This window comes from Stenotrophomonas sp. 3diitr2024, assembly GCF_042136455.1.
Classification (GTDB): domain Bacteria; phylum Pseudomonadota; class Gammaproteobacteria; order Xanthomonadales; family Xanthomonadaceae; genus Stenotrophomonas; species Stenotrophomonas sepilia.
The window spans coordinates 1-42,940 of record NZ_JBHHMJ010000681.1 but is presented as its reverse complement, the minus strand read 5'-3'; the positions used below and the strand labels follow the sequence as shown (position 1 = coordinate 42,940).

General features: G+C 63.7%; 35 protein-coding genes. 12 read left to right on the top strand and 23 right to left on the bottom strand.

What is annotated here, in order from left to right; all coding sequences use genetic code 11:
- Window positions 1–81 precede the first annotated feature (81 nt).
- The 4 genes from ABGA94_RS17420 (at window position 82) to ABGA94_RS17405 (ending at window position 7,123) form a co-directional block, all read left to right on the top strand.
- On the top strand, window positions 82–1,191 hold the full coding sequence (locus ABGA94_RS17420) for a hypothetical protein (protein WP_375367849.1): 1,110 nt from the start codon (window positions 82–84) through the stop codon (window positions 1,189–1,191).
- A 16-nt stretch (window positions 1,192–1,207) separates the two neighbouring features.
- Window positions 1,208–3,505, top strand: a complete 2,298-nt coding sequence (locus ABGA94_RS17415) for a hypothetical protein (RefSeq protein WP_197599119.1) — start codon at window positions 1,208–1,210, stop codon at window positions 3,503–3,505.
- A 7-nt stretch (window positions 3,506–3,512) separates the two neighbouring features.
- A complete protein-coding gene (locus ABGA94_RS17410; RefSeq protein ID WP_108761162.1) occupies window positions 3,513–4,541 on the top strand; it encodes a glycosyltransferase family 2 protein in 1,029 nt (342 codons plus the stop codon).
- A 203-nt stretch (window positions 4,542–4,744) separates the two neighbouring features.
- A complete protein-coding gene (locus tag ABGA94_RS17405; protein ID WP_111177779.1) occupies window positions 4,745–7,123 on the top strand; it encodes a hypothetical protein in 2,379 nt (792 codons plus the stop codon).
- 36 nt (window positions 7,124–7,159) lie between these two features.
- Here the strand turns inward: ABGA94_RS17405 and ABGA94_RS17400 are convergent, their stop codons facing one another.
- From ABGA94_RS17400 to ABGA94_RS17340, 13 genes are all read right to left on the bottom strand, one after another.
- On the bottom strand, window positions 7,160–7,564 hold the full coding sequence (locus ABGA94_RS17400; RefSeq protein ID WP_108761164.1) for a GtrA family protein: 405 nt from the start codon (window positions 7,562–7,564) through the stop codon (window positions 7,160–7,162).
- A gap of 58 nt (window positions 7,565–7,622) precedes the next feature.
- The gene (locus ABGA94_RS17395; RefSeq protein WP_111177781.1) at window positions 7,623–8,822 is read right to left on the bottom strand and encodes a hypothetical protein; all 1,200 of its coding nucleotides are present in this window, start codon (window positions 8,820–8,822) and stop codon (window positions 7,623–7,625) included.
- Window positions 8,823–9,028: 206 nt separating this feature from the next.
- Window positions 9,029–10,351 (bottom strand): NAD(P)/FAD-dependent oxidoreductase, encoded by a 1,323-nt coding sequence (locus ABGA94_RS17390; protein ID WP_375367846.1) that lies wholly within the window; start codon window positions 10,349–10,351, stop codon window positions 9,029–9,031.
- Window positions 10,352–10,380: 29 nt separating this feature from the next.
- Window positions 10,381–11,325 carry an NAD(P)-dependent oxidoreductase gene (locus tag ABGA94_RS17385; RefSeq protein WP_134955327.1) on the bottom strand — a complete coding sequence of 315 codons (945 nt, stop codon included), beginning with the start codon at window positions 11,323–11,325 and terminating at the stop codon, window positions 10,381–10,383.
- 41 nt (window positions 11,326–11,366) lie between these two features.
- On the bottom strand, window positions 11,367–12,038 hold the full coding sequence (locus ABGA94_RS17380; RefSeq protein WP_065196213.1) for a class I SAM-dependent methyltransferase: 672 nt from the start codon (window positions 12,036–12,038) through the stop codon (window positions 11,367–11,369).
- 25 nt (window positions 12,039–12,063) lie between these two features.
- Entirely contained in the window at window positions 12,064–12,795 is a 732-nt protein-coding gene (locus ABGA94_RS17375; RefSeq protein ID WP_005415178.1) for an SDR family oxidoreductase, read from the bottom strand.
- Window positions 12,796–12,797: 2 nt separating this feature from the next.
- Window positions 12,798–14,111 (bottom strand): FAD-binding oxidoreductase, encoded by a 1,314-nt coding sequence (locus tag ABGA94_RS17370; protein ID WP_111177789.1) that lies wholly within the window; start codon window positions 14,109–14,111, stop codon window positions 12,798–12,800.
- Window positions 14,108–15,499, bottom strand: coding sequence for a UbiA family prenyltransferase (locus ABGA94_RS17365; protein ID WP_375367848.1), 1,392 nt, complete (start codon window positions 15,497–15,499; stop codon window positions 14,108–14,110). Before ABGA94_RS17365 ends, ABGA94_RS17370 begins: the two co-directional genes overlap by 4 nt.
- A gap of 69 nt (window positions 15,500–15,568) precedes the next feature.
- Window positions 15,569–16,519: a YbhN family protein gene (locus ABGA94_RS17360; protein ID WP_375367847.1), complete on the bottom strand. Its 951-nt coding sequence runs from the start codon at window positions 16,517–16,519 to the stop codon at window positions 15,569–15,571.
- A 274-nt stretch (window positions 16,520–16,793) separates the two neighbouring features.
- Window positions 16,794–18,572 (bottom strand): LTA synthase family protein, encoded by a 1,779-nt coding sequence (locus tag ABGA94_RS17355; protein WP_375367845.1) that lies wholly within the window; start codon window positions 18,570–18,572, stop codon window positions 16,794–16,796.
- 379 nt (window positions 18,573–18,951) lie between these two features.
- Window positions 18,952–19,341, bottom strand: coding sequence for a GtrA family protein (locus ABGA94_RS17350; RefSeq protein WP_005415184.1), 390 nt, complete (start codon window positions 19,339–19,341; stop codon window positions 18,952–18,954).
- 59 nt (window positions 19,342–19,400) lie between these two features.
- Entirely contained in the window at window positions 19,401–20,339 is a 939-nt protein-coding gene (locus ABGA94_RS17345; RefSeq protein WP_197599125.1) for an electron transfer flavoprotein subunit alpha/FixB family protein, read from the bottom strand.
- Complete coding sequence (locus tag ABGA94_RS17340; protein WP_005415186.1) at window positions 20,339–21,085, bottom strand: electron transfer flavoprotein subunit beta/FixA family protein; 747 nt, start codon at window positions 21,083–21,085, stop codon at window positions 20,339–20,341. Before ABGA94_RS17340 ends, ABGA94_RS17345 begins: the two co-directional genes overlap by 1 nt.
- Window positions 21,086–21,348: 263 nt before the next feature.
- Between ABGA94_RS17340 and rfbB the strand changes: the two genes are divergently transcribed.
- Genes rfbB through rfbD form a run of 4 tightly spaced genes read left to right on the top strand, consistent with a single transcriptional unit; the run spans window position 21,349 to window position 24,750 of the window.
- Window positions 21,349–22,404 carry a dTDP-glucose 4,6-dehydratase gene (gene rfbB, locus ABGA94_RS17335; RefSeq protein WP_005415187.1) on the top strand — a complete coding sequence of 352 codons (1,056 nt, stop codon included), beginning with the start codon at window positions 21,349–21,351 and terminating at the stop codon, window positions 22,402–22,404.
- Between the two features lie 14 nt (window positions 22,405–22,418).
- A complete protein-coding gene (gene rfbA, locus ABGA94_RS17330) occupies window positions 22,419–23,306 on the top strand; it encodes a glucose-1-phosphate thymidylyltransferase RfbA (RefSeq protein WP_005415188.1) in 888 nt (295 codons plus the stop codon).
- Window positions 23,303–23,860 (top strand): dTDP-4-dehydrorhamnose 3,5-epimerase, encoded by a 558-nt coding sequence (gene rfbC / locus ABGA94_RS17325; protein ID WP_005415189.1) that lies wholly within the window; start codon window positions 23,303–23,305, stop codon window positions 23,858–23,860. The genes rfbA and rfbC overlap by 4 nt, the downstream gene beginning before the upstream one ends.
- Window positions 23,857–24,750: a dTDP-4-dehydrorhamnose reductase gene (rfbD, locus tag ABGA94_RS17320; RefSeq protein WP_197599126.1), complete on the top strand. Its 894-nt coding sequence runs from the start codon at window positions 23,857–23,859 to the stop codon at window positions 24,748–24,750. The genes rfbC and rfbD overlap by 4 nt, the downstream gene beginning before the upstream one ends.
- Window positions 24,751–24,853: 103 nt before the next feature.
- On the opposite strand, the gene ABGA94_RS17315 is transcribed toward rfbD, so the two are convergent.
- The 3 genes from ABGA94_RS17315 to ABGA94_RS17305 form a co-directional block, all read right to left on the bottom strand.
- Entirely contained in the window at window positions 24,854–26,257 is a 1,404-nt protein-coding gene (locus ABGA94_RS17315) for a mannose-1-phosphate guanylyltransferase/mannose-6-phosphate isomerase (protein ID WP_065179127.1), read from the bottom strand.
- A gap of 11 nt (window positions 26,258–26,268) precedes the next feature.
- On the bottom strand, window positions 26,269–27,615 hold the full coding sequence (locus ABGA94_RS17310; RefSeq protein ID WP_065196222.1) for a phosphomannomutase/phosphoglucomutase: 1,347 nt from the start codon (window positions 27,613–27,615) through the stop codon (window positions 26,269–26,271).
- Window positions 27,616–27,713: 98 nt separating this feature from the next.
- Window positions 27,714–31,025: an SNF2-related protein gene (locus ABGA94_RS17305; RefSeq protein ID WP_375367844.1), complete on the bottom strand. Its 3,312-nt coding sequence runs from the start codon at window positions 31,023–31,025 to the stop codon at window positions 27,714–27,716.
- Between the two features lie 160 nt (window positions 31,026–31,185).
- On the opposite strand from ABGA94_RS17305, the gene ABGA94_RS17300 reads away from it, so the two are divergent.
- Both ABGA94_RS17300 and ABGA94_RS17295 read left to right on the top strand, forming a co-directional pair.
- Window positions 31,186–31,917: a CoA transferase subunit A gene (locus ABGA94_RS17300; protein ID WP_134955496.1), complete on the top strand. Its 732-nt coding sequence runs from the start codon at window positions 31,186–31,188 to the stop codon at window positions 31,915–31,917.
- A gap of 1 nt (window position 31,918) precedes the next feature.
- Complete coding sequence (locus ABGA94_RS17295; RefSeq protein ID WP_005415195.1) at window positions 31,919–32,551, top strand: CoA transferase subunit B; 633 nt, start codon at window positions 31,919–31,921, stop codon at window positions 32,549–32,551.
- 38 nt (window positions 32,552–32,589) lie between these two features.
- Here ABGA94_RS17295 and ABGA94_RS17290 read toward each other — a convergent pair whose 3' ends face one another.
- Window positions 32,590–34,638 (bottom strand): glycoside hydrolase family 99-like domain-containing protein, encoded by a 2,049-nt coding sequence (locus ABGA94_RS17290; protein ID WP_197599129.1) that lies wholly within the window; start codon window positions 34,636–34,638, stop codon window positions 32,590–32,592.
- Window positions 34,639–34,756: 118 nt separating this feature from the next.
- Here ABGA94_RS17290 and ABGA94_RS17285 point away from each other — a divergent pair, with 118 nt between their 5' ends.
- Window positions 34,757–35,344, top strand: coding sequence for an alpha-ketoglutarate-dependent dioxygenase AlkB (locus ABGA94_RS17285; protein ID WP_188248437.1), 588 nt, complete (start codon window positions 34,757–34,759; stop codon window positions 35,342–35,344).
- A gap of 74 nt (window positions 35,345–35,418) precedes the next feature.
- On the opposite strand, the gene ABGA94_RS17280 is transcribed toward ABGA94_RS17285, so the two are convergent.
- The 4 genes from ABGA94_RS17280 to ABGA94_RS17265 are packed head-to-tail and all read right to left on the bottom strand — an operon-like array spanning window position 35,419 to window position 38,937.
- Window positions 35,419–36,060, bottom strand: a complete 642-nt coding sequence (locus tag ABGA94_RS17280) for an ABC-type transport auxiliary lipoprotein family protein (protein ID WP_005415198.1) — start codon at window positions 36,058–36,060, stop codon at window positions 35,419–35,421.
- Entirely contained in the window at window positions 36,057–36,983 is a 927-nt protein-coding gene (locus ABGA94_RS17275) for an MlaD family protein (protein WP_005415199.1), read from the bottom strand. Before ABGA94_RS17275 ends, ABGA94_RS17280 begins: the two co-directional genes overlap by 4 nt.
- A gap of 3 nt (window positions 36,984–36,986) precedes the next feature.
- Window positions 36,987–37,814: an ABC transporter ATP-binding protein gene (locus ABGA94_RS17270; RefSeq protein WP_061480218.1), complete on the bottom strand. Its 828-nt coding sequence runs from the start codon at window positions 37,812–37,814 to the stop codon at window positions 36,987–36,989.
- 1 nt (window position 37,815) lies between these two features.
- Window positions 37,816–38,937 (bottom strand): ABC transporter permease, encoded by a 1,122-nt coding sequence (locus tag ABGA94_RS17265; protein WP_065179137.1) that lies wholly within the window; start codon window positions 38,935–38,937, stop codon window positions 37,816–37,818.
- Between the two features lie 92 nt (window positions 38,938–39,029).
- Between ABGA94_RS17265 and ABGA94_RS17260 the strand changes: the two genes are divergently transcribed.
- Window positions 39,030–40,289, top strand: coding sequence for a threonine/serine exporter ThrE family protein (locus ABGA94_RS17260; RefSeq protein ID WP_005415202.1), 1,260 nt, complete (start codon window positions 39,030–39,032; stop codon window positions 40,287–40,289).
- Between the two features lie 109 nt (window positions 40,290–40,398).
- Here ABGA94_RS17260 and ABGA94_RS17255 read toward each other — a convergent pair whose 3' ends face one another.
- Together ABGA94_RS17255 and ABGA94_RS17250 are read right to left on the bottom strand one after the other, a co-directional pair.
- Window positions 40,399–40,782, bottom strand: coding sequence for an H-NS family nucleoid-associated regulatory protein (locus ABGA94_RS17255; RefSeq protein ID WP_005415203.1), 384 nt, complete (start codon window positions 40,780–40,782; stop codon window positions 40,399–40,401).
- A gap of 220 nt (window positions 40,783–41,002) precedes the next feature.
- Window positions 41,003–42,706: a proline--tRNA ligase gene (locus ABGA94_RS17250; protein WP_005415204.1), complete on the bottom strand. Its 1,704-nt coding sequence runs from the start codon at window positions 42,704–42,706 to the stop codon at window positions 41,003–41,005.
- Between the last annotated feature and the right edge of the window lie 234 nt (window positions 42,707–42,940).

Genomic DNA, 42,940 nt, shown 5'->3' with positions numbered 1-42,940 from the left:
GTGCCGACGCCCAGTACCAATGTTGCCGAGATCACCCCGTGTACACCCCGCCGTGATCCATGGGAGGGCAAGCGGCTGAATCTGGTGTTACCGTCGATCAACAAGCAGCACTATTTCGGTGGCATCCATACGGCCGTACTGATCTATCGTGAGCTGTGCCGGCATTTCCCCGCATCGCGGATCGTGCTGGTCGACAGTTCACCGGATGATGAAGCGCTTTCGCGTTTCTCCGACCATATCCTGGTCCCGGCAGACCAGACCTCCAGTGCGATGCGCCAGATCGTGCCATTCAGCGATCGCTACCAGAAGACCCTGCCGGTTGCCGGGGAGGATATCTGGGTAGCGACTGCCTGGTGGACCGCGTATGCAGCCCAACGCATGTCGCAATGGCAGGGGCAGAATGGTGGCGTCGACCACCCGATGGTCTATCTGATCCAGGATTTCGAGCCAGGCTTCTATCCATGGTCCAGTCAGTACGCCCTGGCATTGAGTACCTATCGCTGTGATCGCGATATTGCTGTCTTCAATACGGGCTTGCTTGCCGACTTCTTTGAACAGCACGATCTGCGCTATGCGCAGCGCTCCGTGTTCGAGCCGGTGCTGCATGAAGGCCTTCGGCCGGCTCTGCAACGTGTCCGCAATGCACCGGTTGCGCGTGATCGCCGCATCGTGGTCTATGCGCGCCCTGGTACGCCGCGAAACGCGTTTGAGTTGATCTGTGAAGGATTGCGCCTGTGGGGATGGAAAGACGCGCGTGCAGCGCAGTGGGAGGTCGCTGCGCCTGGCGAGCTGCAGTCCGACCTGGACCTGGGGCCGTTCAGTCTGAAGGCACTGGGCAAGTTGAATATCGATGCCTACGCTGAGCTGCTGTCCACTTCGGCCTTGGGGCTGTCCTTGATGGTGTCGCCACATCCCAGCTATCCACCGCTGGAGATGGCCGCGTTCGGGATGGGCGTGGTCACCAATCGCTATGACAACAAACGTCTGGACGAGACTACGGCCAACGTAGTGTCGCTAGATGCAATGACCCCTGAAGCGATCTGCGACGCATTGATTGAGCTGGTTGACCTCTGCGAAGCTCGAGATCTGCGCCCGGGTGTTATCGCCAGCATGGATGATGCGCTGTTGCAGGTTGGTAGCTTTGACCGCGTGGCAGACGAGGCGGCATCTGCGTTGGGTCTGTCCACGTAAATGCAATGGACCTGTAATGCTCAAGAATAGTGTTGCCTGGCCGAGAAGCGGCCAGATCCCACGGTCGGCCCCTGCGTTGGCCGCGCTTGTGCTGTTGCTGCTTGCAGTACCCTTTATCCACAGCTTCGATCAGGCGAGATTCTTGATGCTGCTGGGGATTTCCCTTGCGGGCATGGGCTGGTTGGGTGATATGTGCGCCCGTCTGTTCAGGCTCGAGGTACTGGCTGCGTCCCCAGCTCTTTTCACCCGCATCTTGCTGGGCCAGGTGACCTTGGTCGTGCTTTGGCTGTTGGTTTCGCCGCTGACCCTGGTGTGGGCACAAGTGCTGGGTCTGCCCTACGGACTCCCCCTGGGCATCCTGGGGTTGATGGTGGGCACACTGTGGTGGCGTCGCAAGCAGCTGAGCACCTTCAAGCATGCTCTCTCCCGCGCAGACGCTGTGTGGCTGCTGATCGCCCTCCTTGCCGCGATGGTCTTGTTGAAGGCCGGTGCGCACTATTCGATGCGTGCGGGGGCACTTGGCCTTGATACACACCAGCACATTGCCTTTGCACTGGATCAGTTTATCGCCGGCTATCCGAAGCTTTCGGCCGGGCATACGGTATGGCTGGAAAAGTATCCAAAGATGCTGCACGTGCTGTCCGCGCTGTGGGCGTGGCCGGGGTTCGGGCTGCATATCGGCCCATTCGTCAAAATCCAACCAGTTCTGCAGGCCACCTTGGCAATCTTCGCCATTGCTGAAGTCGTACTTCTGTGGATGCGCCAACGGCAGCTGTCAGTGACGATGTCTCGCGCTTGGGCAAGCCTGCTGGTGGTTGTCCTGGGATACTGCATCCTGCGCGGCACAAGCTTCCTGTATCCGGTAGATGATCTCAACAGCACCGGTCGATTGGCGGCTATCTCCACGCTGTTGTTTCCAGTGCTCTGCCCGATGCTGTGCTGGTTGGAACCAGCAAAGAGTGGTCGGCCTTGGCTGCTGGCTTGGCTCAGTCTACCGATCGCCGGAGCGATGGCAGCCAAGTTGAATCCTTCGCTCGCGATTGGATTTGTCAGCTTCTCAGTCCCGACTTGGTTGCTGTTGACGCTTCCTCTGTGGTTCCGGGTGGAAGGCTGGCGGGGCAAACTCGGCCTACCACTACTTGGCCTGCTGGGTGGGGCAGTACTGGGGATCTTGCTGCTGGTGACGGATCCCTATTACCTGCAATTGCTGGCCGAGGCCTCGGCAGTAGTGCGTCAGTTCGTCGAAAACACGTTGGGACTTCGTTTGCTGGTGGCTCCGGCAGAGCTGGGGCGGTCCTCGGCTGAGTTGGTCGATCGCCTATGGCAGGTGCTTCCCTGGGAGTTGTGGCATGGTCCGCAGCCTTCAATCGGGGGGCAGTACCTGCCCGACTCACAGCAGGTGGTCGCCCATTCGGTGCTGCCGTTGACTCGCCCACTGGCCATGTTCACCTTCTTGGTGGGCATCGCGATGCTGACCATCGCACCCGCTTCGATCCGTAGCCGGCAGGCGTTTGGCTTGTTGGTCATTGGCCAGTTCGCACTGGCAGTCGCGGTAGCCGTGGCCTTGCGTTCTTCCAACATCGTTACTCTGACGCTGGGGCATGACACGCTGGAAGCGAGCCTACTCAGTACCTATACCCAGCGCTACGTTGGGCTGCTGGCCATGTATGCTGTGTTCCTGCAGTGGACGTTAATGCTGGCGACACTGGCGCTCACGGTCGATGCATTGCTTCAATCGCATATGTCCCGCCTGCTGCAGGGTAGGGCAATGGACCTGATTGGCCGATGTGTGATGGCGGTGGTAGCACTCGCCGTAGTAATCAGTTTCATCAGCATCGATATCAAAGGAGTGACACCTGCAGATCAGGGATGGACCTTCCCGATTGACGAGGCAGATGTGCGCGCCTTCCAAGCTGCCGAGCGCGCGCTGCCCGATGACGCCGTAGTGCTTGCGCCAGCCTATGCCATTGTTCTAAATGGCCGTGAGGACTGGGTTCTGCCCTCCATGTACGTAACCCCCTACCTGCCGTTTGCGCGCCGCGACTATCTGTTCAACGTCAGGCTCGGCTCTGGCTATGGGTTCTTTGCCAAGGATCTGCGCTCGATGTTCTGCCGCTCGCAAGTGCGGCAGACCCGTGAGATCCTGCGAAATGCCGGCGTAACCCACCTCCTGGTGCATCGCTGGGAGGGGCAAGGGGATGAGAGGGTGCTGGATGGACAGTACTGTCTGACCGGCTACCGGCAGTTGGGCGCAACTGGTAAGCCAGTTGCCACTGGTCCAGATGGGCTCGCGTTCTACCGACTGGATCCTTGAGGTCAAGATGGGCAATAACGAAGAGGAGAGGGACGTGGTCGGGCAGTCAGATAGCGCGCCGGAGCGGGGAGTGCAGGCAATTGCTGTGGTCATACCCAGCTACAAGGTCACCCGGCATATTCTGGGGGTCATCGCCGGGATCGGTCCTGAAGTGGATACGATCTACTGCGTCGATGATGCCTGTCCGGAGCAATCTGGCCGCTTCATTGAGCAGAACAACACCGACCCCCGCGTCCGGGTGCTCTACAACCAAGTGAATCAGGGGGTAGGCGGTGCAACCATGGCCGGCTACCGCCAAGCAGCTGCAGACGGTATGGCCGTCATCGTCAAGATCGATGGCGACGGCCAGATGGACCCGACGCTGCTTCCGTCGTTCGTTGCGCCGATTCTCAATGGTGAAGCCGATTACACGAAGGGCAATCGCTTCTGGGACCTCTCCCAGATCAGTCAGATGCCCTTGCTTCGCCGCTTCGGAAATCTGGGGCTGTCGTTTCTGGCCAAGGCATCCAGTGGCTATTGGCGGCTGTTCGACCCGACCAATGGCTACACCGCCATCCATGCGGCGGTTGCCCAACGCTTGCCGATGGAAGCGATCAGTACGCGCTATTTCTTTGAGACCGACTTGCTTTTCAGGCTCAACGCGATGCAGGCGGTGGTTCAGGATGTCCCCATGGATGCGCGCTATGGCGACGAAGTGAGCAATCTGAAGATTAGCCAAGTACTTGGTGAGTTCGCGCTCAAGCATGCCAGGAATTTCTGCAAACGAATCGCCTATCGTTACTACCTGCGTGATCTGACCATCGCTTCGCTCGAACTGGTCGCTGCATTCGTTCTACTTGGGGGCGGTGCCCTGTATGGCGGCTGGAACTGGATTGTCGCTGCGGGGACTGGCGTGTCTGCGCCGGTGGGAACCGTTGTGCTTCCCGCCATCGCGATTGTCAGCGGTCTTCAGTTCATGCTCGCATTCCTCAGTTACGACATCGCCAATCAACCCGTTACGCCGGTCCATCGATCATTGATGGGGTTACGTCGTTGACGCGTCCGGGCTCGGCTTTCCCTGACCGCCGGCCGCTCCGCGAGGGCGCTCCACGATGGTCGCAGCAGCAATACCCCTGCTACCATCGCCACGCGAATCGCCGGGAAGTGGTGTGCATGTGATTGGTCACGAGGCATCCTGGCTCTTCCTAGTACCACACGCCTGCCGCTGATCGCCATCAATTAGTACTCTCTGGATGTGCCATGGATAACTCCCAAACCCCTGCTCACACATCGGCTTTGACGAAGTGGGGGTTGGTGGCTTCGCTCATCAGCGGGCTATTGCTGGTATTGCTGCTGACGCCGTTCGCTACGCCGATGCCAAACTCTAGTTTGGATGGCTCTGCCACCTTCGCGATGAATGTCGCGACGGTTGAGCACCTGCGTTTCGGTAAGGACATCATCTTTACATTTGGTCCGTGGGCATCTGTCTATACGAACGTGTATCACCCTGGCACTGATGGCTTGATGGTGGGGGGATCACTCTTGATCGCCGTCGCAATGGCTGTCGGCATCTTCAAGGTTGCTGCGCCTCGACGTCGAATCCTCCTGTTGTTGTTTCCCCTGGTCATTGGCCTGATCTGGCAGCCCTACGGAAGCGGCTGGCGAGACGCGACATTGATGCTGCTTCCTCTGTTGCTTCCGCTGGCCGTCGTGCGAGGGAATGAGTGCGGGAGCCAACGCGTCGGAATCCTCTGCCTGCTTGCTGTTGCGATCGCACTCCTACCGTTGGTGAAAGGTAGTTTCAGTCTGCTTGCGGCGGGTGCCAGCCTGATGGCCATCGTCTTGTGCTGGCGAACTTCGCCACGGGCTGCGATCACAATTGGAATCACACAGCTGATTGCGTTGCCAGCGGCATGGCTGATCTCGGGCCAGTCCCTGCCTGATCTACCAGGCTATTTCATCGCCCAAGCGCCGATCGTGTCCGGCTACACCAATGGCATGTCCTCTTCTGGCGGACTAGGCTGGACGAGTCTAGCGCTCTTTTTGGTAACGGCTGCGGCATTGGTAGCAATCTCAGCGCACGGCGATCTCCGTGGCAGATGGTATGCGCCGGTCTTGGCGGTCCTCTATCTGTTCGTCACCTTCAAAGCGGGTTTCGTCAGAAGTGACCAAGCGCATGCGATGATTGCATCCACTGGTCTGCTACTGCTTGGGCTGCTGATCTGCATCTCTCCTAGTGGCGAGCGTGGTCGAGGAATTGCTGCGCTTGCTGTCGGCTTGCTCGGTTCATCACTCATCGTGTTCTCATATGGCGCACCCGAGCCGAGAGAGGCAATCGCCAAGCTCGGCGATGCTGTGACGATGCCTGCGAAAGGCCTTTGGCTGCGCTTGACCGACACGCGTGCCATGGGGCGTGAGTATCAGCGCCGTATCGAAGAACTGCGTGCAGAGTCTCCCTTCTCCTCAGAGAGCGGAGAAGTAGATCTTTACTCCTATGAACTTGGCCATATCCTTGTTGCCAAGGAATTGAAGTGGAAACCTCGGCCTGTCCTGCAGAGCTACTCCGCTTACACGCCGTCATTGGTTCAGGCCAATGCGGAACATCTGCGCCGCAATCCACCTTCGCAGGTCTATTTCAACGCTGCCACTATCGATAATCGATATCCGGCGCTTGAAGACGGTGCCAGCTGGTTGGAGCTGCTCGGCAGCTTCCGGCCTCAACGCGTGGATTCGGGTTACGCGGTCCTTGGACACCTGGGGAATAGCGCAGTTCCACTCACTCCTGAGTCCACCACACCAATTGATGTCAGGCTCGGCCAGGATGTCGACGTGCCCGGTGTTGAAGGGCCTGTTTGGGCAACACTGGACTTCCGGCCCACGCTGTTGGGTAGGTTGTACTCCGTTCTGTACAAGGCCCCCGAACTGGTGCTCCGTCTGCGCTATGAAAATGGCGATGTCACGTCCTTCAGGATGATTGCCGGGATGGCATCGACTGGCTTCCTGCTGTCCCCTACGATCACTGACGGCACCGGCTTTGTTGCAGTGGGTTCGCACTATCGCGACGATTTTCTCGCGGGACGCAAGGTTGTGTCGATGAGTGTGCGCGGTGAGAGCGGCACTCGTTTCATGTGGAAGGACAGTTACCGCCTGACTCTGTCGCCACTGCGCATCCCGATGAGTGCAGACGCAGATCGTGTTCTGACCGGTACCTGGAAGGAGGGACTTCCGTCAGAGGCCTACCCCGTAGGTGGCAACTGCAATATCGAGCAAGTCAGTGGGATGGATGTAACGGCCGAACCAATGCAGTTGCCCGGTCGCTTGTTCAAGGTACGTGGCTGGGCCGCGGTGAACGCCGAGAAGGGAGTCGCCAACCGTGGTATTTCCCTGCTGGCCATGTTGCCTGATGGCCGGACAATGATTCTGCCTGCCAGGAACGTACCACGTATGGATGTGGCGGCCCACTTCAGAAAGTCAACGCTCGACTATTCGGGCTACGAAGCCTATGTGGATGTCCGCAGACTGCCTTCGGAGGCTCATTTCCGGGTACTGCAGAGCGATGGTGATCAATGGCTGATGTGTCAGCCACCTCTGCTGACCGTCCACCGAACCGACACGCTGGCAGCGCCCCCGGCCGACTGAAAGTAGTGGGGGCGCTTGTTGAAGCGGGACCAATGCTCAGCGACGGAAGGAAAGGCGCTTGTGCCCTATGTAGCTGGTAATAGCCGGAATCATCACGCCAATCGCATGAGCGATGGTTTCGTTATGGAAATCTACTTTCAATGCCGGCAGCAACCAGCGTGCGGTGATCAGGCTTGCCAGGACGGTCTGCGCTACCGCAGCCACATTGATCAGCAGGAACCAAAGAAACTGATGGTGCAGCCGATTGCTTGACTCGCTGAATACAAACAATTTGTTGAGCGAGAATGCCGTGATCAGGCCAAGGCAGAACGCCAGTAGGATTGCCGGCACATAGGGCATCCAGTGGCTAAGCAGGATGCGCGAGCCAACATTGACCAGTGCGGCAACGCCGCTGGCCATCAGGAAGCGCATGAACTGGGTGGAGGGCGTACGTTCGATCATTCTGATTCTGTCATTGGCTTGATTCTGCGGACGGCGCCGTGGGCTGGTGGAGCTGTTGTCATTCCTTCTCGCTTGGCGCTGCCGTTTCCACCTCTATCTTCCAGTCGTAGGGATTGACGGGTATGGCATGAGGACCCGGTTGGCCTAGCTGCGCCGACTGCCCCTTCCAGTCCAGGTCCTTGAACGGTTGCCGGCGAAGGTGCTGCGCATTGGTCAGTGCGAATAGACAGATCAGGGCTGTGGTCATCGCGGTGGCATTGACTCGGCTACGCAAGGCCTGACCACTCAATGCAAGCCATACGGCCCACCACCAGACGACCTTCACGAGGTAGAAGTAGCGGTCGCCATTGAGCGGAACGAGCGCCCCCGGATCTGTCATCCTCAGCATTGGGACGAACGTTTCGACGATAGAGAATGCAACGAAGCCGAGGACGGTCAGTCGGGCATTGCCGTCTACACTGCGTGTCAGTAGCAATCTGCCGATAAGCAGGCCGTAGAGGAGTAGCCAGGAAGTTCCGGTCAGGAAGTCGCTGCCGAAGATGTGAGACGGAACCAACTCGGTGAACGTGGTGTCCAGCACCCACAGAGGCGCCATGCCTGCCATGCGTTGAGCTTCTGGATAGGAAATGATGACCAGTGCCTGCACGATCCCGCCAATTGACATGGCGGCAATGGAATGCCAATCACGACTGGCGATGAAGCCAGAGAGAGCACCGTTGAAGGGGTCGATGCGCGTTCGCGCGGTCAGCCAGCCAACAGCTGTGATTGCGCAGATGACCAACAACAGCAGCGTGGAGAACGGACCCGTGAGGGCAATTAGCATAACGAGGAAGGCGCGAAACCATAGAGTGACGCGCGACGTCGTGGGTTCCACCGGAGCCAGGCAGCAGGCTGCCATCGCGAACTGCAGGAACCATTGAACATTGGTGATCGTGCCAAAGATCTCGCCATTGGTGGGCACGGCCAGCATCGACAGCGCTACGATCCAGGCAGGCACGTAGCTACGCAGTCGGCTGCACGTGTAGGTGATGGCCATCGTCGACAATAGAATGGCCGCAGCATTGTAGACCAGCGGGGCCTTTGCGACCGGCAGCCAAGCTGCAATCCAGGCTACCAGTCGGGGAATGACCAAAAGGTAGCCGGCGTAGGGGGTAAATAGTTGTGGTAGCACGCGACCGTACTGGTCGGTGAAGAACACAGTGGCATCTTCAGCCCAGAACTGAGGGAGAGTCAGTGCGTCATTGCTCTTGTAGGCCATGACGAAGAGAACGACAAGGAATGCTCCCAGTCGATTTCCAACTGAGTCTTGGTGACGCCTCGGCGTGATCAATGGAAGTGATGTCATGGCAAAAGGTAAGTGGAGTAAGGCGATCCTATCGGCGGAGGTGGCCAAAGGACATGCTGTTTGCCTGAAGGTCATCAAGTTTTCGTTGGTTGCTTCGTGCGGCGACCTGGGTAGCCCGTTTACGCTCCAGTGCCGTAGGAGACAGTCAAGGCTTCTGAAGCAACCGCAGCCAGCGTTGAGCCCACGGCAATGCTCTCATTGATCGAGCGATCTTCCGGATAGTAGTACGCCGTATCGGCCATGAAGAATCCCTGCAGTGGCGTCTTCATCGGCGGCAACATTTCCTGGAACCCCGGCGGGCAGATGGTCTGCGCGTACTCGTAACGGTGGCAATGGGTGGCCTTGATCCATTCCGGCTTGAATGCAGGATTGATCATCGGCAGGTAGCTGATGACCTCATCGATGAGCTGCTGGTTGCTCCACTGCCACTTGGGGTGGGTCTTGGGCATGTAGTACGGCGCATACACGATGTGCTCACCCGCACCGCTGCCTGGATTGAGGTTGCTGTACTCGATCAGACCGGGAATGGCGATGCGATCGTCACTGATGTTCATCCAGAAATTTTCGCTGACCGGCTGCGACAGTTTCAGGATCACGCAGGCTACTGGAATGTTCTCGATGGCGCCGACCTGGTCGGCGAACGCCTTCGGCAGGCCCGGAACCATGCCGGGCACGTACTGGATGGGCGCGGTGGAAACCACGGTTTCATAGGGCTGATGACCGTCGGGCGTGCGGATGCCGGTGACCTTGCCCTCGACAGAGGTGACTTCCTGGATCGGCTGGGAAAGCAGGATGCGCCCGCCGAGGCGAACGACTTCCTTGGCCATCCTGTCGAGCAGCACAGCCGAGCCGCCTTGCAGGTAACCCATGCTCTCGTTGAACAGATTGCGACGCGATAGCGCCACGCGCTTGATGCGTGTGCCGATCCAGGATGCCGACAGATCATTCTGGTACTCGAAGAACTTCAGCGCGAATGCCTTTTCCCACATCACCTTGTAGGCCTTCGGGCCGATCCAGCGGGTGATCCAGTCGCGCGCGTTCGCCTTGTCCAGAGCCGTCCAATCCTGGATGCCCTTGGTGTGCATCACGTGCAGGGCGTAGCGCACCTTGTCGATCAGGCCCAGATGCGGGAAGCCTAGCAGGGCGAACGGCGTGCCCCACTTGTGCAGCTTGCCCTGGTAGTAATAGCTCATCTTCGTATCCGTCCAATGCAGACGATCGGACAGCTGCATCTCGTCCAACAGCTTGAACAGCGGATAGTCGGTCTTGCAGATGAAGTGGTAGTAGCGTTCGATGCGCAGGCCGTCGAAATCGAAGTCGGCCGACATGCCGCCGATACGGTCATCACGCTCGTACACATCAACCTGGTGACCTTTCTTCAGCAGCTCAAGGGCTGCCATCAAGCCCATCGGGCCACTACCAATGATGGCGAAAGTGCTCATTCGAATTGGGTTCCGTCTGTTCTGTTTGTTCAGCGCTGCAGCACGATGTGGCTGTAGCGCGGGTCGGTATAGCTTTCGCGGATTGCTTCCTCAAACGGCGTCTGCTTTACCCCAAAGACTGCTTCGGTATCGACGCCCTTGAAGTCGTCGCCGGCACTGAGTGCCTTCAACTGGTCGGCGGTGAAGGGCGGCTTGCTGCTGAACAGACTGTAGACCTTCAGAAGGAAACCGAAGAAGCCGATCGGGATGTGCACGATCACCGTGCGCAGCTTCTTGACCCGCTTGATGGTGCGGATGATGTCCACGTAATCCACGCGGGTATCGCCCACGATGTCGAACACCTCGCCATACGGTTCGGTCTCGATGCACTTGGCGATGCAGCGGCAGAAGTCGCGTTCGTACAGCGGTTGACGCATGAACTTGCCGTCGCCAGGAATGGGGAACACGGGGGTGCGCGCCATGAAGCGCGACAACCAGCCCAGGTGTTTGGGATCGAACCAGCCGAACATCAAGGTGGGGCGCAGCACGCAGTGGCGCTGGCCGCTGGCCACGACCATATGTTCCTGCTCGCGCTTGGTGTCGGTGTAGTCATCCTTGGCCACCGAATTCACCACTGAAGAACTGATGTGCACCATGTAGGGTACAGAGGCCGCCTTGCACGCGGCCAGTACATGGCCCGTCGCGGTCAGATTGTTGCGTACGAACAGGTCGGTGGTCTTTCCCGTGATCTGTGCGTGCAACTGCACAACCAGGCGTGCACCGGAAAACCGTTCGGCCCAGGCGCCAGGTTCGGCCAGATCGGCCAGCACCGTTTCGACCTCCGGGTGCAGCTGGCGCAGGATGTCCAGATTGTGCGCATGCTTGTCGATCGCCACCAGCCGGGTGTAGCCCTGCTGCTTCATCTCAACGATGAGGTTCTGCCCCACCAGGCCGGCTGCACCGGTGATGACGATCTTGTCGTTCTTGTTTGCCATGGACCAGCTCGACTGCTAATGGAATTGCTAATGGAATAGGGTCAGCGCGGCTTGTAAGCTACAACCAGCGCCTGTTTACCCAGGATGTGCCACGCCAGCGGAACCTTCAGGTACAGCGACACCAGCCATGGAGCCTGCGGCAGGCGGCTCTTGGTGGTGTAGGGCAGGAACTTCGGAATGACCACGCGGGGCTCGAGTCCGGCCATCAGAACACCCTCGACCAGACTTCGATCGCTCAATGCGGTGTGGTGGTCGAAGTAATCCCAGTACTCGTCATACAGGAACCGGATGTTCGGCTGCAGGATGATCGCGCGACCGCCCGGCTTCAGCATGCGCGCGCTCTCACGCAGCGTCTGCAGCACCAGATCCTTGCTGGGAAGATGTTCCAGAAAGTTGCTCATGAACACTGCATCGACGCTGGCATCGGGTATCGAGGCTACCGCCGTGCAGGACTCGTTGATGATGCGCACGCCGTCTGCCGCGAAGCGCCGCACATCGGGATTCAGATCGACCGCAATCTTGCCGGCTGCAGGAATGTTGTTGATGAACTCGCAATACCCTGCGCCGATGTCGACGACGGTGTCGCTCGCGCTGACGAACTTGCTGAAGTACTCGCTGCAAAGCACTTCCCAGATGCGATTCTTGTTGGCAAGTTCTTCTGCAGGGAACCGGTGCTGATACAACACATCAAGATCGCGATCGATATCTGGCATGCGAGAGTCCTTGTTCCTGATGTTGTCAGAGTGAGATTCGACGGAATACAGCTTCAGGGATGTTCTTGATGATCATCATGATCGCCCACCAGAACCCTGGCAGGTAGGCCACGGCTTTGCGCTTGCCGATGGCCTTGAGGATGCCGGCCGCGACCTTGTCCGGGGTGGCCCACAGGGCGCCCTTCTTGAAGGCGGCGGTCATGGGTGTATCGACGAAGCCAGGCTTGATCACCAGTACGTTGACGCCGAGCGGACGCAGGCGCTGGCCCAAGCCGCTCAGGTAGGCAGTGACGGCCGCCTTGGCGCTTCCGTACAGGTAGTTGCTGGCGCGGCCACGGTCGCCCGCCACTGAAGAAATAACGGCCAGGCTGGTCCCGGACTGCAGGCGCTGCGCAAGCGCGGCGGACAGTGCGATGGTCGAGGTGCCATTGGTTGCGAATTCCTGCAGGGAGAGGTCGACCGAGGCATCACAGGCAGCCTGGTCGGGCAGTGTGCCGTGGGCGATCAGCACCGTGTCCACCCCACCCAGCGCGACCCAGGCGTTGTCCAGCAGAGCGCCATGACTGGCCACATCATTCACGTCGAGCACCCCGCTGTGCACATGCGGCGCACCGCGCACGCGCAGGTCGGCAGCAATGGCGTCCAGCCTGGCGGCACTACGGCCCGCCAGATAGATCGCGGCGCCGCGTGCGGCGTACAGGCGTGCAACCGATTCAGCGATGGCCGAGGTTGCGCCGATGATCAGGATCTTCTGCATGCTTACTCCATCACCCGGCGCCAGAAGCCGGATGAGAATCGAGGGTCGATGAAGCGGGAAAATGCTTCCCAGGCCGGGTAGCCCTGGCGGAACAGAGCGCCAGACATGCGCGCGTCCTTGGCAGGGTACACGGCACCACCGGCCTCACTGACGATGCGGTCCAGACGGTCGAGCATCTTCAACAGGCCGGGGCCTTCATTGGGGAAATCGAGTGCCAACGTGGTGCCGGGGCGCGGAAAAGAGAGCAGGCCCGACGAAGGCCGGTCGCCAAACTCCTTCAGCACCGCGAGGAACGAGCCGCGCCCACTGCGGGCGATCTCGCCCAGCAGCGCGGCGGTGGCGTCCTGAGCGGTTTGCGGCGGCAATACACACTGGTGCTGCAGGAAGCCGCGTGGGCCATACATGCGGTTCCAGTGGTTGATGCCATCCAGCGGATAGAAATAACTCTGATAGTGCGACAGGTGGCGTGCGCGGCGTGCCAGTTGCCGCCAGTAGTAAAGCGTATTGAACGGGCGCAGTGTGAGTTTGTTGACCAGCGATACCGGTGGTACCAGCGGCATGCTGCGTCGGGGTGCGGTGCTGGGCGTGGCTGCGTGCGCCTCGCCGGGTGCGTGGTCGCCGCGCAGGAAGTGGCCGCGCCCGAGCGCGGGGCCCCTGGCCAGGCAATCGATCCAGGCAACCGTGTACTCGAAATCACTGGCCGAATCACGCGACAACGCGAAGAACTCTGCCAGGTTGTCGAAGCGGATCGATTCGGTTTCGATCCAAGGGCCAGGAACCCGCCGCAGCTGCAGTTCGGCCCAGGTGATGAAGCCGGTCAGGCCCAGCCCCCCCACGGTGGCCGCGAACAGGCCGCTGTCGTCAGCCGGACTGAGTTGCTGGCGAAGACCATCACTGCGCAGCAGTTCCAGGCAGCGCACATGGTGGCCGAAGGTGCCGGCACGGTGGTGGTTCTTGCCGTGCACATCGTTGCCGATCGCACCGCCCACGGTGGCGTAGCGGGTGCCCGGGGTGACCGGCAGGAACCAGCCACGCGGCAGCGCGATGTCCAGGATATCGGCCAGGGTTACCCCGGCTTCGCAGCGCACGATGCCGGTGGCTGGATCGAAGTCGATGAAGCGGTCCAGGGCGCAGCTGGTCAGCAGCGTGGCGCCAGGGTTCAGGCAGCTGTCGCCGTAGCTGCGGCCATTGCCATGGGGCAGCACCGTGCCGTCATCCTGCGGTAGCGGCAGGAGGGACCGACGGTCGAACATCGGAACAACCCGCTGTTCGACCCGCGGGTAACGACCCCAGGATTGGCCGAGCATTTCACTCATATGGCGATCAGCACGATCAGTACGCAGAGGCCAATGACGATCTGGCTGCCGCGATCCATGGCCGCGAATACGATCGGGTCGTCGTGCATGTCACCACGGTGCGAGACGATCCACATGCGGCTGATCCAGTACAGCAGGATCGGACACAACAGCCACAGCAGCTTGGGGCTGGTATACAACTCCAGGCTTTCCGGGCTGTTGATGTACAGCGCGAAGACCGCGACGCCGATGTAGCCGGCGGCAGCACCCAGCGACTGCACCAAGGGCAGGTCGGCCACCGAGTAGCCGCGGCCGATCGCCATTTCCTTGCCGTTGGCCAGTGCCGAGGCCAGTTCGGTGTAGCGCTTGAGCATGGCCAGGCTGAGGAACACGAACATCGAGAACGCCAGCAACCAGAACGACAGCTCGGAGTTGATCGCCACCGCGCCGCCGATGATGCGCACGGTGTACAGCGCCGCCAGCATCACCACGTCGATCATTACAATGCGTTTGAGCTTGAGCGAGTAGCTCAGGGTCATCACGTAGTAGCACAGCAGCACGCCGGCGAAGGCCGGGCTGCAGGCCAGCGCCAGGGCGAAACCGGCCAGGGTGATCAACGGCGCCACCAGCAGGCCGTGCAGCAGCGGCAGTGTGCCCGCAGCAAACGGGCGCCTGCGCTTGCGCAGGTGCATGCGATCCGGGGTCAGGTCTAGCAGGTCATTGAGAAGATATACGCCTGATGCGCACAGACCGAAGGCCAGGAAGGCCACGCTCGCATCGATGACCGAGGTGGGATCGAGAAAGCGGTGCGCAGTCAGCAGTGGTACCAGCACCAGCAGGTTTTTCAGCCACTGGTAGACGCGCAGCGCCTTGATCCAGGTGATCAGACCGCCGTTCTGCGGGGGCAGGTAGGCGAGCACTTCAGTCTGCTTCGCCGCAGCATTGGCCAGCCCGGCACCGTTGTTGACCACAATCGCGCCACCGGCATGAGCCCAGACCTTCAGGTCCACCGTGCCATTGCCCATGTAGTCGAAACCACGCTCGCCGAAGCGCGTTGCCAGTGCCTGCCCCTTGTTGCTGCCGGACAGGTTGGTGTGGCCATCGCTGGCCATCACCTCTTCAAACAGCCCGAGGTGGTCTGCAATGGGCTGCACCAGCAGCCGGTCGGAGGCCGTGCACAGCACGCGGGGGCGCTGTGAGGTGGTACGCAGGATTTCCAGGACCCGCTCGTCATAGGGCAGGGTTTCGGCGGGCAGGTGCACGCGCGAGGCCAGCTGGCGCTTTACGTAGGCCTTGCCACGCAGCAGCCAGATCGGCAGCAGGAAGATGTACAGGGGGGCGTGGGCCAGCAGGGCCAGCAGCGATTCGTACAGGATGTCCGAGCGGAGCAGGGTGCCGTCGAGGTCCACGCAGAGGGCGCGTTGTTCAAGGGCCAAAATTGGGAACTCCAGGTGGCAGTTGGTGCATGTGGGTATCGATCAGAGTTCGAGAGGGCGTGCAGCGACCGTTGTGCCATTGGGCGTCTCGGGACGTCGCTTTGCCGGGCGTATCTCAAGGCTGGCCATCGCGATCATCCCCACTGCAATGGCGAGCCATAGGCTTGCAAGTCGTATGCCTACAGCCGCTGTGACAGCGATCCCCATGCTGGCGCCCACCTTATTCAACATCAGGACGATGGCGCCTTCGGTGGTCCCAACGCCGCCCGGAACGAAAGATACGGCACCAGCCAGCATAGCGATGGGATAGATGCCCAACGAATGTGGCCAACTCATGGACAAACCGAGGACGGAGCAGAGGCCTGCGAATCCCAGCGCGGTCAGCAGCCACGCCAGTGTACCCAGCAGCAGGCCGTGTAGTGCAACGCGTGGACCCAGCAGCTGGCCCGCGTCGCGAACCCCGGCCACCATGAACCCTGCCAGGCGGCGCATCCAGAGGCCCGGCAGACGGGCGCCGATGCAGGAAATCTGACGCAGAAGCCACGGCCAGCGGCCAGCCAGGTAGAGCAGGGCCAGGCAACCGGCCACCAGAGTGGTCAAGATGCCAAAGGCGGGGATGAGTGCCGCGGCGCCCACCCCAAGCAAGGTGATGATAAGCAGATCCAGGGCACGTTCGGCGATGAAGGTCGCCAGCACCGTGTGCGCCGGGACATTCAGGTCGCCGAAGTAGCGGATCCGCAGCAGTTCGCCCGCTTTGCCTGGCGAGGCGGTGAAGGCGAATCCCGCGATGTAGGCACGTAGACCTTCGCGCCAAGGCACCTGATGTCCCTGGGTACGCAGCATGTAGTACCAGCGCTGGTAGCGCAGGAGAAAACTGCCCAGCACCATCAAGGCGCAAAGCGCCAGAGGTACGCGCAGTTCAGCCAAGCGGGAAAGCACGTGGGTGTCTCGGTCGACGAAGAGCATCAGCCCCAGATAGGCTGAGCTGAGCAACGCGAGAAAGAAAAAGCCCCGCCAGCTCCGGCGCGGGGCTAACGCTGGCTGGGAGGGCCGGGGAGGGAGCGGGCGCAAGTTGGCGGAGCTCCGGTTAAGGTATCAGCGAGTCTGCCCCGGCATTCTAGCGACATTTCCTGACAGAATTTGAACGTCCCGAAATTTGCGTTCCGCTGCCACTGCGGGCTTGGCGGGGTCATGCGGCTCCGCCGCCTCTACTGCTCCACGGTATCGCAGGAACGCCCACTCAAGCCTGCGTGACCTGGGGAGGGTGTTACTCCGCCTGCGTGTCGATCACCATGTCCATCGATTTGTAGCGCTCGATGACCTTTTTTGCCTCCTCGTAGGACGCCCGCAGGAGCTCAGGAACGTCGGGCCCCCGATACGAGCCCTCTGAATCGGTCAGGATGTACTCACCGCCAACGTTGGAGACTCGATCGAGTTCGCATTGCTCGAAGAATGTGCAACCCAGGAAGAGGTTATGGCTCTTCTTGGCGCCCAGCAGACTCAGTAGCGACGGAGCAAGATCCAGGGAGTTCTTGCCTGCAACGTCGATTTCGCGGTGTTCAATGCCCTTCCAGTAGATCAGTAGCGGTATTGTGTCGACAAAGTACCCCTTGATGCGGCTGTCCGCATCAACGGCCACTGGGTCTGGATAGGTGGAATGATCCGCCGTGACCACCAGAATGGTGTTCTCGTGCAGGCGGCTGGTCATGAAGCGCTCGATGAACAGGCCGATATCGCGATCATAGGTATGGAAGCGGTTCAGGACAATGTTGCGCCCATCCCCATATTTTTCTTCGCCGTCCAGGAACGCATGGGTCTGGAAGTTGTACATGGCAGCAAAGAATGGTCTGTCACGCGGTTGCGCCTCCAGCTCCGACAGCGCACTTTTGAACAGCTCTGGGTCGGTCAGGTACTTCGGCATGGCGGACGATGCGCCACCTCGTACATGGGTTTCGAACAGGTAATCGCGCCCCAGGGTGCGGTCGAAACCGAGGGTTTCCACCATCTTGTTGATGTACTCCTGCTGGGACAGGAAGAACATGCTGCGGTAGCCTTGGGCGCGTAGGATCTCCGGCATGCTGATGCGGGAGACTGCGGTTACGTCGCCAGAGACATCGCGCTGGCCAATCCCCGTTCCTTCCTTGTTGTAGCCGTCGATCTCCTGGTGCCCGGATGTGATCTGACCGCGCAGGCCGCGGAAGGTCGCTGCGGTGTGGTTGTAATAGTTCGTCAGAACCAGCGAGCCACCCGCGAATCGATCAAGATTGGGCATGAGCCCCGGATGTGCGCCACCGTAGGTCTCCATCCAGCGGGCCGACATGCCCTCGGTGAAGATCACAATGACATTTGGCTGCGCTACGAGAGTGCTTGTAACTTCTGCTGGAAAGCCCTGCTGAAAGACTGTCCGCCTTGAGAATTCCGCTCGTGCTTCTAACAGGTCGACCGCACTGAGCTGTGCACGGCCGCTCATACCGGCATACGTCAGGTAGGCACGGACCATCGATGACACAGGTGCTTCGCCACGCGCCACCACGATGCCGCGAGCCAGAGGTTGGTTGTGGATCATCCCGGCATAGGCGGCGGCAGTCACGCCGAGGAACACCACTAGGATGCTCGGCCGCAGCTGTGGTTGTTTCATGCGGTGTACGAACGCGAAACCGATGAAGGCAAACAAGTACGCGCCCAGCATCGCGTAGATGCCGTTGAACGCGATGAGGCCTGTTACTTCCTGGTTGGCGAAGGCAATGGGCGGAATCAGCCCTCCAGAGAGCCAGATTGAGTACAACTGAGCCACATAGACAGAACCCGTCGCTGCGGGAAGCATCAGGGCCAAGCTCCGCAGCCAGCGGTTGCGGATGCCAAGTGCAAGGTGGGTAATCAGATCGAGCAGTACCAGTTCCAGCAGGAAGCTGATGCTCAGGTACAGGAGATCGACATGCGTGTAATAGCGGCCCATCCGCAACAGCAACACGCCGGTCAGCAATCCAGCAACGCAGGTTCCCCAGGCCGGGAAGCGCCGCCACATGTTCAAGATACTAATGCTCATCAGCCAGATGGAAGAATCTCCAAGGAATTCTTCCTGCGTGCCTCTCGTGAATGGGAATGCGCGAGGTGCCTGACTTGAATGGTCGGCACTCCTTGGCGGGCTGGATCATAGGGCTTCTTCATTGCACTGTCACATTTGTGATTGAGTATCGAAAGATTGCGCTGTGTACTGGACTGATACGTTGCGAAATACGTTCGGCCTGTGGAGGCGGAAGTTTGCTGATCGTGGCGATTGGTGCCGGATCATGAGACCGGCTGCCTTGTTCGCAAAAAAAAAACCGACATCGATTGATGCCGGTTCATGCCTACGGAACATACTGTTCTTCTGGTTCGCTACTGGATTCTTGGTGTCGCCCGCGACCCTTGGCTTGCTTGGGCGATCACCGCTGCGCAGCGCTTGTGCTGAAAACCAGTCGGGAAAATATCAGGTAATTCCAAGCGGCGATCATTCCCATCACAATGAACTTGGCGATGAGCGGATGCATCCCCGCGGTTCCCACCATCAACAGCATCGCCAGATTGCCGGCGGCAAGATTGATACCTGCGACGATTCCGTACTTGAGCAGCTCCTGTCCGGCCTTCCCTTCGCTATGGAACACCCAGTGACGGTTCAGCAGGAAGCTGACCACAAAACCACACGCGAAGCTGAGCGACTGACTGGCCAGCAGCCAGGAAGGGCCCAGAGTGGATTGCAGCACGAAGAACGCGGCGTACTCCACAGCGGCGGCGGAGCCGCCAGAAACCAGAAAGCGTAGGAATCTTGGTGTCATGCACTTTCCAGCGTGGACCAGGGCGCCCAAGGACGCCCTGACCAACAGCCAATCCGATGTCAGAGCGCAGCTTCCAGCTCCGGCAGGATCGCAAACAGATCCCCCACCAGGCCGATATCGGCAATCTCAAAGATCGGCGAATCCGGATCCTTGTTGATCGCCACGATCGTGCCGGCATCCTTGATGCCGGTCAGGTGCTGGATCGCACCGCTGATACCCACGGCCACATACAGTTCCGGTGCGATGATCTTGCCGGTCTGGCCGACCTGCAGGTCGCTGGGCACGTAGCCGGCATCGACCGCGGCACGCGAGGCACCGACGGCGGCACCGAGCTTGTCGGCCAGCTGGAAGATGACCTTGAAGTTTTCTTCCGAGCCGACGCCACGGCCACCGGAGACCACGCGCTTGGCGCTCTGCAGGTCCGGGCGGTCGCTGGCACCAGCGGCGAGGCCGACAAAGCGGGTGTGGGTCGGCAGGGCAGCATCGACGCTGGCCGCTTCGATGGCGGCGCTGCCACCCTGGGCGGCTTCCGGCCACGACGCGGCACGCACGGTGGCGACCACGATCTGGTCGGCCGGTGCTTCCACGGTGATGATCGCGTTGCCGGCGTAGATCGGGCGCTTGAAGGTGTGGCTGCCTTCGACAGTCATCAGGTCGGAGACCTGGTTGACGCCGAGCAGCGCGGCCACGCACGGCATCAGGTCCTTGCCGAAGGTGGTCGACGGGCCGAACACGTGGGTGTAGCCCTTGGCCAGCTGCGCGATCTGCGGTGCCAGTACCTGGGCGATGGCCTGCGCGTTGGCGGCGTTGGCCACGGTCAGGACCTTGGCGACGCCGGCGATCTTCGCGGCCTCGGCAGCCACGGCGGCCGGGTCGGCGGCCAGCACCAGCACGTCGATGCTGGCACCGCCGATCGCGGCGGCGGCGCTGACGGTCTTGGCGGTGGCGGCGTTGAGCTTGCCGTCGTGGTGCTCGGCGATGACGAGAATCCTGCTCATTACAGCAACCCCTTCTGCTTGAGTGCGGCAACCAGTTCGGCCGCGTCCTTGACCATCACACCCTTGCTGCGCTTGGACGGCGCGGCGTACTGGGTGGTCTTGAAGGTGTCGGCGGCTTCAACGCCGAGATCGGCCAGCTGCAGGGTTTCCAGCGGCTTGGCCTTGGCCTTCATGATGTCCGGCAGCTTGATGAAGCGCGGCTCGTTCAGGCGCAGGTCGGTGGTGACCACCGCCGGCAGATCGACTTCCAGCGTTTCCAGGCCGGCGTCGACTTCGCGGGTCACCGTGGCCTTGCCGTCGGCAATGTCCAGCTTGCTGGCGAAGGTCGCCTGCGGGCGGCCCCACAGCGTGGCCAGCATCTGGCCGGTCTGGTTGGCGTCGTCGTCGATGGCCTGCTTGCCGAGGATCACCAGGTCCGGCTGTTCCTTCTCGATCAGCTTGAGCAGGGTCCGTGCGGCGGTCAGCGGCTGGATGGCCTGGTCGGTGACCACATGGATGGCGCGGTTGGCGCCCATGGCCAGGCCGTTGCGCAGGTGCGCCTGGGCATCGGCCGGAGCAATGGTGGCGACCACGACTTCGCTGGCGATGCCCTTGTCGCGCAGGCGCAGCGCTTCTTCCAGGGCGATTTCATCGAAGGGGTTGGGGGACAGCTTGACGCCGTCGGTGACCACGCCGGAACCGTCCGGCTTGACCTGAATGCGGACGTTGTAGTCCACCACGCGCTTGTACGCGACGAGGATTTTCATCTGGTACGGGGTCCTTCAATAACGGGGAGAACGTCCGGTCCTGCAACAGCAACCGGTTCGGGGGTGGGATCCCGATTCTAGCTGGCTTGAGGGGACCATGCGAATGCGTATGGTTATGCTGCGCTGCGGCATGGCTCGCGTGAATCCAGTGCGTCGTTCACGTCACGCAGGCAGTCGTGAAGACGAACCACATGTATCCTGTGCTGCTGTGCTGGGGTGCTTCATGGCGCCCCTTGGATGAATTTCGATCAGGAGAACAGGTAGTGCCCACATGGCTTGTCACCGGCGGTGCCGGATTCATTGGCGGTAACTTCGTTCTCGAGGCCGTCGCACGTGGCGTCAAGGTCATCAATCTCGACGCCCTGACCTATGCCGGCAACCTGAAGACCCTGTCCAGCCTGGACGGCAACCCGAACCATGTGTTCGTGCAGGGTGACATCGGCGACAGCGCCCTGGTCACCCGCCTGCTGGCCGAACACCAGCCGGACGCGGTGCTCAATTTCGCCGCCGAGAGCCACGTCGACCGTTCCATCGATGGCCCGGGTGCGTTCATCCAGACCAATGTAGTCGGGACCTTGGGCCTGCTGGAAGCCGTGCGTGATTACTGGAAGGCGTTGCCGGCCGAGCAGGGCGCGGCCTTCCGCTTCCTGCACGTGTCCACCGACGAGGTGTACGGCACCCTGGGCGAGACCGGCAAGTTCAGCGAAACCACGCCGTACGCCCCGAATTCCCCGTATTCGGCGTCGAAGGCCGCTTCGGACCACCTGGTGCGTGCCTTCCACCACACCTACGGGCTGCCGGTGCTGACCACCAACTGCTCCAACAACTACGGCCCGTATCACTTCCCGGAGAAGCTGATCCCGCTGGTGATCGCCAAGGCGCTGGCCGGCGAGCCGCTGCCGGTGTACGGCGATGGCAAGCAGGTGCGCGACTGGCTGTTCGTTTCCGACCACTGTGAGGCGATCCGCACCGTGCTGGCCAAGGGCAAGGTCGGCGAGACCTACAACGTCGGCGGCAATTCGGAAAAGCAGAACATCGAAGTGGTGCAGGCGATCTGCGCCCTGCTGGACCAGCGCCGCCCGCGCGCGGATGGCCAGCCGCGCAGCAGCCAGATCACCTATGTCACCGACCGCCCCGGCCATGATCGCCGCTATGCGATCGATGCGTCCAAGCTGAAGAACGATCTGGGCTGGGAACCGGCCTACACCTTCGAGCAGGGCATCGCCTTTACCGTCGACTGGTACCTGGACAACCAGGACTGGGTCAACGGCGTGCTGGACGGCAGCTACCGTCTGCAGCGCATCGGCACTGCGGCCTGAACCCTGGAGACGACATGACGCAGCGTAAAGGCATCATCCTCGCCGGCGGCTCCGGCACCCGGCTGTATCCGATCACCAAGGGCGTCAGCAAGCAGCTGCTGCCGGTGTACGACAAGCCGATGATCTACTACCCGCTCAGCGTGCTGATGCTGGCGGGCATCCGCGAAGTTCTGATCATCAACACCCCGCACGAGCAGGCGCTGTTCCAGCAGCTGCTGGGCGACGGCTCGCAGTGGGGTATGGACATCCAGTACGCGGTGCAGCCGAGTCCGGACGGCCTGGCCCAGGCCTACCTGATCGGCCGCGACTTCGTCGCCGGCAAGCCGAGCTGCCTGGTGCTGGGCGACAACATCTTCCACGGCCACGGCCTGCGCGAAGTGCTGCGCAACGCCGACCAGCGAGAGCAGGGCGCGACCGTATTCGGTTACTGGGTCAACGACCCGGAACGTTACGGAGTAGCCGAGTTCGATAAGGACGGCAGGGTCATCGATCTGGTCGAGAAGCCGGAGAATCCGCGTTCGAACTACGCGGTGACCGGCCTGTACTTCTACGATGGCAATGCCAGCGACTATGCGGCCGAGCTCAAGCCGTCGCCGCGTGGCGAGCTGGAGATCACCGATCTGAACCAGCGCTACCTGCGCGAGGGCCACCTGCACCTGGAGGCCCTCGGCCGTGGCTATGCCTGGCTCGATACCGGCACGCACCAGTCGCTGCTGGAGGCCTCCAACTTCATCGAGACCATCCAGACCCGCCAGGGCCTGCAGGTCTGCTGCCCGGAAGAAATCGCGTTCGGCAAGGGCTGGATCAACGCCGAGCAGCTGGAAGCACTGGCTGCGCCGCTGATCAAGAATGGCTACGGCCAGTACCTGCACAAGCTTGCCCTGCGTGGAGTCGTTCCGTGAAAGTGATTGAAACCAAGTTGCCCGGTTGCGTGGTGATCGAGCCGGCGGTGTTCGGCGATGCCCGCGGTTATTTCTTCGAAACCTGGAACGCCGAGCGCTTTGCTGCGCTGGGCCTGCCGGACCGTTTCGTGCAGAGCAACGTGTCGACGTCCGCGCAGGGCGTGCTGCGCGGCCTGCATTACCAGTGGCCGCGCCCGCAGGGCAAGCTGGTCAGCGTGCTCGAAGGCGAGGTCTATGACGTGGCCGTCGACATCCGTCGTGGCTCGCCGACCTTCGGCCAGTGGGAAGCGGTGGTGCTGAGCGCGGAGAACAAGAAGCAGTTCTGGATTCCGGAGGGCTTCGCCCACGGTTTCGCCGTGCTGTCCGAGCGTGCGGTGTTCAGCTACCTGTGCACCGAGGTTTACCTCAAGGACTTCGATGCTGGCGTGCGCTGGAACGATGCGGACATCGCCGTGGACTGGCCGATCAGCGCACCGACCTTGTCGGCCAAGGACGAGAACGCACCGTTCCTGAAGGGCATTGCTGAAGACCGCCTGCCGGTCTACGTGCCATGACCGTGCTGGTGTTCGGTGGCAACGGCCAGGTCGGCCAGGAGCTGCTGCGCGCGCTGGCACCGCTGGGCAAGGTGGTCGCGACCACCCGCAGCGGCGTCCTGCCCGACGGAAGTACCTGCGAAACAGCCGATTTCGGCCAGCCCGACAGCCTGCCGGCATTGCTGGACCGCGTGCAGCCCTCGCTGGTGGTCAATGCGGCCGCCTATACCGCCGTTGATCGTGCCGAGCAGGAGGTTGAAGCTGCCTTCGCCGCCAATGCGCAGGCGCCGGGCGTGATCGCGCGCTGGTGTGCGGCACATGGCGTGCCGTTCGTGCATTACTCCACCGACTACGTGTTCGATGGCCAGGGCAGCGCGCCCTACCGCGAGGACGAGCCGACCGCACCGCTGGGCGTGTATGGCACCAGCAAGCGCGATGGCGAGGACGCGGTGCGTGCGGCCGGTGGCCGCCATCTGATTTTCCGCACGGCGTGGGTGTATGCCTCGCACGGCGCGAATTTCCTGCGCACCATGCTGCGCGTCGGGGCCGAGCGCGATGCGTTGCGGGTGGTGGCCGACCAGGTCGGCACGCCGACGCCTGCCGCGCTGATCGCCGATGTCACCCTGCAGGCGTTGCAGCATCCCGGGCAGCTGTCCGGGACCTGGCACCTGACCGCCAGCGGCCAGACCAGCTGGCATGGTTTTGCCGAGGCGATCTTCGCCGAAGCGTTGGCTACCGGCGTGTTGGCCAAGGTGCCGACGGTCGAGGCGATTCCCAGCTCCGAGTATCCGACCCCGGCCAAGCGTCCAGCCTGGTCGGTGCTGGACAACCGCAAGCTGCAGCAGGATTTCGGTATCGTGCTGCCAACCTGGCAGGACGGCCTGAAGCGGGTGATGGCGGAGCTGGCCTGATGGCCGTAGCGCCGGGCCGTGCCCGGCGATGCCGCGCGGCCGGGCCGATCAGGAACGGGTCAGAGCCCGCTGCGCAGCAACCGGATCCGACCCCGGGCAAACCTCAACTGCGCCCGTAGGTATCCTCGAAGCGCACGATGTCATCCTCGCCGAGGTAGCTGCCGGACTGCACTTCGATCAGTTCCAGCGGCAGCTTGCCCGGGTTGCGCAGGCGGTGGGTCACGCCCAGCGGAATGTAGGTGCTCTGGTTCTCGCTGAGCAGGATCACTTCATCGCCACGGGTCACCTCGGCGGTGCCACTGACCACGATCCAGTGCTCGGCGCGATGGTGGTGCATCTGCAGGCTGAGCGTGCCACCGGGCTTGACCGTGATGCGCTTGACCTGGAAGCGCTCGCCGTTGTCGATCGAATCGTAGGCGCCCCACGGGCGATAGACCTTGCGATGCCAGGTGGCCTCGCTGCGGCCTTCGGCCTTCAGCTGTGCCACCACGGTCTTGACCTCCTGCATGCGGTCGGCTTTGCCGACCAGTACGGCATCGTCGGTCTCGACCACGATCACGTCATCGAGGCCGACCATGGCCACCAGGCGCTGGCCGTAGGCATAGGTATTGCGGCAGTCGATGGCGATCACGTCGCCCTGGTGGGCATTGCCATCGCCGTCCTGCTGCGAGACATCGCGCAGCGCAGTCCACGAACCGACATCGTTCCAGCCCGCATCCAGTGGAATCACCACCGCATCGGCGGTCTTCTCCATCACCGCGTAGTCGATCGAATCGGACGGAACGGCAGTGAAGGCGTCCTTGTCCAGGCGGGTGAAGTCGGCGTCGCGGCGGGCCTGCTGCCAGGCCTGGCGGCTGCCAGCCAGCATCGCGGGCTGGAAGCGTTCCAGCTCCTGCAGGTAGCGCGAGGCCTTGAACAGGAACATGCCACTGTTCCAGTAATACTGGCCGCTGCTGACATAGCCGGTCGCGGTATCCAGGTCGGGCTTCTCGACGAAGCGCTCGACCGCACGCAGGCCCTGGCCATCGGCGGCCTTGATGTAGCCGTAGCCGGTTTCCGGTCCGGTCGGCACGATGCCGAAGGTGACCAGCTTGCCGGCCTCGGCAGCGCCGGCTGCCGCCTGCACGGCGCTGCGAAATGCGGTCTCGTTGGTGATCACGTGGTCGGACGGCAGCACCAGCAGCAGGGCGTCGGCACCGTCGCGGGTGGCTTCCAGCGCGGCCACTGCGATCGCCGGGGCCGTGTTGCGGCCGACCGGCTCCAGGATGATCGCGGCCGGCTCGGCGCCAACCTGCTGCAGCTGCTCGGCGGCGACGAAGCGATGCTCTTCGTTGGCGATCACCAGCGGTCCGCGCGCGGCGATCGGCGCCACGCGCTTCCAGGTGGCCTGCAGCATCGTCAGTTCGCCCGCCAAGGGCAGGAACTGCTTCGGATACGCCTCGCGCGAAAGCGGCCACAGGCGGGTACCGGATCCACCGGACAGGATGACGGGCTGGATGCTGCTCATGCGTTCCTCGGTTACTGCTGGATGAGGCGGGAGATGTCGTCGGTGCGCGCCTGCATCAGCGCGGCATCGCCCCGGGCTTCGACATTCAGGCGCAGCAGCGGCTCGGTGTTGGAGCTGCGCAGGTTGAAGCGCCAGTCGCCGAAGTCGGCACTGATGCCATCGGTGTGGTCCAGCGTGGGCGACTGCGCCGCGAAGTGCTCCATCACGCGCGCGACGGCGGCCTTGGCATCGCTGACCTTGAAATTGATTTCGCCGCTGCAGGGGTAGGCAGCCATGCGGTCTTCGACCCAATCGGCCAGCGAGCGCCCGCTTTCGGAAACCAGCTGGGCGATCAGCAGCCACGGGATCATGCCCGAGTCGGCATAGGCGAACTCGCGGAAATAGTGGTGGGCGCTCATCTCGCCGCCGTACACCGCGTCTTCGGCGCGCATCTTTTCCTTGATGAAAGCGTGGCCGCTCTTGCACTGCACCGGTACGCCGCCGGCCTGTTCGACCATGTCCACGGTGTTCCAGACCAGGCGCGGGTCGTGCACGACCTTGCCGCCGGGGTTGCGCGCCAGGATTGCCTTGGCCAGCAGGCCGACCAGGTAGTAGCCCTCGATGAAGCGGCCGGTGTGGTCGAAGAAGAAGCAACGGTCGAAGTCACCATCCCAGGCAATGCCGAAATCGGCGCCGTGTTCGCGCACCGCGTCGGCAGTGGCGGCGCGGTTCTCCGGCAGCAGCGGGTTGGGAATGCCGTTGGGGAAGCTGCCGTCCGGTTCGTGGCAGATGCGGATGAACTCGAACGGCAGGTGCGGTGCCAGCAGGTCGACGATGGCACCGGCGCCGCCGTTGCCGGCGTTGACCACCAGCTTCAGTGGGCGCAGCTTGCCAGCATCGACATAGCTCAGCAGATGCTGGATATACGCGCTCTTGTCGTGCCGGGCGCTCTGCGCGGCACGCGGCGGTTGCGCCTCGGACGTGTCGGCGGCGACCGCATCGGAAATCGCGAACAGGCCGGTATCGGAGCTGATCGGCCGCGCGTTCTCCTTGACCAGCTTCATGCCGTTGTAGTCCATCGGGTTGTGGCTGGCGGTGACCATCACGCCGCCGGCCGCGCCCAGATGGTCGGTCTGGAAATAGACTTCTTCCGTGCCGCACAGTCCGATGTCGATCACCTCGCGCCCGGTACCGCGCAGGCCTGCGGCCAATGCATCCTGCAGCGCGGGGCTGGTCAGGCGCACATCATGGCCGAGGACCACTGGACCGGGAGCGAGCTGCGCGGCCAAGGCGACGCCGATGCGGCGGGCCAGGTCTTCGTTCAGTTCTTCCGGCACACGGCCGCGGATGTCATAGGCCTTGAAGGCGGGCAGAGGCATTGATAGGGATCCTTGGGGAACTCAGCCCACGATTGTAGTCCCAGTCCTGTATGGGAATCGTTTCCATGCCGCAACGCCACGTGACTGGCGTCCGAGGGTCAGGTTCGCGTCGACCGCTTGCCCGCTTTACGCAAACGCTTGCCGGGCAGGCCCGGCAACGGCGCCAGCAGCGCCTGCACGTCTTCTTCGCTGAAGCGCGGCCCCGTAGCGCCGCCGCCTTCGAGAATGGAGTCGGCCAGCGTGGCCTTGCGCTCCTGCAGCTCGGCAATCCGTTCTTCGATGCTGCCTGCGGCGATCAGCCGGTAGACGAACACCGGCTGCTGCTGGCCGATCCGATGGGCGCGATCGCTGGCCTGGTTTTCGGCCGCTGGGTTCCACCACGGGTCGAAGTGGATGACGGTATCGGCGGCGGTCAGGTTCAACCCGACGCCACCTGCCTTCAGGCTGATCAGGAATACCGGCACTTCGCCCTGCATGAAGCGCTGCACGGGCGTGGCCCGGTCCTGGGTGTCGCCGGTCAGGGTCACGTAGGCCAGGCCCAGATCATCCAGCGCCTGCGCGATCAACGCCAGCATGCCGGTGAACTGCGAGAACAACAGGATGCGCCGGCCCTCCTCGACCATCGACGGCAGCATCTCACGCAGCAGGTCCAGCTTGGCTGAGCCCGCATTGCGCGCCGGGGCATCACCAGGCAGCAGGCGCGGATCGCAGCAGACCTGGCGCAACTTCAGGAGTGCATCCAGCACCACGATATGGCTGCGCGCCAGTCCGCTGCCGCTGATGGCCTCGCGCACCTGCTTTTCCATCGCTGCGCGCACGGTTTCATAGAGATCACGCTGGCCGCCCTCCATTTCCACCGCGCGGGTAATGAGAGTCTTGGGCGGAAGCTCTGACGCCACCTGGTCCTTGCGCCGGCGCAGGATGAACGGACGCAGCCGTTGCGCCAGCAACGTGGCGCGGCGGTGGTCGCTGCCGCGTTCGATCGGATGGCGCCAATGCTGGTTGAACTGTTTCTCGCTGCCTAGCAGGCCGGGCAGCAGGAAGTCGAACTGCGTCCACAGTTCGCCCAGGTGGTTTTCCAGCGGCGTGCCGGTCAGGCACAGCCGGTGGCGCGCCTGCAGCGTGCGCAGGGTGATGGCCGCGCGTGACTTCGGATTCTTCACCTGCTGGGCTTCATCCAGAATCAGCAGATGGTAGGCATGTGCCTGCAGCGCCTGCTCGTCGCGCCACAGCAGAGGGTAGGTGGTCAGTACAAGGTCGTGCCCGGGAATCGCCTCGAACAGCGTTTCACGTGCCGGCCCGTGCAGGGTCAGCACGCGCAGGCCCGGGGTGAAGCGTGCCGCTTCGTTCTGCCAGTTGTGCAGCAGCGAAGTGGGCACCACCAGCAGCGCCGGACGGTCCAGGCGACCGGTTTCCTTCTCGACCAGCACATGCGCCAGCGTCTGCACGGTTTTGCCCAGGCCCATGTCATCGGCCAGCACGCCCCCCAGGCCCTGCTGGCGCAGGTACTGGAGCCACGACAGTCCTTCGCGCTGATAGGGACGCAGCGTCGCCACCAGCCCTGCCGGCGGCGGCACTTCACCCAATGCGGGTGCCTGCATCAGCCGCTGCACCAGCGCCTGGGTGTCCTTGCGCCCCCGGAACTGCAGGCGCGCCGTGTCCTGCAGCGCCTGCAGGCGGCCACGGTCAAGCGCAGACAGGCGCAGCGGCGCGCCACGCTGGGCGAACAGGTCCGCCAACAGGGCCATGATCGGCTTCAGTCGTGCGGCCCGCAATGCCAGGCGCGTGTTGTCGCCCGTCGTCAACAGGATGTTCTCATCGTCGCCGATGGCGTCCAGCTGGCCACGCATCCAGCGGGGATCGGACTGCAGCACCTGTTGCAGCAGCGGAACCATCGACACGTTGCGGCCTTCCACCTGGATGTCCAGGCCCAGGCGGAACCAGCCCGCATCCGCCGGGTCCGCCTGGATGTCCAGGTCGATCTCATCCACCCAGGTGATGCGATGGCGGAAATCGTCGTCCGTCTCCACCTTCCAGCCCAAGGCTTCCAGGCGCGGCACGTCGTCCAGCAGAAACCGTGTCCAGTCATGGGTGCGCAGCTGGAACTGAGGTCCAGCGCCCTCCAATGGCGCCCGCGGGGCCGTGTCGCGATATAGCCCCACCGTGCGCAGCTCGGCCTCGCGGCGTGATTCCTCAGCCAGGTCGCGAGGCAGCAGCGCAAGCTGGCCCTCCGGATCGTGTGCGAACAGGCTCGGATCATCCAGGAACCGGATGTGCTCGCCGTATTCGAAGGCCACGGTCGCGACATCGGCCCACTGCGAAGGGTCGCGGCGGCCAAGCCATGCCGGCCGGAACTCGATCGTATGCAGGCGCAGCACGGGAATCATCGAGGTGATCTGCAGGGTGGGCAGCGTGTCGCTTGCACCGGGGCGCGGCAGCGCAGAGTCGATCTGCTGCAGCATCTGTGCGACCACCGACGCTTCATTGGGTAACAAACTGGGCAGGCTCAGGAAGGCGTCGGCGTCCTCGGGCCTGACATCCAGCAGCAGTGGGCCGACCTCGCCGGTGACCGGATCCAGATAGCACGCGCTCCGGCCCAGGACCATGCCTCTGGCGCCGCCCTCCACGCTCAACGTGGGTTCCAGCAGCGTCGCGCCCTGCGCCATGTCAACGGCCCAGCCCAGTTCGCCGCGGCGTGGAGCGCCCGACCGGGCCGGCACGTCCTGCGTACCGCATGAGACCCAGCCATGGCCGCTTGAGACGATCAGCTGCAGGGTGGCCGCGAAGTCGATCCATTCGTCTTTCGTCGCGGGCTGCCGCTGGGTGCGTAGCTGGATCATCACCGCCAGATCAGTCGGGGTGAGGTATGCGGGGGGCTCCAGCAGCAGGTCTGCGGTGATATCCATCCACTTGCCCGGGTTGATCGCACCATCGGCACCGTACTTGACGCGCCGGACCAGCACGGCGGGGCGATGGTTGTAGGTGGACAGTTCGAAGATGACACCGTTCCGGCGTGGCGGAGCCGGCTGGATCCGGGTGCTCTGCCAACGCGAGAGATCCGCCAGCAATTCAGCACGCGGCGGTTGCGCCAGGTCCTGTACGGTCAGGGGGCTCTCATCCATGGCCAGCGGTTCCAGCATGTGGGAGACCAGCACCGCCGCCACATGCTTGCAGGCGCGGCCGACGGGGCAGGAGCAGGCACTCTGCAGGCGGCTGCGCGCGGTGCGCATACTGGCGGCCAGATCGATCTCCACGTGGTAGGGATGCTTGGCCGAACCTTGCACCTCGGCCGTCAGCAGACCCTCGCGAAGTTGCCGGTTGCGCACGCCACCCAGGCACTGCTCGCTTTTCTGCAGTGTCCATTCGTCGATCCAGCGGAACAGGTCTTCGTCGGTGAAGGTCAGCGTCATCGTAGATGGACGGGCGCAGGCGATGAGGCACCCTTCTGGGTGGAATCAGCCATTCTACCCAATGCCCGCCCGGCGCTTCGTCAATGCTGCGGCGCATCCAGGCCCTTCGCCGCCCTCCAGCTAGAATGCTGTCATCCTCAACGTGCAGGGCAGTACAGCAATGCAGCAATCGACTTCCAGCGGCAAGCGCAGCAAGCGCTACGCCAGTGCGGCGGAGGCCTTGCAGGGCGTGGTCGCCCACGGCCAGACCCTGGCCGTGGGCGGCTTTGGCTTGTGCGGCATTCCCGAGGCGCTGATCGCTGCGCTGCGCGACAGCGGCGTCAAGGACCTGACCGTGATCTCCAACAATGCCGGCGTCGATGGCTTCGGCCTGGGCCAGCTGCTGGAAACGCGGCAGATCAAGAAGATGATTTCGTCCTACGTGGGCGAGAACAAGGAATTCGAGCGGCAGTTCCTGGCCGGTGAGCTGGAGCTGGAATTCAACCCGCAGGGCACCCTGGCCGAGCGCCTGCGTGCCGGCGGCGCGGGCATCCCCGCGTTCTTCACTGCCACCGGCTACGGCACGGTGGTGGCCGAGGGCAAGGAAACCCGCGAATTCGACGGCAAGCACTACGTGATGGAGACCGCGTTGCGCGCCGACGTGGCGCTGGTCAAGGCCTGGAAGGCCGACGAGGCTGGCAACCTTGTGTTCCGCAAGACCGCGCGCAACTTCAACCCGGCCTGCGCGATGGCCGGCAAGGTCTGCATCGTGGAAGTGGAAGAGGTGGTGCCGGTCGGCGCCATCGACCCGGACCAGGTGCACCTGCCGGGCATCTATGTGCACCGCATCGTGCACAACCCGCATCCTGAAAAGCGAATCGAACAGCGCACCATCCGCGCGGAGGGCAACTGACATGGCGTGGACCCGTGACGAGATGGCGGCACGCGCTGCCCAGGAGCTGACCGACGGCGCCTACGTGAACCTGGGCATCGGCCTGCCGACGCTGGTTGCCAACCACATTCCCGAAGGCGTGGACGTATGGCTGCAATCGGAGAACGGCCTGCTCGGCATCGGCCCGTTCCCGACCGACGCTGAAGTTGACGCCGACCTGATCAATGCCGGCAAGCAGACCGTCACCGCGCGTGCCGGTGCCAGCTACTTCGGCAGCCACGACAGCTTCGCGATGATCCGCGGTGGCCATGTGAACCTGGCCATCCTTGGTGCCATGCAGGTGACCGACAAGGGCGACCTGGCCAACTGGATGGTGCCCGGCAAGATGGTCAAGGGCATGGGCGGCGCCATGGACCTGGTGGCTGGCGTGCAGCGTGTGGTGGTGCTGATGGAGCACACGGCCAAGAACGGCGAGCACAAGATCCTGGCCGAATGCACGCTGCCGTTGACGGGTGTTGGTGTGGTCGACCGCATCATCACCGACCTGGCCGTGTTCGACGTGACCGATACTGGTCTGCAGCTGGTGGAAGCCGCGCCGGGCGTCAGCGATCAAGAGCTGAAGGAAAAGACCGGCGTTGCGTTCCAGCGCGACTGATCGATACGGGCGAGGGGGCGCGTTGTGCCCCCTCCATGTCAGCTGCGTCGGGCGTAGGCGTACTCGTCGCTGCTGGCATCGGCCTCGCCGAGGCAGGCTGCGGCTGTCGTGATGCGCAGTCCAGCGTGTTCACAGCACGCACCCAATACACGTTCAACGGCATGGGCCAGTGTTCCATCGATCTGGCCCTGCTCGATGTCGAATGCGCTGCGATACAGGTGCGCGTCCAATAATGGGCGCAGGGCCTGAAGCCGCCACCAGCCCATACTGCCGGCGCCGAATCGACTGGTGTCCACGGGGGGGGGCAGTCCAAGCCGCGCCTGCAGCCGTGCCAGTAGGGGGCCATTGCCACCGACGAATTCGGCAACGGGAAGCAGATGCCCTTCGGCCACCACCATGCCCAGTCCGGGGTCGGCCTGGAAGGCGGCAAGGATGCGTGCGGCGCGTCCGCCCTGTACCAGCCGTTGCAGTAGTTCCTGCCGCCATTGGTCGCCATCTGCGCGATGGGTTGAGCGTTTCGTGTGCAGTTTCAGCACCACTTCGTGCCCTGCCTGGAGGAGCCGTTCGGCGACCTCCAGGAACGGCAGGATGTCGCGACCGTGATTGTCCACGGCCACCACCTCACCCTCAAGTCCGTGTGCCACCAGGGCCTGCCGAACCTGATCGATCTGCGTAACCGGCGTGGTCACTACGATTGTCCAGTCCAGTGCTGCCTCGCGCAGCGCGGACAGCACCTCCGGCAGCGTTTCCAGGTACCAGGCATGGAGATGTACTGCCGGTGCCGGACGCGGTGCCGGCGCCGGCAACAGCGCCTCACGGGTGGCCTGCAGCCAGGCATGGCCGAGGCGGGCATCCGGTTCCAGCACGGCACCTTCAGCCCACTCGTTCCAGGCGTTTATGAACACCAGTCGCTGCGCCTGCGGTGCTGCGGAGAGGCGTTCATGGATCGTGGTGCGCAACCAGTCACGGTAACCACGTGGTGAAGCGTGCAGGTACACGCGGCCGCGACCGGAACGTCGGGCCTCGTTGTCCCAACCGGGGTTGACCCCGGGATAGAGCGGGTAATCGGGCAGCGGACGGGCGGCGATTCCGCTGGCCAGTTCGCGCCAGTCGCGCACGTCGCCATTGAAGTCGGGATTGAGCAGCCACTGCTGCGCCGAAAGTGAGCGCGGATTACTCATGTTGGGCGGGAACTCGACCGCCGCATCGAATCCGATGTCGCGCGGGTCGGGGCGCTCGAAGCCCTGGACGTAGGCCAGGTGGATCTCGCCTACACCGTTGTCGCGGCACCAGCGGCGCCAGCGCTCGGCAGTCGCACTGGCGTCGGGCAGCAGGTTCGGGCGATAGACCAGCAGCATCGGCCGCCCCTCGACCTTCAATGCACGGCGGTCGCGCAGGTAGGGCGCGACATGTGCGATGAAGGCCAGATCGTCCTCAGCGCTGTGCTGCTGGCCGATCAGGATATCGTCGTCGCGGCCGTCCCAGCGTCGCGCCCAGTTTTCATTGGCCCAGCACAGGCAGAACTGCAGTTCGATGCTGTCGTCGGCCAGCCATTGGCGCAGCGGGTCTTCCATCAGCGTGCGGCCGCTGAACCAGTAGTAATAGAAGCAGAACGCGCCGATGCCATGCTCGGCGGCAAGCTGCGCCTGGTCACGCATCACCTGCGGGTTGCGCAGGTCATAGAAACCCAGATCGGCCGGAAGCCGCGGTTGGATGTGGCCTTCGAACTGTGGCAGCGCTCGGGTGACGTTGCGCCATTCGGTGAAGCCCTTGCCCCACCAAGCGTCATTCTCTGGGAAGGTGTGGAACTGCGGGAGGTAGAACGCGACCAGCGTGGCGGGCATCGGCTCCGGCAGCGCGGCCTTCTGGTGCCGGCGGTAGCCGATCGCGGCCTCGTCGGCGCGCCAGCGCAGTTGCGCGCTGGCCCGCAGCCCGCCCGTGCCCTGCTGTCCCTTCGGTGGCGGGGGCACCCAGTCGCCGTGCCGGGCCAGCCAGCGGGTACGCAGGCGGTCGCGCTGTGCCTGCGACAGCGGCAAGGCGCGGAACACGGCGCGCAGCAACGGGAACAGTGATTGACGCACGCTCATCGGGCGAGTACCCGCAACTGGTGGCAATCGGACGGTATCGGCATCTGGGCAACGGTCATGGAGCCATTTTCAGTGCTGGCGGCGATGACGGCAAACGCCGCCGTGCTAGCGTGTGAACATGCTGTTCCCCCACGACCTGCCCGACGCCGACGTCCAGCACCTGCCGGGCTGGCTGGCCGCTGCCGACGCCGACCAGCTCATGGGGGCGTTGCAGGCCGACGTGCGGTGGGAGGTCCACCGCATCCGGATGTTCGGCAACTGGGTGGATTCGCCGCGGCTGAGCTGCTGGATCGGCGACCCGCAGGCGCGCTACCGCTACTCCGGTGCCGAGTTCGTGCCGCATCCGTGGCCGCCTGTGTTGCAGGCCGTGCGCGAGCGCCTGCGGGCCGAAGGCTACGGCCGCTTCAACAGCGTGCTGCTGAACCGCTATCGCGGCGGCGGCGACTACATGGGCTGGCACAGCGATGACGAGCCGGAGCTGGGGCCGGCCCCGGTGATCGCGTCGCTGAGCCTGGGTGCGGCGCGCCGTTTCCTGCTGCGCCGACGCGACGATCCGGCGCGCAAGGCCGAGTTCGTGCTTGGCCATGGTGACCTGCTGCTGATGGCCGGGCAGACCCAGCGCTTCTACCAGCACGCGTTGCCGAAGATGACGCGGGTGCAGGGCGAGCGCATCAACCTGACGTTCCGCTGGATTACCCCACGTTGACGAAGAAGGGGTCAGATCTTTTCCGGCAGGAAAGGGATCTGACCCCGCAACCACGTGCCCGGCGAATGCGGAGATCAGCGTGCAACGTTCGGCTGGTCGGCCTGGCCGCTGGTCAACGTCCAGCCCACCATGTCCTGCGCCAGCTGCTGCAGGCCACGCTCGAACGCCGCGGTCACCGCCGGTATGTCGGTGCTGCCGACCGGCTGCGCCTGGCGGAAGGTGCGGTCGGCCACCACGCGCTGGTCGGCGACATGGATCAGCTTGGCGCTGACCTCGATCACCACGGTCGGCGTGGCCTGGCCCTGGTAATCCGATTCGAAGCGGCGCACGTCGGTGGACAGCTTGTAGTCGGCGCGGATGCCGGCAGTGCTGCGGGCCACGCCGCGGATGCGGCCGGAATCCTCGAAGCCACGCAGCAAAGTGTCCTCGATCATGTCGGTGGCCGGCTGCGCCCAGCTGGCCCCCTTGTAGATCTCAAGCTGGGAGGGTGTCGGCCGCACATTGATGCGCGGGCTGTCGACCATGCGCGCGGCGCTGGGCTTGGCCAGCACCAGCTGCCAGCTGGCCTGCGGCCACGCCGGGTCCGCCTTGACCTGCACGGACGGCGAGTACAGCGTCACCGCGGTTTTCTCGCTGCTGCCGAGGATGGAGCAGCCGCCCAGCAGGGTGACCATCGAAGCGGCCAGCAGCAGGCGCGGAAGGGTGGTCGGGCTCATTTGGGTTCGAACTCCTTCGGTGCGTCGCGGCCCAGCAGGTAGCGCGCGGGGTTGTTCTCGAGGCGGTCGCTGACCCGGCGCAGGTCGCGGATCAGGCCGCGCAGTTCGGTCAGCGTCGGGCCCAGCTGGCCAAGGCCATCGTTGGCAAAGCTGTTGATCGCGGCGCGGTTCTCGCCAAGGATCGAATCGGCGTTGCCGGCGGCCGAATCGAGCTTGGCCAGGGTCGTGTCGAGCTTGTCGATGATGCCGGGCAGCTGCTGCACCAGGTTCCTGTCCAGGCGCTCGATGGTGCCGTTGGTGGTCTTCAGCGTGGTGTCCAGGCTGCGGGCGGCATCGCGCGCGCTGAGCAGCAGCGCCTGCGTACCCTGGTCACGGTCGGCCAGGCCACCACTGATCGTCTCCAGGTTGGCCAGCGTCGCGTTGATCGAGGCCACGTTGCGGTCGCTGAGGATCTGGTCCATGCGCTCGACGATGCGGTTGGCCACGTCGGTGATGTTCTGCAGCGCCGAGGGCGTGGTCGGGATGATCGGTGCCGGATCCTTGTTGACCGTGGTCAATGCCGGCGACTGCGGCGTGCCGCCGCTGAGCTGGATGATCGACGGGCCGGTCAGGCTGGTGATCGCCAGCTTGGCGCGGGTATCGGTCTTGACCGGCGTGTTGGAGTTCAGGCGGATGCGCGCGACCACCTGGCGCGGGTCGTCCGGCACCAGGTTCAGTTCGGTGATCGAGCCCACCGCGATGCCGTTGTACTGCACCGGGCTGCCCACCGACAGGCCGGTCACCGCTTCGCGGAACACCACGCGGTACTCCTGCCAGGTGCGGTCGGAGGAGTACTTGGCCGCCCACAGGCCGAAGGCCAGCAGGGCCAGGCCGGTGATCAGGGTGAACGCGCCGATCAGCACGTAGTTGGCTTTGGTTTCCATGGCTCAGGCACTCTCGATCTGTTCGCCACGCGCGGCGCGCGCGCGGGGTCCGTGGAAGTATTCCTGGATCCACGGATGATCCAGTTTCTCGATGTCGGGCAGCGGCGCATTGGCCACCACCCTGCGGTCGGCCAGCACGGCGACGCGATCGCAGATGGCGTACAGCGTGTCCAGGTCGTGGGTGATCAGGAACACGGTCAGCCCCAGCGCTTCCTGCAGCGTCTTGATCAGGCGGTCGAACGCGGCCGCGCCGATCGGGTCGAGCCCGGCGGTGGGTTCGTCCAGGAACAGCAACGGCGGATCCAGCGCCAGCGCCCGGGCCAGGCCGGCGCGCTTGCGCATGCCGCCGGACAGCTGCGAAGGCAGCTTGTTGATCGCGTCGGCAGGCAGGCCGGCCAGTTTCACTTTCAGCAGCGCCAGTTCGTAGTGCCAGCGCTCGGGCAGTTCGCGGTGGTGTTCCTTCAATGGAACCTGGACGTTCTCACCCACGGTCAGCGACGAGAACAGGGCACCGTCCTGGAACAGCACGCCGGTATTGCGTTCGATGTGCAGGCGGCTCTCGGCGTCGTCGGCACGCGCATCGCGGCCGAGGACTTCGATCTGCCCAGCATCCGGCACACGCAGGCCGAGGATCGAGCGCATCAGCACCGACTTGCCGGTGCCGGAGCCGCCGACCACGCCCAGGATTTCGCCGCGGCGTACGTCCAGATCCAGGTCTTCGTGCACGGTCTGGCTGCCGAACCGGTTGACCAGGCCACGCACGCGGATGGCCAGTTCGTGGCCCTGGTCGTCGCGCATGTCGATGGATTCGGGGAGGGCGGATGTGCTCATGTCACCAGTCCATGTGCATGAACCACAACGCCGCGAAGGCGTCGATGATGATCACCAGCGAGATCGTCTGCACCACGCTGGAGGTGGTGCGCTCGCCGACCGACTGCGCGGTGCCCTCGACCTTCAGGCCCTCCAGGCAGCCGATCAGGCCGATCACCAGGGCGAATACCGGCGCCTTCGACAGGCCCACCAGCAGGTGCCGCACTTCCATCGTCTCGTGCATGCGCGCGATGTACATCTGCGGCGGGATGTCGAGGTCGAACGCACCGACGGTGATGCCGCCGGCCAGGCCGGCGATCATCGCGATGAAGGTCAGCAAGGGCAGGGTGACCAGCAGGGCGAGCAAGCGTGGCAGCACCAGCAGGTCGACCGGGTCCAGGCCCAGCGTACGCATCGCATCGATCTCCTCGCGTGCCTTCATCGCACCGATCTGCGCGGTGAACGCGCTGGCGGTACGTCCGGCCAGCACGATCGCGGTCAGCAGCACCGCGAACTCGCGCAGGAAAGCGATGTTGACCAGCTCGACCACGTAGATCTCGGCGCCGAAGTCGCGCAGGATGGTCGAGCCGAGGAACGCGATCACCGCACCCACCAGGTAGGACAACAGCGCCACCAGCGGCACCGCATCCAGCCCGACCTGCTCCATCTGATGCACGGTGGCGGTCAGCCGGAAGCGGCGGGGTTCCTTGACCAGCCGCGCCGCCTTGACCAGGTTCTCGCCGAGGAAACTGCACAGGGCCTTGATGTTGTGGCCGGTGGCGTGGACGCTGACACCCAGCCGCTCAAGCGCGGCCAGCACGCCGAAATCGCGCTTGGCCTTGGGCCGGTCATCGGCCACTTCCTCGATGGTGCACACCAGCGCCTGGTGGTCCGGCCGGAACTGCAGCGCGTCTTCGTGGAGATCGGCGCGATGGGCCACGCGCAGCACCTGCAGCACGCCGGCCGAATCGAGCTGCTCGATGCCGGTGGCATCGATGCCGGTCAGCGCGTCGGGAACGCCGCGCAGGACTTCGGCCGCGGCCAGCGCGGTCTTCAAGGTCCAGGTGCCGGACAGGCGGATCAGGCCCGGGTCGTGGGCATCCTGTTCGAGCTGGGGGGCGAGGTTCGGGGTGACGTGGGCCATTCGGGTCGCAGCATAACCGTTCTGTATCGGGCTTCGCGTCGAACTTGGATGAATTTCTCCGGTGGGCCCCAGCGTAGGTAATACTACGGCGCATGTCCGCAGATGCTCACACGATCCCCACGCCCCAGGCCACCTACGCACAGCGCGTGGCCTTCGTTTCCGAGATCGCCGGACGCCTGCACAGCTATGGCACCACGGCCCAGCGCCTGGAAACGGCGGTGGTTGCACTGGCCCGCCAGCTCGATCTGGATTGTGAACCGTGGTCGAATCCCACCGGCATCATCCTCAGCTTCAGCGATCCGGCCCAGGCGATCGGCTCCAGCGACATCACCCGCGTGATCCGCCTGGCACCGGGTGAGAACGACCTGCACAAGCTCAGCGTTGCCGACCACATCGCCGAAGAAGTGTCCAACGGGCGGATGAGCATCGCCCAGGGCCACACTGCGCTGCGCCAGCTGGACAAGGATCCGGGCCGGCGCGGCAAGCTGCGCACCATCCTGTCGTTCAGCCTCGGCGCGGCGGGCGTGGCGGGCATGTGGAAGCTGCCGTGGCTGGACATCGCCACCGCCGGTGTCATCGGCCTGATGATCGGCCTGCTCGGCATGGTCACCGATCGCCGCCCGGCCACCCGCGAAGCCGCCGAGGCACTGGCCGCGCTGCTGGCCGGCATGGTCGCCACCCTGGTCGCGTCGTTCATTGGTGCGCTCAACCTCAATACGGTGATCATCGCCTCGCTGGTGGTGCTGCTGCCCGGCATGTCGCTGACCAATGCGGTCAATGAGCTGGCCAGCCAGCACTGGGTATCGGGTACCGCGCGCTTTGCCGGCGCGCTGACCACCATCATGAAGCTCAGCGTCGGCGCGATGATCGCGGTGACCCTGGCCGATGTGCTCGGCCTGGATCCGGTGATCCGGGCCGCGCGGCCGCAGGGGCCGTGGGTGGAATGGGGCTCGCTGCTGACCGCCGCATTTGCCTTCGCGATGCTGTTCAAGGCCAATCGCCGCGATTATCCGTGGGTGATTGCCGCCTCGGTGGCCGGTTATGCGATCTCCAAGTTCGGCGGCCACGCCTGGGGCGCACCGGCCGGTATCTTCCTGTCGGCAATGCTGCTGACCGCCGGTGGCAACCTGTTCGGACGCCTGGTCGGGCGTCCGGGCGCGATCATCCGCCTGCCGGGCATCATCATGATGGTGCCCGGCAGCACCAGCCTGCGTGGCGTGCTGACCCTGGTCCAGCAGCAGGACGTGGGCGCCGGCCAGAGCGTGTTTCTCACCGTTCTGAACGTGGTGATGGCGCTGGTGGCGGGCCTGCTGTTCGGTAACCTGCTGATGCCGGCGCGCAAGACACTGTAGAGCCGAGCCCATGTTCGGCTTTGCATATGGATAGCCGAGCGTGGGCTCGGCTCAACATACAGGAAACGCCGGCTTTCGCCGGCGTTTTTCATTGCTCCCCGATCCGGCCTCAGGCCTTCTTGATCAGGAAATCTTCCGGCTTCTTGTTGCCCTTGGCGGTCAGTTCAGCCATCCAGCGCGGCTGCTTGCCACGGCCGGTCCAGGTTTCCTTGGGGTTGGCCGGGTTGCGGTACTTCGGGGCAACCTTGCCCAGCTTGCGGCCGGCGGTCTTCGACGGTGCCTTGGCGACCTTGGCCACCTTGCGCGCGCGCGGGGCCGGGGCGTCGCCGAACAGTTCCTCGATGGTGTAGCCCTCGGTCTTGGCCAGCTTGGTCAGCTGGGCGCGCACCTTGGTGATCGGCCGGCGCTTGGCGACGATGGTCTGCTGCTTCTTGGCGGTACGGATCAGGGCGCCCAGCTCGCGTGCTGACAGGCCGGTCAGGTCAATGCTCATTTACGGTTACTCCGGAAACTAATGTGTGGACGGGACAAGCCAGTCCATGGCGTCGGCGGACAGAATAGAGATGAATTAATCACAGCACAAATGCAGGCAGGACATGCCGTGGCGGCATACCAGCGCCGTGGCGGCGATTTTGACCGGATTATGTCCGCTGCAATATCGGCGAAGGCCGCGGGCAGAAAAAAAAGACCGGGGCAGGCCCGGTCTTTCCACGTCAGCCCTGCAGTCGCTGCAGCAGGGTGGCCTTGTCCAGGCTCTCCGCCTCGCTGGCGCGGCGCGCGCGGTACTCGTAGGTGCCGGCGGCCAGGCCGCGTTCGCTGACCACCACGCGGTGCGGGATGCCGATCAGTTCCATGTCGGCGAACATCGCGCCCGGGCGCAGGCCGCGATCGTCGAGCGCGGCGTCCAGGCCGGCGTCGCGCAGCTCCTGCAGCAGGTTGGCTGCAGCGTCGGCCACGGCGGCATCGCCCTTCGGGTTGATCACGCACACCACGACCTGCCACGGCGCCATCGCGTCCGGCCAGATGATGCCGGCATCGTCATGGTTCTGTTCGATCGCGGCAGCCACCACGCGCGAGATACCGATACCGTAGCAGCCCATCGCCATCACCGCCGCCTTGCCGTTTTCATCCAGCACGGTGGCATCCAGCGCTTCGGCGTACTTGCGGCCGAGCTGGAACACGTGGCCGACTTCGATGCCACGGGCGATCTTCAGTTCACCGCCGTCCACGGCACGATCGCCGGCACGCACGTTGCGGATGTCGGCCACTTCCGGTTCCGGCAGGTCGCGGCCCCAGTTGACGCCGGCCAGGTGGAAACCGGCCTCGTTGGCGCCGACGACGAAGTCGGCCATTGCCGCCACTTCGCGATCGGCGACCACGCGGATGGCCTTGGCCGGCGCGACCGGGCCGAGGAAGCCTGGCACGCTGCCCAGGTGCTCGGCGATTTCCGCCTCGCTGGCGAAGCGTTGCTCGTCCAGCCCGGCCACCTTGGCCAGCTTGATCTCATTGACCTCATGGTCGCCACGCACCAGCACCAGCACGAACTGCTGTGCCTCGCCTTCGCCGGCGATCAGTGCCACCGACTTCACCGTGCGCTGCAGGTCGATGCCGAGCAGGGCCGCGACGTCCTCGCAGGTCTTCTGGGTGGGGGTATCCACCTTGCGCATTGTTTCGGTGGCGGCCGCACGCGGTGCCGGATCGGCGGCGATCGCCGCCTCCATGTTCGCCGCGTAGTCCGAACCGGTGGAGAACACCAGCGCGTCTTCGCCGGAATCGGCGATCACGTGGAATTCCTGCGAGGCATCGCCGCCGATCGCGCCGGAGTCCGCCTGCACCATGCGGAAGTCCAGGCCGAGGCGGGTGAAGATGCGGCTGTAGGCCGACTTCATGTTCTCGTATTCGCGCACCAGGCACTCATCGTGCAGGTGGAACGAATAGGCGTCCTTCATCAGGAACTCGCGCGCGCGCATCACGCCGAAGCGCGGGCGGATCTCGTCGCGGAACTTGGTCTGCACCTGATAGAAGTTCACCGGCAGCTGCTTGTAGCTGGACAGCTCGCTGCGCGCGAAGTCGCAGGCGGCTTCTTCGGCGGTCGGGCTGTAGCAGAACACCTGGTCCTTGCGGTCCTTGATCTTCAGCAGCTGCGGGCCGAACTTCTGCCAGCGGCCGGTCTGCTCCCACAGTTCCTTCGGCTGGATGGTCGGGATCTGGAATTCCACGGCACCGGCCCGGTCCATTTCCTCGCGCACGATGCGCTCGACCTTGCGCAGCACGCGCAGGCCCAGCGGCGACCAGGTGTACAGGCCCGATGCCAGCTTGCGGATCATGCCCGCGCGCAGCATCAGCCGGTGGCTGGTCAGCTCGGCGTCGCTGGGGGTTTCCTTGGTGGTGTGCAGGTGGAACTGGGAGAGGCGCATCGTCGGCTTCGGATAACGGCAGAGATCTCTATTCTGCCAGCCCGGCCGGGGGGAGGGGTATCGGCAGGGCTGCGCCCTGCACCCGCCGTAGTGCCGGCCGCTGGCCGGCAACCTCAGAAGCAACAGCCGAAGCAACAGCGGGTTTCCCGTGGGATGGCGGGGTGGGTCCGGTTGCGGGAGACGCCGTAAACCCATCCATGGGGGCTTGGCCGCGGCATCCATGCCGCGGACACT

What these genes read in the sequence shown, in the direction of transcription:
- ABGA94_RS17295 (WP_005415195.1), top strand. Translation starts at nt 31,919, where the DNA reads ATGGCGTGGACCCGTGACGAGATGGCGGCACGCGCTGCCCAGGAGCTG.
- ABGA94_RS17250 (WP_005415204.1), bottom strand. Translation starts at nt 42,706, where the DNA reads ATGCGCCTCTCCCAGTTCCACCTGCACACCACCAAGGAAACCCCCAGC.
- rfbA (WP_005415188.1), top strand. Translation starts at nt 22,419, where the DNA reads ATGACGCAGCGTAAAGGCATCATCCTCGCCGGCGGCTCCGGCACCCGG.
- ABGA94_RS17380 (WP_065196213.1), bottom strand. Translation starts at nt 12,038, where the DNA reads ATGCCAGATATCGATCGCGATCTTGATGTGTTGTATCAGCACCGGTTC.
- ABGA94_RS17410 (WP_108761162.1), top strand. Translation starts at nt 3,513, where the DNA reads ATGGGCAATAACGAAGAGGAGAGGGACGTGGTCGGGCAGTCAGATAGC.
- ABGA94_RS17390 (WP_375367846.1), bottom strand. Translation starts at nt 10,351, where the DNA reads ATGAGCACTTTCGCCATCATTGGTAGTGGCCCGATGGGCTTGATGGCA.
- ABGA94_RS17275 (WP_005415199.1), bottom strand. Translation starts at nt 36,983, where the DNA reads ATGGAAACCAAAGCCAACTACGTGCTGATCGGCGCGTTCACCCTGATC.
- ABGA94_RS17400 (WP_108761164.1), bottom strand. Translation starts at nt 7,564, where the DNA reads ATGATCGAACGTACGCCCTCCACCCAGTTCATGCGCTTCCTGATGGCC.
- ABGA94_RS17285 (WP_188248437.1), top strand. Translation starts at nt 34,757, where the DNA reads ATGCTGTTCCCCCACGACCTGCCCGACGCCGACGTCCAGCACCTGCCG.
- ABGA94_RS17355 (WP_375367845.1), bottom strand. Translation starts at nt 18,572, where the DNA reads ATGAGCATTAGTATCTTGAACATGTGGCGGCGCTTCCCGGCCTGGGGA.
- ABGA94_RS17345 (WP_197599125.1), bottom strand. Translation starts at nt 20,339, where the DNA reads ATGAGCAGGATTCTCGTCATCGCCGAGCACCACGACGGCAAGCTCAAC.
- ABGA94_RS17350 (WP_005415184.1), bottom strand. Translation starts at nt 19,341, where the DNA reads ATGACACCAAGATTCCTACGCTTTCTGGTTTCTGGCGGCTCCGCCGCC.
- ABGA94_RS17280 (WP_005415198.1), bottom strand. Translation starts at nt 36,060, where the DNA reads ATGAGCCCGACCACCCTTCCGCGCCTGCTGCTGGCCGCTTCGATGGTC.
- ABGA94_RS17405 (WP_111177779.1), top strand. Translation starts at nt 4,745, where the DNA reads ATGGATAACTCCCAAACCCCTGCTCACACATCGGCTTTGACGAAGTGG.
- ABGA94_RS17305 (WP_375367844.1), bottom strand. Translation starts at nt 31,025, where the DNA reads ATGACGCTGACCTTCACCGACGAAGACCTGTTCCGCTGGATCGACGAA.
- ABGA94_RS17265 (WP_065179137.1), bottom strand. Translation starts at nt 38,937, where the DNA reads ATGGCCCACGTCACCCCGAACCTCGCCCCCCAGCTCGAACAGGATGCC.
- ABGA94_RS17385 (WP_134955327.1), bottom strand. Translation starts at nt 11,325, where the DNA reads ATGGCAAACAAGAACGACAAGATCGTCATCACCGGTGCAGCCGGCCTG.
- ABGA94_RS17315 (WP_065179127.1), bottom strand. Translation starts at nt 26,257, where the DNA reads ATGAGCAGCATCCAGCCCGTCATCCTGTCCGGTGGATCCGGTACCCGC.
- ABGA94_RS17395 (WP_111177781.1), bottom strand. Translation starts at nt 8,822, where the DNA reads ATGGCCTACAAGAGCAATGACGCACTGACTCTCCCTCAGTTCTGGGCT.
- ABGA94_RS17255 (WP_005415203.1), bottom strand. Translation starts at nt 40,782, where the DNA reads ATGAGCATTGACCTGACCGGCCTGTCAGCACGCGAGCTGGGCGCCCTG.
- ABGA94_RS17270 (WP_061480218.1), bottom strand. Translation starts at nt 37,814, where the DNA reads ATGAGCACATCCGCCCTCCCCGAATCCATCGACATGCGCGACGACCAG.
- ABGA94_RS17415 (WP_197599119.1), top strand. Translation starts at nt 1,208, where the DNA reads ATGCTCAAGAATAGTGTTGCCTGGCCGAGAAGCGGCCAGATCCCACGG.
- ABGA94_RS17375 (WP_005415178.1), bottom strand. Translation starts at nt 12,795, where the DNA reads ATGCAGAAGATCCTGATCATCGGCGCAACCTCGGCCATCGCTGAATCG.
- ABGA94_RS17310 (WP_065196222.1), bottom strand. Translation starts at nt 27,615, where the DNA reads ATGCCTCTGCCCGCCTTCAAGGCCTATGACATCCGCGGCCGTGTGCCG.
- ABGA94_RS17260 (WP_005415202.1), top strand. Translation starts at nt 39,030, where the DNA reads ATGTCCGCAGATGCTCACACGATCCCCACGCCCCAGGCCACCTACGCA.
- ABGA94_RS17300 (WP_134955496.1), top strand. Translation starts at nt 31,186, where the DNA reads ATGCAGCAATCGACTTCCAGCGGCAAGCGCAGCAAGCGCTACGCCAGT.
- ABGA94_RS17290 (WP_197599129.1), bottom strand. Translation starts at nt 34,638, where the DNA reads ATGAGCGTGCGTCAATCACTGTTCCCGTTGCTGCGCGCCGTGTTCCGC.
- ABGA94_RS17340 (WP_005415186.1), bottom strand. Translation starts at nt 21,085, where the DNA reads ATGAAAATCCTCGTCGCGTACAAGCGCGTGGTGGACTACAACGTCCGC.
- rfbD (WP_197599126.1), top strand. Translation starts at nt 23,857, where the DNA reads ATGACCGTGCTGGTGTTCGGTGGCAACGGCCAGGTCGGCCAGGAGCTG.
- ABGA94_RS17370 (WP_111177789.1), bottom strand. Translation starts at nt 14,111, where the DNA reads ATGAGTGAAATGCTCGGCCAATCCTGGGGTCGTTACCCGCGGGTCGAA.